Source organism: Acidimicrobiales bacterium (assembly GCA_036399815.1).
In the GTDB taxonomy this organism is placed as follows: Bacteria; Actinomycetota; Acidimicrobiia; order Acidimicrobiales; family DASWMK01; genus DASWMK01.
This window is the reverse complement of the sequence record DASWMK010000224.1, coordinates 1-44,951: the sequence shown is the minus strand read 5'-3', so window position 1 is coordinate 44,951 and position 44,951 is coordinate 1. Positions and strand designations below refer to the sequence as shown.

50 protein-coding genes and 1 tRNA gene are annotated in these 44,951 nt (G+C 76.8%); 21 read left to right on the top strand and 30 right to left on the bottom strand.

Annotated elements, in window-relative coordinates; all coding sequences use genetic code 11:
* Nucleotides 1-48 precede the first annotated feature (48 nt).
* The 9 genes from hemL to VGB14_16880 form a co-directional block, all read right to left on the bottom strand.
* Nucleotides 49-1,341 (bottom strand): glutamate-1-semialdehyde 2,1-aminomutase, encoded by a 1,293-nt coding sequence (gene hemL / locus VGB14_16920; protein HEX9994615.1) that lies wholly within the window; start codon nucleotides 1,339-1,341, stop codon nucleotides 49-51.
* The gene (gene hemB, locus VGB14_16915) at nucleotides 1,338-2,321 is read right to left on the bottom strand and encodes a porphobilinogen synthase (GenBank protein HEX9994614.1); all 984 of its coding nucleotides are present in this window, start codon (nucleotides 2,319-2,321) and stop codon (nucleotides 1,338-1,340) included. The genes hemL and hemB overlap by 4 nt, the downstream gene beginning before the upstream one ends.
* A gap of 115 nt (nucleotides 2,322-2,436) precedes the next feature.
* A complete protein-coding gene (locus VGB14_16910; protein HEX9994613.1) occupies nucleotides 2,437-3,048 on the bottom strand; it encodes a hypothetical protein in 612 nt (203 codons plus the stop codon).
* Entirely contained in the window at nucleotides 3,049-3,555 is a 507-nt protein-coding gene (locus VGB14_16905; GenBank protein HEX9994612.1) for a hypothetical protein, read from the bottom strand. It lies immediately after the preceding gene.
* Between the two features lie 88 nt (nucleotides 3,556-3,643).
* Nucleotides 3,644-5,644, bottom strand: coding sequence for a S9 family peptidase (locus VGB14_16900; protein ID HEX9994611.1), 2,001 nt, complete (start codon nucleotides 5,642-5,644; stop codon nucleotides 3,644-3,646).
* Nucleotides 5,617-6,735 (bottom strand): uroporphyrinogen-III synthase, encoded by a 1,119-nt coding sequence (locus tag VGB14_16895; GenBank protein ID HEX9994610.1) that lies wholly within the window; start codon nucleotides 6,733-6,735, stop codon nucleotides 5,617-5,619. The genes VGB14_16900 and VGB14_16895 overlap by 28 nt, the downstream gene beginning before the upstream one ends.
* A 1-nt stretch (nucleotide 6,736) precedes the next feature.
* Nucleotides 6,737-7,627: a hydroxymethylbilane synthase gene (gene hemC / locus VGB14_16890; protein HEX9994609.1), complete on the bottom strand. Its 891-nt coding sequence runs from the start codon at nucleotides 7,625-7,627 to the stop codon at nucleotides 6,737-6,739.
* A gap of 3 nt (nucleotides 7,628-7,630) precedes the next feature.
* The gene (locus VGB14_16885) at nucleotides 7,631-8,890 is read right to left on the bottom strand and encodes a glutamyl-tRNA reductase (GenBank protein HEX9994608.1); all 1,260 of its coding nucleotides are present in this window, start codon (nucleotides 8,888-8,890) and stop codon (nucleotides 7,631-7,633) included.
* Complete coding sequence (locus VGB14_16880; GenBank protein HEX9994607.1) at nucleotides 8,866-9,558, bottom strand: redox-sensing transcriptional repressor Rex; 693 nt, start codon at nucleotides 9,556-9,558, stop codon at nucleotides 8,866-8,868. Before VGB14_16880 ends, VGB14_16885 begins: the two co-directional genes overlap by 25 nt.
* Nucleotides 9,559-9,629: 71 nt before the next feature.
* Between VGB14_16880 and VGB14_16875 the strand changes: the two genes are divergently transcribed.
* Nucleotides 9,630-10,322: a hypothetical protein gene (locus VGB14_16875; protein ID HEX9994606.1), complete on the top strand. Its 693-nt coding sequence runs from the start codon at nucleotides 9,630-9,632 to the stop codon at nucleotides 10,320-10,322.
* Here the strand turns inward: VGB14_16875 and VGB14_16870 are convergent.
* Nucleotides 10,269-11,768: an AMP-binding protein gene (locus VGB14_16870; protein HEX9994605.1), complete on the bottom strand. Its 1,500-nt coding sequence runs from the start codon at nucleotides 11,766-11,768 to the stop codon at nucleotides 10,269-10,271. The two genes, VGB14_16875 and VGB14_16870, sit on opposite strands and share 54 nt — an antisense overlap.
* A gap of 64 nt (nucleotides 11,769-11,832) precedes the next feature.
* On the opposite strand from VGB14_16870, the gene VGB14_16865 reads away from it, so the two are divergent.
* Together VGB14_16865 and VGB14_16860 are read left to right on the top strand one after the other, a co-directional pair.
* The gene (locus VGB14_16865) at nucleotides 11,833-12,783 is read left to right on the top strand and encodes an ABC transporter ATP-binding protein (GenBank protein HEX9994604.1); all 951 of its coding nucleotides are present in this window, start codon (nucleotides 11,833-11,835) and stop codon (nucleotides 12,781-12,783) included.
* Nucleotides 12,780-13,592 carry an ABC transporter permease subunit gene (locus VGB14_16860; protein ID HEX9994603.1) on the top strand — a complete coding sequence of 271 codons (813 nt, stop codon included), beginning with the start codon at nucleotides 12,780-12,782 and terminating at the stop codon, nucleotides 13,590-13,592. Before VGB14_16865 ends, VGB14_16860 begins: the two co-directional genes overlap by 4 nt.
* Nucleotides 13,593-13,674: 82 nt before the next feature.
* On the opposite strand, the gene VGB14_16855 is transcribed toward VGB14_16860, so the two are convergent.
* The 3 genes from VGB14_16855 to VGB14_16845 are packed head-to-tail and all read right to left on the bottom strand — an operon-like array spanning nucleotide 13,675 to nucleotide 16,024.
* A complete protein-coding gene (locus VGB14_16855; protein HEX9994602.1) occupies nucleotides 13,675-14,553 on the bottom strand; it encodes an SAM-dependent chlorinase/fluorinase in 879 nt (292 codons plus the stop codon).
* Nucleotides 14,554-14,557: 4 nt separating this feature from the next.
* Nucleotides 14,558-15,352, bottom strand: coding sequence for a pyrroline-5-carboxylate reductase (proC, locus tag VGB14_16850; GenBank protein ID HEX9994601.1), 795 nt, complete (start codon nucleotides 15,350-15,352; stop codon nucleotides 14,558-14,560).
* A 24-nt stretch (nucleotides 15,353-15,376) separates the two neighbouring features.
* Nucleotides 15,377-16,024, bottom strand: coding sequence for a DUF305 domain-containing protein (locus tag VGB14_16845; GenBank protein HEX9994600.1), 648 nt, complete (start codon nucleotides 16,022-16,024; stop codon nucleotides 15,377-15,379).
* A gap of 44 nt (nucleotides 16,025-16,068) precedes the next feature.
* Here VGB14_16845 and VGB14_16840 point away from each other — a divergent pair, with 44 nt between their 5' ends.
* Together VGB14_16840 and VGB14_16835 are read left to right on the top strand one after the other, a co-directional pair.
* The gene (locus VGB14_16840; GenBank protein HEX9994599.1) at nucleotides 16,069-16,635 is read left to right on the top strand and encodes a disulfide oxidoreductase; all 567 of its coding nucleotides are present in this window, start codon (nucleotides 16,069-16,071) and stop codon (nucleotides 16,633-16,635) included.
* Nucleotides 16,635-17,324, top strand: a complete 690-nt coding sequence (locus VGB14_16835; GenBank protein HEX9994598.1) for a TlpA disulfide reductase family protein — start codon at nucleotides 16,635-16,637, stop codon at nucleotides 17,322-17,324. Before VGB14_16840 ends, VGB14_16835 begins: the two co-directional genes overlap by 1 nt.
* On the opposite strand, the gene VGB14_16830 is transcribed toward VGB14_16835, so the two are convergent.
* From VGB14_16830 to sodX, 6 genes are all read right to left on the bottom strand, one after another.
* Nucleotides 17,210-18,430, bottom strand: coding sequence for an MFS transporter (locus tag VGB14_16830; GenBank protein ID HEX9994597.1), 1,221 nt, complete (start codon nucleotides 18,428-18,430; stop codon nucleotides 17,210-17,212). The two genes, VGB14_16835 and VGB14_16830, sit on opposite strands and share 115 nt — an antisense overlap.
* 155 nt (nucleotides 18,431-18,585) lie before the next feature.
* Complete coding sequence (locus VGB14_16825; protein HEX9994596.1) at nucleotides 18,586-19,050, bottom strand: YbjN domain-containing protein; 465 nt, start codon at nucleotides 19,048-19,050, stop codon at nucleotides 18,586-18,588.
* 1 nt (nucleotide 19,051) lies between these two features.
* Complete coding sequence (locus tag VGB14_16820; protein HEX9994595.1) at nucleotides 19,052-20,263, bottom strand: glycosyltransferase; 1,212 nt, start codon at nucleotides 20,261-20,263, stop codon at nucleotides 19,052-19,054.
* Nucleotides 20,264-20,276: 13 nt separating this feature from the next.
* Entirely contained in the window at nucleotides 20,277-20,681 is a 405-nt protein-coding gene (locus tag VGB14_16815; GenBank protein HEX9994594.1) for a helix-turn-helix transcriptional regulator, read from the bottom strand.
* Nucleotides 20,682-20,744: 63 nt separating this feature from the next.
* Complete coding sequence (locus VGB14_16810) at nucleotides 20,745-21,284, bottom strand: hypothetical protein (GenBank protein ID HEX9994593.1); 540 nt, start codon at nucleotides 21,282-21,284, stop codon at nucleotides 20,745-20,747.
* A gap of 1 nt (nucleotide 21,285) precedes the next feature.
* Entirely contained in the window at nucleotides 21,286-21,654 is a 369-nt protein-coding gene (gene sodX, locus VGB14_16805; protein ID HEX9994592.1) for a nickel-type superoxide dismutase maturation protease, read from the bottom strand.
* Between the two features lie 24 nt (nucleotides 21,655-21,678).
* Between sodX and sodN the strand changes: the two genes are divergently transcribed.
* On the top strand, nucleotides 21,679-22,098 hold the full coding sequence (gene sodN / locus VGB14_16800) for a superoxide dismutase, Ni (protein ID HEX9994591.1): 420 nt from the start codon (nucleotides 21,679-21,681) through the stop codon (nucleotides 22,096-22,098).
* On the opposite strand, the gene VGB14_16795 is transcribed toward sodN, so the two are convergent.
* The 3 genes from VGB14_16795 to VGB14_16785 are packed head-to-tail and all read right to left on the bottom strand — an operon-like array spanning nucleotide 22,095 to nucleotide 24,038.
* The gene (locus VGB14_16795) at nucleotides 22,095-22,949 is read right to left on the bottom strand and encodes a hypothetical protein (protein HEX9994590.1); all 855 of its coding nucleotides are present in this window, start codon (nucleotides 22,947-22,949) and stop codon (nucleotides 22,095-22,097) included. The two genes, sodN and VGB14_16795, sit on opposite strands and share 4 nt — an antisense overlap.
* A complete protein-coding gene (locus VGB14_16790; GenBank protein HEX9994589.1) occupies nucleotides 22,946-23,182 on the bottom strand; it encodes a MoaD/ThiS family protein in 237 nt (78 codons plus the stop codon). Before VGB14_16790 ends, VGB14_16795 begins: the two co-directional genes overlap by 4 nt.
* Nucleotides 23,183-23,192: 10 nt before the next feature.
* Nucleotides 23,193-24,038, bottom strand: a complete 846-nt coding sequence (locus VGB14_16785; protein HEX9994588.1) for a MaoC/PaaZ C-terminal domain-containing protein — start codon at nucleotides 24,036-24,038, stop codon at nucleotides 23,193-23,195.
* A gap of 38 nt (nucleotides 24,039-24,076) precedes the next feature.
* Here VGB14_16785 and VGB14_16780 point away from each other — a divergent pair, with 38 nt between their 5' ends.
* Together VGB14_16780 and VGB14_16775 are read left to right on the top strand one after the other, a co-directional pair.
* On the top strand, nucleotides 24,077-24,688 hold the full coding sequence (locus tag VGB14_16780) for a histidine phosphatase family protein (GenBank protein ID HEX9994587.1): 612 nt from the start codon (nucleotides 24,077-24,079) through the stop codon (nucleotides 24,686-24,688).
* Nucleotides 24,685-25,197, top strand: a complete 513-nt coding sequence (locus VGB14_16775; protein ID HEX9994586.1) for a M48 family metallopeptidase — start codon at nucleotides 24,685-24,687, stop codon at nucleotides 25,195-25,197. The genes VGB14_16780 and VGB14_16775 overlap by 4 nt, the downstream gene beginning before the upstream one ends.
* An 85-nt stretch (nucleotides 25,198-25,282) precedes the next feature.
* On the opposite strand, the gene VGB14_16770 is transcribed toward VGB14_16775, so the two are convergent.
* From VGB14_16770 to VGB14_16760, 3 genes are read right to left on the bottom strand one after another with little or no spacing between them, the layout of a single operon-like run.
* Entirely contained in the window at nucleotides 25,283-25,984 is a 702-nt protein-coding gene (locus VGB14_16770) for a hypothetical protein (GenBank protein ID HEX9994585.1), read from the bottom strand.
* Nucleotides 25,985-26,039: 55 nt separating this feature from the next.
* On the bottom strand, nucleotides 26,040-27,485 hold the full coding sequence (locus VGB14_16765) for an AarF/ABC1/UbiB kinase family protein (protein HEX9994584.1): 1,446 nt from the start codon (nucleotides 27,483-27,485) through the stop codon (nucleotides 26,040-26,042).
* Nucleotides 27,486-27,674, bottom strand: a complete 189-nt coding sequence (locus VGB14_16760; GenBank protein ID HEX9994583.1) for a TraR/DksA C4-type zinc finger protein — start codon at nucleotides 27,672-27,674, stop codon at nucleotides 27,486-27,488.
* 63 nt (nucleotides 27,675-27,737) lie between these two features.
* Between VGB14_16760 and VGB14_16755 the strand changes: the two genes are divergently transcribed.
* The 7 genes from VGB14_16755 (at nucleotide 27,738) to VGB14_16725 (ending at nucleotide 33,833) form a co-directional block, all read left to right on the top strand.
* Nucleotides 27,738-28,703 (top strand): hypothetical protein, encoded by a 966-nt coding sequence (locus tag VGB14_16755; protein ID HEX9994582.1) that lies wholly within the window; start codon nucleotides 27,738-27,740, stop codon nucleotides 28,701-28,703.
* Between the two features lie 43 nt (nucleotides 28,704-28,746).
* Entirely contained in the window at nucleotides 28,747-29,787 is a 1,041-nt protein-coding gene (locus VGB14_16750; GenBank protein HEX9994581.1) for an aromatic ring-hydroxylating dioxygenase subunit alpha, read from the top strand.
* Nucleotides 29,784-30,800, top strand: coding sequence for a membrane dipeptidase (locus VGB14_16745; protein HEX9994580.1), 1,017 nt, complete (start codon nucleotides 29,784-29,786; stop codon nucleotides 30,798-30,800). The genes VGB14_16750 and VGB14_16745 overlap by 4 nt, the downstream gene beginning before the upstream one ends.
* Before the next feature lie 11 nt (nucleotides 30,801-30,811).
* Complete coding sequence (gene tyrS, locus VGB14_16740) at nucleotides 30,812-32,014, top strand: tyrosine--tRNA ligase (GenBank protein ID HEX9994579.1); 1,203 nt, start codon at nucleotides 30,812-30,814, stop codon at nucleotides 32,012-32,014.
* Nucleotides 32,011-32,709 (top strand): hypothetical protein, encoded by a 699-nt coding sequence (locus VGB14_16735; GenBank protein ID HEX9994578.1) that lies wholly within the window; start codon nucleotides 32,011-32,013, stop codon nucleotides 32,707-32,709. Before tyrS ends, VGB14_16735 begins: the two co-directional genes overlap by 4 nt.
* 88 nt (nucleotides 32,710-32,797) lie before the next feature.
* Nucleotides 32,798-33,685, top strand: coding sequence for a hypothetical protein (locus VGB14_16730; protein ID HEX9994577.1), 888 nt, complete (start codon nucleotides 32,798-32,800; stop codon nucleotides 33,683-33,685).
* A 75-nt stretch (nucleotides 33,686-33,760) separates the two neighbouring features.
* Nucleotides 33,761-33,833, top strand: a tRNA-Lys gene (locus VGB14_16725).
* Nucleotides 33,834-33,857: 24 nt separating this feature from the next.
* Here the strand turns inward: VGB14_16725 and VGB14_16720 are convergent.
* On the bottom strand, nucleotides 33,858-34,433 hold the full coding sequence (locus VGB14_16720; GenBank protein ID HEX9994576.1) for an adenylate/guanylate cyclase domain-containing protein: 576 nt from the start codon (nucleotides 34,431-34,433) through the stop codon (nucleotides 33,858-33,860).
* A gap of 72 nt (nucleotides 34,434-34,505) precedes the next feature.
* Here VGB14_16720 and VGB14_16715 point away from each other — a divergent pair, with 72 nt between their 5' ends.
* Together VGB14_16715 and VGB14_16710 are read left to right on the top strand one after the other, a co-directional pair.
* On the top strand, nucleotides 34,506-35,078 hold the full coding sequence (locus VGB14_16715) for a sigma-70 family RNA polymerase sigma factor (protein ID HEX9994575.1): 573 nt from the start codon (nucleotides 34,506-34,508) through the stop codon (nucleotides 35,076-35,078).
* A gap of 11 nt (nucleotides 35,079-35,089) precedes the next feature.
* A complete protein-coding gene (locus VGB14_16710; protein ID HEX9994574.1) occupies nucleotides 35,090-35,569 on the top strand; it encodes a hypothetical protein in 480 nt (159 codons plus the stop codon).
* Between the two features lie 325 nt (nucleotides 35,570-35,894).
* On the opposite strand, the gene VGB14_16705 is transcribed toward VGB14_16710, so the two are convergent.
* Complete coding sequence (locus tag VGB14_16705; protein HEX9994573.1) at nucleotides 35,895-38,516, bottom strand: CHAT domain-containing protein; 2,622 nt, start codon at nucleotides 38,514-38,516, stop codon at nucleotides 35,895-35,897.
* A 70-nt stretch (nucleotides 38,517-38,586) separates the two neighbouring features.
* Between VGB14_16705 and VGB14_16700 the strand changes: the two genes are divergently transcribed.
* Entirely contained in the window at nucleotides 38,587-39,984 is a 1,398-nt protein-coding gene (locus VGB14_16700; protein HEX9994572.1) for a S8/S53 family peptidase, read from the top strand.
* On the opposite strand, the gene VGB14_16695 is transcribed toward VGB14_16700, so the two are convergent.
* The gene (locus VGB14_16695) at nucleotides 39,985-40,911 is read right to left on the bottom strand and encodes a hypothetical protein (protein ID HEX9994571.1); all 927 of its coding nucleotides are present in this window, start codon (nucleotides 40,909-40,911) and stop codon (nucleotides 39,985-39,987) included. It abuts the gene before it with no gap.
* Between the two features lie 103 nt (nucleotides 40,912-41,014).
* A complete protein-coding gene (locus VGB14_16690; protein HEX9994570.1) occupies nucleotides 41,015-41,341 on the bottom strand; it encodes a helix-turn-helix transcriptional regulator in 327 nt (108 codons plus the stop codon).
* A gap of 79 nt (nucleotides 41,342-41,420) precedes the next feature.
* Here VGB14_16690 and map point away from each other — a divergent pair, with 79 nt between their 5' ends.
* Together map and VGB14_16680 are read left to right on the top strand one after the other, a co-directional pair.
* Nucleotides 41,421-42,350 (top strand): type I methionyl aminopeptidase, encoded by a 930-nt coding sequence (gene map / locus VGB14_16685; GenBank protein ID HEX9994569.1) that lies wholly within the window; start codon nucleotides 41,421-41,423, stop codon nucleotides 42,348-42,350.
* A 123-nt stretch (nucleotides 42,351-42,473) separates the two neighbouring features.
* A complete protein-coding gene (locus VGB14_16680; GenBank protein HEX9994568.1) occupies nucleotides 42,474-43,058 on the top strand; it encodes an ATP-binding protein in 585 nt (194 codons plus the stop codon).
* Between the two features lie 512 nt (nucleotides 43,059-43,570).
* On the opposite strand, the gene VGB14_16675 is transcribed toward VGB14_16680, so the two are convergent.
* Nucleotides 43,571-44,356 (bottom strand): DUF72 domain-containing protein, encoded by a 786-nt coding sequence (locus tag VGB14_16675; protein ID HEX9994567.1) that lies wholly within the window; start codon nucleotides 44,354-44,356, stop codon nucleotides 43,571-43,573.
* Nucleotides 44,357-44,396: 40 nt separating this feature from the next.
* Here VGB14_16675 and VGB14_16670 point away from each other — a divergent pair.
* Nucleotides 44,397-44,951: hypothetical protein (locus tag VGB14_16670; GenBank protein HEX9994566.1), on the top strand; the 555-nt coding region annotated here is incomplete at its 3' end.

The window sequence follows — 44,951 nt, the reverse complement described above, 5'->3', positions numbered from 1 at the left end:
GCTGGCCCGCCGGAAACCGCCCGTCCCCCAAGGAGCCGGACGGTGATCCTAGCGCCCCGCAGGGTGTGCGTCGTCGGCCGCGACGACCTCGGCCGCCGCCTCCGCGGCTGCGGCCACCGCCTGGTCGAGCACCTCGTCGGTGTGGGCGAGGCCCGGGAAGAGCACCTCGTAGGGCCCGGGCGCGACGGCGACGCCGCGCGCCAGGAGGCCGTGGAACAGGCGGGCGTAGCGGTCGGCGTCGGTCCTGCGGGCCTGCTCGTAGTCGACCGGCACCCGGTCGCCGAGGAACAGCCCGACGAGGGGCCCGACCACCGGGACCCTGACGTCGAGCCCGGCGCCGGCCATGGCGTCGGCCAGCCGGCCGCCGAAGCGCCCGGCCCGCAGGGCGAGGGTGGCGTAGGCGTCGTCGTCGAGGTGGTCGAGCACGGCCAGCCCGGCCGCGGTGGCGAGCGGGTTCCCCGACAGGGTGCCGGCCTGGTACACGGGGCCGTCGGGGGCGAGCGACGCCATCACGTCGGCCCGGCCGCCGAAGGCGCCGATGGGCAGGCCGCCGCCGATCACCTTGCCGAACGTGGACAGGTCGGGCCGCACGCCGTAGTGCTCCTGCGCGCCGCCCCGCCCCAGCCGGAACCCGGTGATGACCTCGTCGAAGACGAGCAGGGCGCCGACCCGGTCGCACTCGGAGCGCAGGCCCTCGAGGAACCCGCTGACCGGCGGGACGAGGCCCATGTTGGCGGCGACCGGCTCGACGATCACGCAGGCGACCTCGTAGCCCAGGTCGGGGACGACGTTGTAGGGCAGGACCGTGGTCTCGGCCACCGCCGTCGGCGGCACGCCGGCCGAGCCGGGGAGGCCGAGGGTGGCCACGCCGCTGCCGCTCGCCGCCAGCAGGGCGTCGCCGTGGCCGTGGTAGTTGCCGGCGAACTTCACGATGGCGTCCCGGCCGGTGAAGCCCCTGGCCAGGCGGACGGCGCTCATCGTCGCCTCGGTGCCGCTGTTCACGAGGCGGACCTGCTCGCAGGCCGGCACCCGCTCGGCGATGGCCTCGGCCAGCAGCACCTCCCGCTCGGTCGGCGCCCCGTAGGAGGTGCCGTCGGCCGCCGCCGCCGTCACCGCGTCGACGACCGCGGGGTGGGCGTGGCCGAGGATGACGGCGCCGTAGCTCTGGACGAGGTCCAGGTAGCGGCGGCCCTCCACGTCCCACACCCACGGCCCCTCGCCCCGCTCGACGAAGTACGGCGTGCCGCCCACGGCCCGGAAGGCCCTGACCGGCGAGCTCACCCCGCCGGGGATCCGCCGCCGGGCGCGCTCGTAGAGGGCCTCGTTGGTGCGCTCGCTCATGCCCCGAGCGTCTCGGCCAGCTCGCGCGCGAAGTAGGTGAGGATCAGGTCGGCGCCGGCCCGCTTGACCGCCGTCAGGTGCTCGAGCGCCACCGCCGTGCCGTCGAGCCAGCCCCGCTCGGCGGCCGCCTTGACCATCGCGTACTCGCCCGACACGTGGTAGGCGGCGAGGGGCACGTTCACCTCGGCCCTCGCCCGCGCGATCACGTCGAGGTAGGCGAGCGCGGGCTTGACCATGACCATGTCGGCGCCCTCGGCCACGTCCATCCGGATCTCCTCGAGCGCCTCGCGGGCGTTGCTCGGGTCCTGCTGGTACCCCTTGCGGTCGCCGCCGGCGGCGATCGTGACGTCGACGGCCTCCCTGAACGGCCCGTACAGCGCGGACGCGTACTTGGCCGCGTAGGCGAGGATCGCCACCGCCTCGTGGCCGGTGCCGTCGAGCGAGGCGCGGATGGCGGCCACCTGCCCGTCCATCATCCCGGACGGGGCGACCACGTCGGCCCCGGCCTCGGCCTGGGCGACGGCCGTGCGGGCGTACAGCTCGACGGTGGCGTCGTTGTCGACCTCGCCGGCCTCGTCGACCACGCCGCAGTGCCCGTGGTCGGTGTACTCGTCGAGGCAGAGGTCGGCGAGCAGCACGACCCGGGAGCCGACCTCGTCGCGCAGGTCGCGCAGCGCCAGCTGGACGATGCCGTCGGGGTCCCACGCGCCCGACCCCTCCGGGTCCTTGGTGGCTGGGACGCCGAAGAGGATCACGGCCGGGACGCCGAGGTCGGCGAGGGCGGCGACCTCCTTGCGCAGCGACTCGCGGGTGTGCTGGACGACGCCGGGCAGCGAGGCGATCGGCCGGGGCTCGTCGATGCCCTCGCGCACGAAGAGCGGGGCGACGAGGTCGTCGACCGACAGCCGGGTCTCGGCCACCAGCCGGCGCAGGGCCGGGGTGCGGCGCAGGCGGCGCATCCGGCGCGACGGGAAGCTCACCCGACCGAGCCTACGACGCGAACCGGGCCGCCCCCCGGGGGACGGCCCGGGACGCGAACCGGGCCGCTCCCCGGGGGTGAGGGAGCGGCCCGATCGCGAACGGTGGGACGGATGGCTAGCTGTTGCGGCGCTTCCTGGCCGCCTTGGCCTTGGTGGCCTCGTTGCGCAGGCGGCTGGCCTCGTCGGCGGCGGTGGCGGCGTCGGACCGCTCGTCCAGCGCCTCCTCCTCCTTCTCCAGCTGGGCGAGGCGGGATCGCCGGGCCCGGCTGGCCGTGGCCTCGCGGGCCTCCTCGGCCTGCTCGCGGACCTCGGCCTTGCGGCGCCGCTCGGCCTCCTCGGCCTGCTGCTCGCGGCGCTGCTTGTCCTCCTCGGCCTTGCGGCGCTGCTGCTCGGCCCGCTCCTCGGCCTCCTCGCGGCGCTGCTCGGCCTGCTCGCGGCGCTCGGCGAACTCGCGGTCCGCCTCCTCGCGCTTCTGCTCGGCCTCGGCCTTCAGGCGCAGCGCCCGCTCGCGCTCGTCGGCGGCCACACGGCGCTGGCGGGCGTCCTCACGCAGCTCCTCGTCGAAGAGCAGCCGGCCGGCGAGGTCGCGGACGGCGGCCTCCGTGCGGTCGATGGCGAGCTCGGCGGGGCCGTCGAGGCGCAGCATCTTGGCGGTGGCGTCGAGCGGCATGCGCCAGAGGCGCAGGTACCCGTCGACCCACGCCCTGGGCAGGGTGTGCAGGTCCATCTACTTCTTCTCCTCGGGATCGATGGCGTCGGCCGCCACCTCGGCGCGGCGGGCCTCCTCTTCCAGCCGGGCGGCCTCGCGGGCGTCGTCCAGCCGCTCCTGCGCCGCCCGGCGCTCCAGCGCCTCGGCGGCGGACTCGCCGGCCCGCTCGTGGGTCTCGGCCAGCGCCTCCTGGCGCCGGGCGTCGGCCTCGGCCTCGGCCTCGGCCCGCTGGCGGTCGCGCTCGATGGCGGCCTCGCGCTCCTCGGCGGCCACCTCGGTGCGGAGCCGCTCGCGCTCCAGCTCGTTCTCACGTCGGGCCGCCTCGACCGCGGCCTCCTCGGTGCGCTGCTCGGCCTGGGCGGCCTCGGCCGCGGCGCGGGCCTCCGCCTCGCTCTGGGCATCCTGGAGCCGGCCCTCGCGGGCCAGCTCATCGTTGCCCACGAGCGAGCCGGCAGCGGCCTTGGCCTTGCCGGCCAGCTTGCCGAGGAGCCCCCCGGTCGTCGGCTCGGTCGTCGGGTCGGTCACGTCGTTCGCTCTCCTGTGTGCCGCGGGTGTTAGCCATTTGCATACCCGACGGATAACAGAAGCAAGCACGCGAGCACCGTGCCATGGGTCACCCGACGGCGAGCCTCCTGCGCCACCAGTCGACGATCAGCTCGGCCCGGTGGACCCGGTGGCGGGGCCAGCCCGACCGGGACAGCTCGTGGCCCTCCTCCGGGAAGCGCCAGTACTCGACGTCCCGGCCGAGCAGGCGCAGGGCGACGAACAGCTGGTCGGCCTGCTCGATCGGGCAGCGCAGGTCGTTCTCCGAGTGGAGGATCAGCAGCGGCGTGCGGATGTCGCGCACGTAGCTGATCGGCGACATGCGCAGCAGCTCCTCGGGCTTGTCGAGGTGCAGGAACCCGAACTGGTGGCGGAAGGCGCCGGCGATGTCGCAGGTCGCCTCCTCGGTGAGCAGGTTGTTGACCGCCCGCTCCGAGATGCCGGCCGCGAACCGGTCGGAGTGGCCGACGATCCACGACGTCATGTAGCCGCCGTAGGAGCCGCCCATGACGCCGAGGCGCTCGGGGTCGATCCACGGGTTGCGCTCCACGGTGGCGTCGACCACGGCCATGAGGTCGTCGTAGTCGAGCCCGCCCCAGCCGGTGCCAGGGGCCTCGGACGCCTCGGGCGAGCGGATGGCCCGCACCCAGTCCTCGGTGAACCCGGTCGAGCCGTGGGGGTTGCAGTACACGACGGCCACCCCGGCCGACGCGTACAGCTGGACCTCGTCGAAGTACCGGTTGCCGTACTGGGTGGCCGGCCCGCCGTGGATGGTCATCACGAGCGGGCAGCCGGCCTCGACCGACTCGTCGAGCCCGGGCGGGCGCACCAGCCAGGCGTCGATCTCGCCGCCGCCCGGCGACGGCACCGTGAACCGCTCGGCCGGCAGGGGCGGGCAGGCGGCGAGGAAGCCGTCGGCGAACGAGGTCAGCTTGCGCTCCTCGCCGCCGACCACGGAGAACAGCTCGCCCGGCGACGTGAGGGTGGTGGCCGTGAACCCGACGGTGCCGGCGGCGAGGTCGTAGCCGGTGATCCAGCGCTCGCCGGCGACGACCCGCTCGGGGGCCGAGGAGCCGTCGGCCGCCACCCGGTACACGTGGACGTCGCCCCGGTCCTCGATCGAGAACCAGATCGTCTCGCCCTCCCAGTGGGGCGACCGGACGCCGGGGTACGGCGCGCACGTCCGGTCGAGGGACCGGGTCACCTCGGTGGTGGCGCCCGACTCGAGGTCGACGACGAGCAGGTTGGTGTGGCGGGGGTAGGCGTGGACGTCGACGGCCAGGCAGGCGATGCGGGTGCCGTCGGGCGACCACGACGGGCGGCTGTGGTCGAGCCAGGTCTTCGTCACGCGCTCCGGCTCCGGCGGCTCGTCGGCGGCCAGCGCGGCGTCCACGTCGACGACGAACAGGTCGACGGCCGGCTCGAGGTCCCAGTCCTCGTGGCGGGCGGCGGCGATGGCGAGGCGGCGGCCGTCGGGCGACCAGGTCGGGCCGGTGTGGTCGAAGGGGCCGGACGTGACCGCCACCGGGTCGGCCGAGCCGTCGGCGGGCACGACGAACACCTGGGTGGGCCGGTCGACGGTCCAGCCGACGTCGTCGAGGCGGCTCTGGAGCCGCTCGATGCGCCGGGGCCGGCGGCCCCGCTCGTCCTCGGCCTCCTCGTAGCGGGGCGAGCGCTGCCGCGCGCTGTAGGCGATGCGCCGGCCGTCGGGCGACCAGGCCAGCAGGTCGACGGTCTCGGGCAGCTCGGCCAGGGTGGCGACCTCCCCGGTGCCGTCGACGTGCACGACGTGGACGGTCGTGACGCTGGCGCCCTTGGGCCCCTTGGTGACCGTGCGGGTGAACGCCACCCGGCCGCCGTCCGGGGACCACGCCGGGTGCAGGTCGCGGTGCTCGCCGGCCGTCAGCCGGCGGGGCGCCGAGCCGCCGTCGGCGGCCACCAGCCACACCGCGCTGCGGTAGTCGTTGGCGGGCAGGTCGACGCGCACGACGACGCAGGCGATGGTGGCGCCGTCGGGCGAGACGGCCGGCTGGGCGACGTCGATCAGCCGGCCGATGTCGGAGGGTCGCATCCACCCACCGTACCGGCCGTCACCGTGCGCACCAGGGCGTCGACCAGCCCGTCGACCGTGTGCGGGTCGGCCTCCGCGGCGACGGCCAGCCCGTGCTCGCGGGCCGTCGCCGCGGTCACCGGCCCGATGCAGGCGACGACGGGCGGCACCGCGCCGGGCCCGGCGGCGGCCAGCCACGACGTGACCGTGGAGGACGACGTGAAGCAGATGGCGCCGGCCGCGGCGGCCGCCGCCCGCTGGGCGCCGGTGAGGTGGGCGGGGACGGTGCGGTAGGCGGGGACGACGTCGACCCGCCAGCCCCTGGCCGCCAGGCCGTCGGGGAGGACGTCCCTCGCCACCTCGGCCCTGGCCAGCAGCACCCGGCCGCCCCCCGGCGGGGGGTCGGGCATGGCCTCGAGCAGCGACTCGGCCACGAACCGCTCGGGCACGAGGTCGGCGACGACCGACCGGCGGGCGAGGGCGGCGGCCGTGCCCGGGCCGATGGCCGCCACCTTGGCCGGGCCGAGGCGGCGGGCGTCGCGGAGGGCGTCGAGGAAGCGGTCGGCGCCGTTGGCCGAGGTCACCGCCACCCAGTCGTAGGCGTGCGCCCCGGCCGCCGCGGCCCGCAGGGCGGCGCCGCCGTCGGGCGGGTCGACGACCTCGATGGCGGGGACCTCGACGGGCTCGGCGCCGGCGTCGCGCAGCCGGGCCGACAGCTCGCCGGCCTGGCCCCGGGGCCGGGTGACGACGACGCGGAGGCCGGCGAGCGGCAACCCGGACCGCCAGCCGGCCGGCGCGGCCGGCCGGAGGCCGGGCACGACCTCGACGGCCACGCCGGCGGCCCGCAGGGCGTTGGCCTCGGCCAGCGCCGCCGGGTCGGCGAACGGGTCGCCGGCCACCACCCGCACGACCCGCTCCCGCCGCCCCCGCTCGGCCAGCACGGCCGCCGGCGCGGCGGGGAGCCGCTCGGCCGTCGCCGGCGCCGCGCCCACCACCCCGGGCGCCACCGCGGGGTCGGCCACCACCACGTCCGCGGCGGCCAGCACCTCGGCCGCCCGCACGGTCAGCAGGGCGGGGTCGCCGGGGCCGGCGCCGACCAGGTGGACGGGCACGTCAGCCGGCCAGCAGGGCCCGCCCGCCGGCCCGGTCGAGCAGGTGGAGGGCGGCGGCCCGGCCGACGGCGGCGGGGTCGGCCGCCGGGCCGGCCGTCCGGTGCCGGAGCACGATGCGGCCGTCCAGGGTGGCGAGCACGGCCTCCACGGTGACGCCGTCCCCGTCGACCGTCGCCAGCGCGCCGGCCGGGAGGTCGCAGCTGCCGCCCAGCTCGGCGAGGAACCCCCGCTCGGCGTCGACCGCCACCCGGCTGGCCCGGTCCTCGACCGACCGGAGGGCGGCGAGCACGTCCTCGTCCCCCTCCCGGCACTCGACGGCCAGCGCCCCCTGGCCGACCTGGGGCACGAGGTCCACCGGCGACAGCACGTCGTCGGCCCGGTCGCCGAGGCCCAGGCGGTCGAGCGCGGCCTTGGCCACCACCACGGCGTCGACCCCGCCGCCGACCTTGCCGAGGCGGGTGGCGATGTTGCCCCGCAGGCCGGCGAAGGTCAGGTCGGGCCGGAGCCACGCCAGCTGGGCCCGGCGCCGCACCGACCCCGTCGCCACCCTCGCCCCGGGGGGCAGCTCGGCCAGCCGGGCGCCGACGAGCGCGTCGCGGGGGTCGGCCCGGCGGGGCACGCACGCGATCACCAGCCCGGGGGTCGGCACCGACGGCAGGTCCTTGGCCGAGTGCACGGCGAGGTCGGCCCGGCCGTCGAGCACGGCGGCCTGCACCTCCTTCACGAACACGCCCTTGCCGCCCATCTCCCAGATGGGCACGTCGAGGCGGCGGTCGCCGGTCGTCTCCACGACCACGGCCTCGACCTCGGCGGCCGGGGCCAGCAGGCCGGCGACGTGGTCGGTCTGCCAGCGGGCCAGCTCGCTGCCCCTGGTCGCGGCCAGGAGGCGCACGGGCTACAGCCCGAACAGCTCGCGGAGGGCGTCGGCCAGCCGCTCGCCCCTCGGCGAGCCGGCCGCCGCCTTGAGCTGCACGGTGGGCTCGTGGACCAGCTTGGCGACGACGCCCCTCGTCAGCGCCTCGACCGCCTCCCGCTGGCGCTCGTCCAGCCCGTCGAGCCGGGCCCGGAAGCGGGCCACCTCGGCCTCCCGCAGGGCCTCGGCCCGCTCGTGGAGCTGGGCCACGAGGGGGGCGACCGAGCGGGCCGAGCTGGCCTCGACCCAGCGCTCGACCTCGTCGGCCACGATGGCCCGCACCCGCTCGACCTCCCGGCGCCGGCCGGCCATCCCGGCCTCGGCGAAGCGGCGCAGGTCGTCCATGTCGAGCAGGGTCACCCCCGGCACCTCGGCCACCGCCGGGTCGACGTCGCGGGGGACGGCCACGTCCACGACGAGGAGCGGCCGGTCGGGCCGGCCGGCCATGGCCGGGGCCAGGTCGGCGTGCTCGACCATGATCGAGGTGGCCCCGGTCGAGGTGAGCAGCACGTCGACGTCGGCCAGGGCGGCCGGCAGGTCGCCGAGGCGGACGGCCCGGCCGCCCACCCGTCCGGCCAGGGCGACGGCCCGCTCCCAGGTCCGGTTGGCCACCATCACCTCGCCGGCGCCGGCGGCGGCGAGGGCGACGGCCATGCCCTCGCCCATCTCGCCGGCGCCGAGCACGAGGATGCGCCGGCCGGCGAGCGAGCCGAGCCGCTCCATGGCCATGGCCACGGCCGCCTGGGACACCGACGTGGTGCCCCGGCCGATGCCGGTCTCGGTGCGGACCCGCTTGCCGACCTCGATGGCGTGGCGGAAGGCCATGTTGAGGGTCGGGCCGGCGGCGCCCTCCTCGGCGGCCCGCTCCCACGCCTCCCGCACCTGGCCGAGGATCTCGCTCTCGCCGACGACCGCCGAGTCGATGCCGGCCGCCACCGAGAACAGGTGGGCGACGGCGGCGCGGCCGTGGTGGGTGTAGAGGTGGTCGCTGAACCCCTCGGGCGGCAGGAACACCAGGTCGGACAGCACGTCGCGGATGTCCTGGTAGGCGCCGTGGAAGCGCTCGGCGACGGCGTAGACCTCGGTGCGGTTGCAGGTCGACAGCAGCACGGCCTCGGCCAGGTTGGGCCGCGACGACAGGTCGGAGAGGGCCTTCGGCAGCTGGGCGCCGGTGATCGTCATGCGCTCCAGCAGGTCGAGCGGGACCGTCCGGTGGTTCAGCCCGACGACGACGAGCGCCACGGCGCACCTCCATCCTTCCGCGTCCCGGCCCCCACCCGATGCTGCTGGTAGAAGGAGAGGATCTGCAACTCGACGGCGAGGTCGACCTTCCGCAGGGAGATGCCCGGCGGGACGGTGATGACGGCCGGGGCGAAGTTCAGGATCGACGTGACGCCGGCGGCCACCAGCCGGTCGGCCACGTCCTGGGCGGCCGCCGCCGGCGTGGCGATCACGCCGATGGCGATCCCCTTGCCGGCGACGAGGTCGGGCAGGTCGTCGATCGAGCTGATCGACACGCCGGCGACCGTCTCGCCGACCTTGCCGGGGTCGGCGTCGACCAGCGCGGCGACCGGGAAGCCGCGCTCGGTGAACCCGCCGTAGTTGGCGAGCGCGTGGCCCAGGTTGCCGACGCCGCAGATGACGACCGGCCAGTCCTGGGTCAGCCCGAGCTCGCGGCTCATCTGGAACAGCAGGTACTGGACGTCGTAGCCGACGCCCCGCGTGCCGTAGGACCCGAGGTAGGAGAGGTCCTTGCGCACCTTGGCGGCGTTCACGCCGGCCAGCTCGGCCAGGCGCTCCGACGAGATCGTCCCGACCTTGGCCTCGGCCACCTCGAGGAGGCTGCGGAGGTACACCGGCAGGCGGGCCACCGTCGCCTCCGGTATCCGGCGTCGGGGTCGATCGACCATCTCGGGTCGATGGTACCGCCTCTCGTGCGCAAGTTCACAAGGCCGCAGCCGGACCGTACGCTGAGGGCGCCGTGACGACCCACCGGGCCCTCGCCGCCGCCGCCACCCTGGTGGCCCTCGCGTTCGCGCTCTCGACGCTCGAGCGGTGGCTGGCCCGGCGCCGTCGCCACGAGCTGGCCTGGACGGCCGCGCTGGTGCTGTTCGCCGCCGGGTCGGCCGCCCTGTGGGCCGGGGCCACGCTCGGCTGGGGGCCGGTGTCGTTCCGGCTCTTCTACCTGTTCGGCGCCATCGTCAACGTGCCCGTGCTCGCCCTCGGCACCGTCTACCTGCTGGGCGGCGAGCGGCGGGGCGACCGGTGGGCGCTGGTCGTCGCCCTCACGTGCGCGTTCGCCACCGGGGTCGTCGCCGTCGCCCCGCTCACCGGGGTCATCCACCCGGGCGAGCTGCCCAGGGGCTCGGACGTGTTCGGCGCCCTCCCCCGGGTGCTGGCCGCCGTGTGCTCCGGGGCCGGCGCCCTCGTCGTGCTGGCCGGCGCGGCGTGGAGCGCGGTGCGCCGCCGGCTCGTGGCCACCAACCTGCTGATCGCGGCGGGGACACTGGTGCTGTCGGCCGGCGGGCTGCTCAACTCCGTGGTCGACGAGATGGACGGCTTCGCCATCTCCCTCGTCGCCGGGATCACGCTGATCTTCGCCGGCTTCCTCGTCTCGTCGTCACGACGCCCGCAGCGCCCGCCGGAGCACCTTGCCGCCGGCGCCGACCGGTAGCTCGTCGACGAACATCACCTTCGTCGGGCACTTGTAGCGGGCGATCCGCTGCTCGCACCAGCGGATGAGGTCGTCCTCCTCGACGTTGGCCCCCTCCCGCAGGACGACCACCGCCTTCACGGTCTCGCCCTGGTAGGGGTGGGGGACGCCGACGACGGCGACCCCGGCGACGGCGGGGTGGGCGGCGATCACGTCCTCGACCTCGGCCGGGAACACGTTGAACCCCGACACGATGATGAGGTCCTTGGCCCGGTCGACCAGGTAGCACCAGCCGTCGTCGTCGACCACGGCGACGTCGCCGGTGCGCAGCCAGCCATCGGCCGTCAGCACGGCGGCCGTGGCCTCCGGGTCCTCCCAGTAGCCGGCGAACACGTTCGGCCCCCGCACCCAGATCTCCCCGGCGTCGCCCACCAGGGCGTCCTCGCCGTCCGAGTCGACGAGGCGCATCTCCATGCGGGGCACGAGCACGCCGATCGACCCGGGGCGGGGCGGCTGGCCGGCCGACGTGGTGACCACGGGCGACGCCTCCGTGAGCCCGTAGCCCTCGGTGACGCGGACGCCGAAGCGGGCCTCGACCGCCCTCGCCGTCTCGACCGGCAGCTTCGCCGCGCCCGAGGCGGCCAGGCGCACGGTGCGGAGGGCGTCGGGGTCGGCGTCGGGCAGGGCCGCCCAGGCCATCCACATGGTCGGGGCGCCGGGCACGACCGTGATCCGGTGGCGGACGATGGTCTCCAGGGCCGACGCCGGGTCGAACCGCTCGACCAGCACCACCTGGGAGCCGGCGTAGAGGGTGAGCCCGAGCACCACGTTCAGCCCGAAGATGTGGAACAGGGGCAGCACCCCGAAGGTGACGTCGTCGGGGTGCTGGGACCGGCCGGGGTGGCCCTGGACCTGCTCCAGGTTGGCCAGCAGGTTCCCGTGGGTGAGCATCGCCGCCCGGGGCGCGCCGGCCGTCCCGCTCGTGAACATGAGCACGGCGAGGTCGTCCCCGGCCCGGTCGACGAGCGGCGCCGGGTCGGCGGCCAGCAGGTCGTCGGCGGCGACGGCGCCGGGCAGGTCGACGCCGGGCAGCGCCACCAGGTGGGCGAGGTCGGGCAGGGCCGAGCGGTCGAGGTCGCCCACGGCGGCGGCCGCCGTCGGCCCGACGACGAGCGCCGAGGCCCGCACGGCGCCGAGCTCGCGCCGCAGCTCGGCCGCCGGGCTGGCCGGGTTCAGCGGCACGGCCACGAGCCCGGCCCCCAGCACGCCCAGGTAGGCGCGGGCGAACCAGGCGTTGTTGGGCACGGCCAGCGCCACCCGGTCGCCGGGGCGGAGGCCGAGGCCGGCGAGGCCGCCCCGCAGCCGGGCCACCTCGTCCCGCAGCTCGCCGTAGGTCGTCGTCCGGCCCCGGCTCACGAGGGCGACCCGGTCGGCAGGGTGGGGGTCGACGATGCTGGCCAGGTTCACGCCGGAACCCTACGCGGCGGCGTGGCGGGCCGGCGGGGTGGCGGCCGCGGGCCAGACTGGCGGGGTGGCGGCCGCCATCGAGACCGTCGACCTCAGCCGCTCCTTCGCCGGCCAGCCGGCGCTCGACGGGCTGACCCTGGAGCTGCCGGCCGGCGAGGTGCTCGCCCTGCTCGGCCCGAACGGCGCGGGGAAGACCACGACGGTCCGGCTCCTGAACGGCGTGCTCGCCCCCGACCGGGGGTCGAGCCGGGTGCTCGGGCTCGACTCCCAGGCGCACGCCGACGAGGTCAGGCGGCGCACCGGGGTGCTGACCGAGAACGCCGGCCTCGACGACCGGCTGACCGCGCTCGAGAACCTCGAGCTGACGGCCAGGATGCGGGGCATGGACCGGGCCGCGGCCAGGCGGCGGGCGGCCGAGCTGCTCGAGCGGTTCGCCATGGCCGAGCGGGGCCGGGACCTCGTCCAGGGCTTCTCCACCGGCCAGCGCAAGCGGGTGGCCCTGGCCAGGGCCCTGCTCCACGACCCCGAGGTGCTGTTCCTCGACGAGCCGACCTCGGGGCTCGACCCGTCGGCCACCCGCCAGGTCGTCGACCTCATCGCCGCCCTCGCCGCCGAGGAGGGCCGCACGGTCGTGCTCTGCACCCACTTCCTCGGCGAGGCCGGGCGGCTGGCCCACCGGATGGCCGTGCTCCACCGGGGCCGGCTGCGGGCCAGCGGGCGCCCGGACGAGCTGGCCGCCGCCATCTGGCACGGCCTCGACGCCGCCGTCGACCTCGGCGGCCCGCCGGCCGACGGGGCGCTGGCCGCCGTGCGGGCCGTCCGCGGGGTGCTGGCCGCCGAGCCGTCGCCGGAGGGAGCGCTGGTCAAGGTCGAGGCGAGGGACGTGCTGCCGGCGGTCGTCGCCGCCCTCGTCGGCGCGGGCGTGCCCGTCTACGCCGCCGTGCCCCGGCCCCGCACGCTGGAGGACGTGTACTTCGCCGTCGAGGCCGAGATCGCGGCCGAGGAGCGCCGGTGACGGGCATCGACTGGCGGGTGGTGCGGGCCGTCGTCGTGAAGGACCTGACGGCCGTGCGCCGGTCGAAGGCCGTCGTGATCCCGATGGTGCTCGTGCCGCTGCTCCTGCTCGTCGTCCTCCCGCTCGGCATCGGCCTGGCGGCGAGGGGCCAGGAGGCGCCGGGCGTGTCGGACTTCCTCGACTCGATCCCCGGCGACCTGGCCGCCCCGATCCTGCGCCTGCCGGCCCGGGAGCAGCTGCTCGTGCTCGTGAACGGCTACCTGCTGGCCCCGCTGTTCCTGATCGTGCCGATGATGGTCTCGGCCGTGCTGGCCGCCGACACGTTCGCCGGCGAGAAGGAGCGCAGGACGCTGGAGTCGCTCCTCCACCTGCCCGTCGCCGACCGCGACTTGTTCCTGGCCAAGCTGCTCGGCGCGTTCGTCCCCGCCGTCGTCGTCTCCTGGGCCGGGTTCGTGTGCTTCGCCGTCGTCGCCAACGGGGTGGCCTGGCCGGTGATGCACCGCGTGTTCGTGCCCACCCGGCTGTGGCTGGTGATGATCTTCTGGGTGGCCCCGGCCGTCGCCGCGCTCGGCCTCGGCGTGATGGTGCGGGTGTCGGCCAGGGCGAGGACCGCGCAGGAGGCCAACCAGCTGGGCGGGGCCGTGATCCTGCCGCTGATCTTCCTCGCCGTCGGCCAGGCCACCGGCCTGCTGCTCGTCGACCTGCCCGTCGCCGTCGCCATCGGCGCCCTCGTGTGGCTGGTGGCCGCCGTGCTCACCCTGCGGGGCGCCCGCCGCTTCCGCCGTGACGTGATCGCCGCGAAGCTCTAGCGGGCCAGGACGACGAACTGCACGAACGCCGCGCCGAAGATCATGAGCAGCAGGACGGCGACGGCGATCGTCGTGCCGGTCCTCACTGCGGGCGCTCGCGGGGGCGGAGGGTGACCGGGGTCGTCACCCCGCCGACGTTACCGGCGCCGCCGCCGCCGTCCTCCAGCCGCTCGAGGACGACGGTGTCGCCCGGCGCGAGGCGCAGCTCCTCGGCCGCCGAGCGCCGGTCGAGGGCGATCGACACGAGGCCGTAGGAGTCGACCACCAGCCCGATCTGCCCGGTGCCGATCGCCGCGTAGGCGTCGGCCCGCACCCCGGTCCGCCGGGTCTCGCCCATCCGCAGCCCGATGCGGTCGCCGTAGTCCTCGACCTCCTCGGGGCTGACGTTCAGCTGGGCGTTGCCGTAGCGGTCGACCCACAGCACCTCGGCGTGCAGGTCGCCGTCCTCGATCCTCGTGAGGGGGACGACGCCGGGGAGCAGCCCGGCCGGGTCGATCGGGTCGCCGAGGGCCTCGAGGGGGACGCCGGCGCACAGGTGGGCGGCGGCGGGGGCGAACACGTCCCGGCCGGCGAAGGTCGGGCCGGGCGCCGGCAGCTGGTGCTCGGTGCTGGTCAGCGACACGGCCCGCTCGGCCCCGCCGGCGAGCGACACGGCCGGGGCGAGCAGCCCGTTGTCCGGCCCGACGAGCACGCCGGCCCCGCCCGCCACCTCGACGGCCACCGCCCGCCTGGCCGTGCCGACCCCGGGGTCGACCACGGCCAGCACCACGCCGGCCGGCACGTACTGGATGGCCCTGGCCAGGGCGAGCGAGCCGGCCCGCACGTCGTGGGGCGGGATCCCGTGGGTGAGGTCGATGATCGTGGCGTCCGGCGCCAGGTCGTGGATGACGGCCTTCACGACGCCGACGAACTCGTCGTCGAGCCCGTAGTCGGACAGGAACGAGACGGTGGAGTAGGTCATCGCGTCACCTCGCACCCAGCTGGCGGGACCGGTCGGTGGCGGCCACGACGGCGTCGAGGAAGGCGGCCCGCACGCCGGCCGCCTCGAGGGCCCGCAGCCCGGCCGCCGTCGTGCCGCCGGGCGACGTCACCGCCGCCCGCAGCGCCTCGGGGCCGGCGTCGCCCTCGGCCAGCAGCCGGGCCGAGCCGAGCAGGGTCTGCACGGCCAGGGTGGCGCTGACGTCGCGGGGCAGGCCGACGAGCACGCCGGCCTCGACGAGGGCCTCGGCCACCAGGAACACGTAGGCCGGCCCGGAGCCGGACAGGCCGGTCACGGCGTCGAGCAGCGCCTCCTTCACCCGGACGACGACGCCGACGGCCCCGAGCACCTCCTCGGCCCAGGCCAGGTCGTCGTCGCCGGCCGCCGTGCCGGGGGCGACGGCCGCCGCGCCCGCCCCGACCAGCGCCGGCGTGTTCGGCATGGCCCGCACCACCCGGGTGCCGGCCGGCAGCCACGACTCCAGGGCGTCCAGGCGGACCCCGGCCATGATCGAGAGCACCCGGTCGACCGGGGCGAGGGACCGGCAGGCGGGCTCGGCGTCGTCGGGCTTCACGGCCACGACGGCGCCGTCGGCGGGCTCGGCCTCCCCGGCCACGCCGACGCCGGGGAACCGCTCGGCCAGCTCGTCGCGCCGGCCGGCCAGCTTCTCGACGACGAGGAGGTCGGCGGCCTCGGCCCACCCGGCGGCCAGCAGGCCGCCGACGAGCGCCTCGCCCATGCGGCCACCGCCCACCACCACGAGCCGTCGACCGTTCGCCACGGGGCCGGACCCTACCGAGCCGGGCTAGTGGGAGTGCTCCTCCATCCCCTCGCCCATGGCCGCGCCGGCCACGTCGGACAGGTCGAGGCCGAGCCGCTCGCCGAGCATGACCATCTCGGTGATCTCGCTGCGCTGGGCCGTCGCCATCGCCCTGGCCAGGTCGACGACGTCGCCGTCCGACGCCTCGTCCACGGCCGCCTCGGCCATCGCCACCCCGCCGGCGTGGTGCTCGATCATCAGCCGCAGGAACTGCTCGTCGGCCGCCGGGCCGGTCGCGTCGCGGAGGGCGTCGATCTCGTCCTCGGTCGCCAGCCCGGGCATCTCGTCGACCGGCACGGGGTCGCCCATCCAGCCCATGGCGGTGCCGTCGCCCGCGTCGGGCCGGTCCCAGGCCCGCAGCCGGCCGAGCATCAGCCCGATCTCGGCCTCCTGGCCGAAGGCGATGCTCTGGGCCTGGAGCACGACGGAGGGGTCGGCGCCGACGTCGGGCCGCAGCAGGTACGACGACATCTCGACGGCCTGGGAGTGGTGCTCGATCATGTCGTGGAGGAAGCCGACGTCGGCCGAGCCGTTCCCCGGCGGCCGGGGCTGGGCGATCGCCCAGCCGGCGGCGCCGGCGAGGAAGGCGACGGCGGCGACCAGCACGGCGACCCGCCACGGGCTCCAGCTCACGGCCGACCACCGTACCGATGGCCGCGCCGTTACCGTGGGCGGCCATGCCCGCCGCGTACGCGGCCGTGGTCGACCCGGACACGATGGGCCTGTTCTTCGCCCTGCTGGCCGTGCTGGCCGCGGCCGGCACCCTCGCCGTGGTCGCCGCCGCCGTGGCCGCGCGCCTGTCCCCGGCCGCCGCCCGCTGGTGGGCCGGCACCCGGCCGGAGGTGGCCCGCTCGGCGCTGCCGCTGGCCTTCGCCGTCGCCCTCGTCGCCACCCTCGGCAGCCTCTACTTCTCCGAGGTCGCCCACTTCCCGCCCTGCCGGCTGTGCTGGTTCCAGCGGGTCGCCATGTACCCCCTCGCCCTGCTGCTCGGGGTGGCGCTCGTGCGCAGGGACGCCGGCGTGCGCCCCTACGGGATCGCCCTGGCCATCGCCGGCCTGCCCGTGTCCGTGTGGCACGTGCTCGTCGAGCGCTTCCCGTCGCTCGACACCGGCAGCTGCGACCCGACCGTCCCGTGCACGGTCCGCTGGGTGGACGTGTGGGGGTTCGTCACCCTGCCGCTCATGGCCATGGTCGGCTTCGCCGCCGTGGCCACCCTGCTCGCCGTCCGCCCCGAGGAGCGCTGATGCCCGCCGACCGTCCCCGCCTGCCCCTGCTCGCCGTCGTCGCCGGCCTCGTCGTGGTCGCCGCCGTCGTCGCCGTCGTCGCCACCCGCGGGGACGGCGACGGCGACGAGGGCGTGGCCGCCGGCGACCGGTCCCCCGCGGCGGAGGCCGACGCGCCGGCCGCCGGTGGCGAGGAGGCCGTCGACGGCGCGACCGCGCCGGTGACCGTCGACGGCGAGGCCCTGCCGCCGCTGCCCGAGGGCGGCGACGACCCGGCCGTCGGCCGGCCGATGCCGCTGCTGTCGGGCACGTCGGCGGACGGCACGCCGCTCGTCGTCGGCGACGGCGGGCCGGGCGTCGTCGTCTTCCTCGCCCACTGGTGCCCGCACTGCCAGCGGGAGGTGCCCCTCGTCCAGGAGTGGCTGGCCGGCGGCGGCCTGCCCGAGGGCGCGTCGATCATGGCCGTGGCCACCGGCACCGACGAGGCCGCCCCGAACTACCCGCCGGCGGACTGGCTGGCCGGGGAGGGCTGGGAGGTGCCGACCCTGCTCGACTCGGCCGAGTACACGGCGGCCCAGGCCGCCGGGCTGACCGCCTACCCGTTCTTCGTGTTCGTGGACGGCGACGGCCGGGTGGCGTCCCGGGCGACCGGCGAGCTCGACGTGGACGTCCTGGCCGACACCCTGCGGTCCCTCACGAGCGAGGCGTAGCCGAGGAGGGCCACGCTCAGGCCCGACCCGAGCGCGAACGTCGTCCCCGTGCCGACGGTGGCGAGCGTCCCGGCCGCGACCATCGGCCCGACCGTCTGCCCGGCCCTCGCCGCCCCGACCCAGGCGGCCACCACCGCGCCCCGGCTGGCCGCCGGCGCCTCCTCGGCCACGGCGTCCTGGAGGCGGGGGACGAGCACGCCCTCGCCGAAGCCGTAGACGAGGGCCCCGACCACCAGCACGGGCAGGGTGGGCGCCCCGGCCATCACGGCGAACGCCACCACGAACAGCGAGAGGGCGACGAGCACGACCCGGTCGCCGCCCAGGCGCAGGTGGAGGCGGCCGACGAGGAGGGCGCCGAGCGTGGACGTCAGCGCGGGCACGGACAGGACGAGGCCGCGCTGGCCGGCGGTGAGCCCGAAGCGGTCCTCGAGGTGCAGCGGCAGGGTCGTGAGCAGCAGGCCGAAGATCAGCATGAACACGACGAAGCCGACCACGAGCACGCTGCCCACCCGCCGGGTGCCGACGGCCGACACGGAGGCGCCCAGCTGGGCCCGGACGGACGTGCCGGCGTCGGGGCGGACCTCGGCGAGCACCCGCCACACGACCGCCGCGGTGAGGAGCCCGACGCCGTAGGGGGCGAAGGCCAGCCGCCACCCGCCGAGGTCGGTGAGGAACCCGCCCACCGGCGGCAGCACGGCCAGGCCGACGGTCAGCACGGCGGCGTTGCGGCCGATCCGCCGGGACCGCTCGATGCCCTCCCAGTGGTCGCCGATGATGACGACGGCCAGGTTGACCAGGCCGGCCGCCCCGACCCCCTGGAGCAGGCGGAGCACGAGCAGCACGGTGAACGACGGGGCGAGGGCCGACGCCAGCCCGAACACGCCGAACGCGACGAGGCAGGGGACGAGCACGACCCGGCGGCCGAAGCGGTCGGCCAGCAGCCCGATCACCGGCGCCATCACGATCCCGGGCAGGGCGCCGGCGGCCACCAGCGGGCCGGCGGCGCCGTCGCCGACGCCGAGGTCGTCGAGCACGTCGGGCAGGGCCGGGTTGAGCAGGGTGTTGCCGAGCAGCCCGGTGATCGTGATCACGTAGAGCAGCGCCATCGGCGGCCGCCCGCCGGGCGCGGGAGGGCCCGAGGAACCTCCGGATGCCACCCGCACTTCCCCGATCAGGTGGCGCCCTTCCGCACCTCGGGCCCGGTCGTCACTCTACGGCATCTCGGGGTGGAAGACAAGGAGAACCGTCGAAAGGAGGCGGGTCAGCCGCGGAAGCGGGAGGCGAAGCCGATGCGGAGGGCGGGGCGGAAGCACTGCTCGAGCGTGGCGTACACGGTGCCGACCACCCGGTCGAGGCTCTCGTCGTCGACGTCGTCGATGGCGAGCGCGCCGACGAGGAACACGGCGTCCTCGGCCCCGATGGCGAAGTGGACGCCGAAGAGGCGGAGGTTGCGGCGCAGGAGGTGCTCGTAGAAGCGGGCGTGGTCCTCCTCGGGGGCCGGCAGCACGTAGCACTCGTGGTGGAGGGTCCGCTGGCGGAGGGTGAACCAGATCGTGCTGGCGTCCTTCTCCTCGCCCCGGATGCGGACGTACCAGCGCCGCTCGCCGGGCTCGCCCCGCTCGACGGCGTCGACGACCGGGCTCTCGGCCAGCATCCGCCGGAGGACGGCGTCGATGCGGGCCTCGGCGGCGTCCAGCTCGGCCGGGGAGGCGACCTCGAGGCCCACGTCAGGGGCAGTCGACGAGGGCGCGGGCGCTGAGGTCGGCATAGAGGCGGCGGAGGCGGGCGGCGGCCGTCGACCACGTGTAGCGGCCGGCCCGCTCGGCGGCGGCCGCGCCGAGGCCGGCGGCGAGGGCGGGGTCGGCGAGGACGTCGGCGGCGTGGGCGGCGAAGGCCTCCGGGTCGCGGCCCTCCACCAGGAACCCGGTGCGGCCGTGCTCGACCAGGGTCCGCAGCCCGCCGACGGCCGCGGCCACCACCGGCGTCCCGCACGCCGCCGCCTCGAGGGCGACGAGGCCGAACGACTCGGATCGGCTCGGCACCAGGCACACGTCGGCCGCCCGGTAGTAGGTGGAGAGCAGGTGGTGGGGCTGGGGCTCGACGAAGCGGACCCGGCCGGCCACGCCCAGCTCGTCCACGAGGCGCTGGAGGCGGTCGATCTCGGCCGGCCCCGACGGGCCGCTGGCCCCGCCCACCACGACGAGCACGGCGTCGTCCCGGTCGAGGGCGGCGAGCGCCCGCACGGCGACGTCCACGCCCTTCAGGGGCTGGATGCGGCCGACGAACAGCAGCACGGGGTGGTCGCCGAGGCCGAGGGCGGCCCTGGCCCCGCCGCGGTCGCCGGGCGAGAAGAAGGCGTGGTCGACGCCGGGCGGCACGATCTCGATCCTCGAGGGGTCGGCCCCGTACAGGCGGACGAGCTCGTCGGCCTCCGTCGTGCAGGAGGCGACGATGGCGTCCGAGCAGGCCACCACCTCGGCCTCGGCCAGCACCCGGCGCTCGGGCTCGGGGTCGCCGGTCTCGGCCTTGACCCTGGCCAGGGTGTGGAACGTGGACACGAGCGGGAGGTCGAGCTCGTGCTTGACCCGGTGGCCGGCCACCCCGGACAGCCAGTAGTTGGCGTGCACGGCGTCGACCCGGCCGGCGGCGGCGAGGTCGGCCAGCACCCCGTCGGTGAAGCGGCCGACCACCTCGGGCAGCGCGCCCTTCGGCAGGTCGGGCCGGCCGGCGTCGACGTGGACGACCCGGAAGCCCGGCTCGACCAGCACCTCGTCGGCCAGGTCGTCGCTCCAGCGCCGCACGTACACGTCGCAGTGGACCCCGGCCTGGGCGAGGGACGACACCAGCTCGCGGACGTACACGTTCATCCCGCCGCTGTCGCCAGCGCCGGGCTGGACGAGCGGGGACGTGTGCAGCGAGAGGACGGCGATCCGGCCCACGACGGGGGACAAGCTACGGGGCGGGCGCCCCGTTTCCGCCATCCCTGCCGCCCGGCCCCCGTCCGGACGAGGCGTTCTCGTGCCGGAACGACTCGTAGATGGTCACGAGGGTCTTCTTCTGGTCCTCGGTGAGGTTGGGGTCGCGGCGGATCTCGGCCACCAGGTCGACGGTGCCGTCCCGCTCCTCGAGGATGCCGGCCCGCACGTAGAGGGTCTCGGAGGAGATCTCGAGCGCCCTCGCGATGTTCTGGAGGATCTCGGCCGACGGGCGGCGGAGGCCGCGCTCGATCTGGCTCAGGTACGGGTTCGAGATCCCGGCCATCTCGGAGAGCTTCCGGAGGGACAGGTGGTAGATGCGCCGTTGCTCCCGGATGAACTCCCCGAGCTCCCCCCAGCGGTGCTCGAGCTCGTCCTTCATGCCCTCACGCTACGCGACCGCCGCGAGCGCGGTGCTAGATCCGGGGAGCGAGCGGCCGCCGGCTCAGCCGCCCTCCTCGAGGAGGGCCTCCACCGACGCCTCGCCGGTCCGGTCGCGGCGGGTGATCTCGGCGGTGATGGCGTCGATGCGGGAGAACAGCTCCCGGCGCCGGGCCGAGGTCCGCTGCTCGAGCGCCCGCAGGTCGCCCACCAGGGCGTCGAGGGCCTGGTCGTCGAGCTCGGGCAGGCGGGCGAGGGCGGCGCCGTCCGCGATCGAGTCGAGCTCGGCGGCCAGCTCGTCGCCGACCTCGCCCGGTGCCAGCAGCTGGGGCAGGCGGCCCACGCCGGGCGCCCTGGTCCGGTCGGCGAGGATCTGCGGCAGCCGGTCGAGCAGCTCGGCCACGGCCACCCGCTGGCCGACGGCCCTCCCGCTGCGCTCGGCCTCGGCGATGTCGAGCCGGCCCTGGACGAGGCGGCGGGCGTAGGAGACGCCGGTCTCGACCTGCTGGCACTCGGCCCGCATGGCGCGCAGCTCCTCCAGCGGGCGGGCCGTCAGGTCGCCCAGGTAGTCCGCGGCGAGGAGGCGCTGGAGCTCGGTGTGCACGTCAACCACCGACGCTACCCCGCGGGATGCGGCCGGCCCGGTGACCCGGCGCGTAGCGGTACACGACGACGCCCCTGATCGACCGAGGGGGCACCGGCCCGTACTGGCGGCTGTCCACGCTGAGGACGCTGCGATCTCCGATCACCACCACCCCGTCATCGGTCACCGCGCCGACCCGCTTGACCACCAGCGCGCCCGGCCGCTCCGGGTCGTCGAGGGCGACGACGTCGCCGGGCCGCAGGCGGGCGGCCGGCAGGACCAGCAGGCGGTCGCCGGGCTCGAGCGCCGGGCGCATGCTCTCGCCCCGCACCGCCACCCGGGTGGGTCGGAGGCGGCGCGCCAGGGCGCGGATAGGGTGCGTCGCCGTCATCGCCCTCGTTCGCAAGGAGCACGCATGACCCTCGTCTCCCGCCTGCTCGGCGTCGCCGACCTGCTGAGCGACCCCGTCGAGGCCGACGCGCACTGCGACCTCATGTGCGGGGTCTACAACCCGGCCCAGGCCCGCATCGAGGCCGAGTCGGTGCTCGAGATCATGAAGAAGTACCAGGCCTCCGACGACGACGTGTTCCGGACCCGCTGCCTCATCATCAAAGAGCACCGGGCCCAGCTGGCCAAGGAGCACCTCTGGGTGCTGTGGACGGACTACTTCAAGCCGCCTCACGTCGAGCGCTTCCCCCAGCTCCACGACCTGTTCTGGCGGGCCACGAAGGCCGCAGGCGACGCCAAGAAGTCCGTCGACCCGGCCGACGGCGAGAAGCTGCTCGCGCTGATCGACGAGATCGCCGACATCTTCCAGCAGACCAAGCAGGCCTAGCCGGACACGTACCAGCTCACCGCCACCGCCCACGCCGGCGCCAGCAGCAGCAGGCTGTCGACCCGGCGCAGGGCGGGGGCGGGCGCGCCGGCCGCCGGCAGCACCAGCGACCCGGCCAGCTGCCCGGCGGGGGCGAGCACGGCGGCGGCGACGCCGAACGCCCAGGCGGCGTCGACGTCGAAGGGCGGCACCTGCACCACCGACACGACGAACGTGGCCACCAGCACGCCGGCCACCCCGGCGGCCGGGCCCTCGGCGGCGTTGCCCGCGCCCGTGCCGACCAGGTAGTCGCCCACCTCGTAGGCGGCGACGACGGCGACGAGGGCGACGGCCGACCACGGCTCGGCCCTGGTGGCGAGCACCACCCCGGCCCCGGCCAGCCCGGCGAACAGCCACGACCGGACCGTCACACCGGCGGCCACGACGGCGGCCCCGGCCCGCCCCGACTCGACCGCCCCGGCCACGAGCGAGGCCAGCGCGGCGACGACCAGCACGGCGCCGAGCAGGCCCACGTGGAGGGCGGCGGCCACCGGCATGGCCCCGGCCGCCGCGGCCGCCACCGGCCGGCTGGCCCGGCGCCGCACGCTGCGCCAGGTCGACGCCGTCTGGAGGCCGGCCACCCCGCACACGCCGGCGAACAGGGCGCCCACGCCGAGGCGCCCACCGGCCAGCGCCGCCACCTCGGCGAGGAACCAGAGCACGCCGAGGCGCACACGGGGGCCGTCGATGTCGTAGACGACGGCCAGCCGGCGCCGCGGCCGCCACCACGACCGGCGCCGGCGCCGCCGCCGGTCCCGCAGCTCGGCGTCCCACCACGGTGGCCGCCGGCTGATGACCCTGGCGGTCGTCAACCGCCGGACACGGGAGGGAGCACCGCGACCTCGTCGGCCTCGCCGACGGGGTCGGCGTCGCCCGCCGGCTCCCCGTTGCGCCACACCTTCGACCCCGCCAGCACGGCCGTGAACGTCGGGCCGTAGCGGCGCCTGGCCTCGTCCAGCACCTCGCCGACGGTCGCGCCCGGCACGTCGTCGGTGCCCGTGCCCGCCGCCTCGCGGGCGGAGGCGAACAGCCGCAGCCGGGCCACGGCGGGCCGCTCAGGCCCCGGAGAGCTCGGCCCGGCCGTGCTTGACCACGACCGCGCCCGCCGAGGTGGCCTCGAAGGCGTAGGCCCGGCGGTCGCCGGCCGTCCCCGCGTCGAAGACCTCGGTGACGACGTCGTTGCCGGGGAACACGTTGGCGGCGAAGCGCACGGCCAGGCGGCGCAGGCGGCCGGGGTCGCCGTCGCCGACGGTGCGGAGCACCGCCTGGCTGCACATCGCCATCGTGCAGAGGCCGTGGGCGATGATGCCCGGGAGGCCGACGCTGCGGGCCACGTCGGCGTCGAGGTGGATCGGCATGTGGTCGCCCGAGGCGTCGCGGTAGCGGTAGGTCTGGTCGTCGTCCGCGTGGACCGACCACTCGCCGACCTTGGCGTCCCTCGCCGCCTCCGGGAAGTCGTGGGCGGGCTTGTCGGGGCCGGCCGACTCGCCGTCGGTCATGCCCCGCACGAAGATCGTGACGTACTGCTCGAGCACGGACTCGCCGTCGCTCTCGCTCGCCAGCCGGACGACGAGGCGGGTGCCCGACGGCCCGACCCGCACGGCGTAGGGCTCGCCCGTGGTGGCGAGCGTCATCCCGGGGCGGAGGGGCCGGTGGAAGTGCAGGTCCTGCTCGCCGTGGACGACGAACATCAGCGCCTCGGGCGGCACCACGCCGGCGACCACCTCGGCGAGGACGTCCCAGGTCGGGACCACCGCGAACACCGGGGGCGCGTACTCGCCCGACGCGTAGGCCGGGTTGTCGTCGTTGGTGGCCGCCGCGTACTGCCTGGCCCGGTCGGGGTCGACGGTCGCGGTCCTGGGCGCGGTCGCCGTCCCCAGGGCGGCGAGGGACAGGGCCATGGCGGGCGAGCGTAGTGGTGGGCGGTACCGTCCGGCGGATGGGCGCCGGCCGCGTGCTCCTCGTCCGCCACGGGCAGTCGGTGTGGAACGCCGAGGGCCGGTGGCAGGGCCAGCTCGACCCGCCGCTCTCCGACGTGGGGGCCGAGCAGGCGCGCGCCGCGGCCGCCCACCTCGACGGCGTCGTCGCCGTCGCCACCTCGGACCTGGACCGGGCCCGGCGGACGGCCGAGATCCTGGCGGAGGCGCTCGGCGTCGGGCCGGCCATCGTCGAGCCCGGCCTGCGGGAGCGCCACGCCGGCGAGTGGCAGGGCCTGACCAGGGCGGAGATCGAGGAGCGCTACCCGGGCAGCCTGGCCGCCCGCCACTGGCCGGTGGGGTGGGAGGACGACCGCACCGTGCTGGCCAGGGCCGTCCCCGCGCTGGTGGGCCTGGCCCGGCTGGCCGCCGAGCGGGGCGGGCCCGTCGTCGCCGTGTCCCACGCCGGGCTGATCCGGGCCGTCGAGCGCCGCCTCGGCGTGCCCCTCGCCCCGCTGCCGAACCTCGGCGGCCTGTGGATCGAGGTCGGCGAGGACGGGACGCTCGTGGCCGGGGACCGGGCCGTGCTGATCGACCCGGGCGAGGCGCCCGTGACCGTCCCCCGCTCGCTGTGAGCGACCGCCGCCCGAGCGGGTACCGGGTCGAGGTCGTCCGCAGCGCCCGGCGGGTGCGCACGGTCCAGGCCCGCCTGGACGGCGACGTCGTGCGGGTCCGGGTGCCGGCGGCGATGGCCGCCGCCGACGAGGCCCGCTGGGTCGAGGAGCTGGTCGGCCGGATCGAGCGCCGGGCCCGCCCGGGCGCCGTCGACCTCGCCGACCGGGCCGCCGCCCTCGCCGGCCGGCACGGGCTGCCGCTGCCGTCGTCGATCCGCTGGGTCGACAACCAGGGCGCGCGGTGGGGCTCGTGCACGCCCGCCACCGGCGAGGTGCGCATCTCGAGCCGCCTCGCCGGCCTGCCCGGCTGGGTGCTCGACTACGTGATCGTCCACGAGCTGGCCCACCTCGTCGTGCCCGACCACTCGGCCGCCTTCCGCCGCCTCGTGGCCCGTTACCCGAGGGCCGAGCGGGCCATGGGCTACCTCCAGGCCGTCGCCGACGGCGCCGCCGGACGCGGGAGCGGTTGACCGGGGTCGCCGGCGGGCAGGGTGGGCGCCCGCCATCCCGCACTTCTCGCCGCACCCGGCGGCCGGCAGGGCACGGGTCGGGCCGTCACGAGCCGCTGCCCGCGTCGTCGACGTCGTCCGGTGTCGTCGGTCCGGTCTCGTCCGTCCCGGTCCCCGTCGCGCCGGCCGGCCCGACGAGGTCGCCGCTCGCCGTCCACCGCTGCTGCGCCGGGATCCCCTGCTGCACGGCGTCGAGGACCGCCGACCGTGCCGTCGGCAGCAGGTCGGCCGGCGCGAGCTCGCGCATCTCGGCCCCGAGGGGCGTCATCGAGGACGAGACGACCTCGCCGTCGACCTCGAGGAGCCGCCCGTCCGAGGAGAACAGGGCGTAGTGCCCGGCCGGACGGCTCGGGTCCTCGTCGAGGAAGTACACGCCGACGTCGCCGACCCTGCTCCACGGGTGGCCGGCCACCTCGAACCCGGCGCCGGTGCTGTCGTAGCCGCTCTCCTCGAGCACGATCGTCGTGCCCGGCTCGACGGCGCCCTTCATCGTCTCGTCGACGTCGATGACCGCTTCGCGGAGGCGCAACCCGGAGAGCTGGCGGCCCGGGCGGACCTCGACGACCGTGCCGGCGACGACGACGTCGGCGGTGGCCGCGACCTCGGCGAGCGACGAGAACCGGTACGCCTCGCCGGACGGCTCGGCGATGGGCTCGGGGGCCTCGCCGGCCGGTGGGCCGTCACCCCCGCAGGCCGGCAGCACCGCGACCAGGGCGGCCACACCGATGCCGACGACCCGCCGTCCCATCCCACCCTCCCCGCCGAGCGATTGCCGGAGAAGGTATGGAAAAGGGACTGATCCGTCAAGAGGGACGGACGAGGGCGGCCTGCAGGCCGGTGCGGCGGCGCCACTCGGCCTCCGCCTCGCCGAGGGCGGTCGCCGGGGGGCCGCCGTGGCGGTACTCGTCGAGCATCCCCCGCCAGCGGTTGGTCGCCTCCAGCCGGCCGAGCAGGGCCGACACCCCCCACACGACCCGGTCGAGGATCACGAACGACGGCGGCATGTTGAGCGCCCGGATCACGTCCGCGTACGGCCCGTTGATGTCGAGGATCTTGCCGAGCACCTCGCCGACGAAGCCCCTGGTGAACGCGAACTCGTCGTCCAGGTAGGGGATGTACGGGCTGCTCACGTACTCCCACACGGCGCGCGGGTCGCGGCCGTGGTCGGGGGCGAGGAAGCCGGCGGTGACCATGGCGTCGACGGTGGCCTGCGGGTCCCTCGCCAGGATGGCGTCGAGGCAGGGGGCCAGGGCCTCGAGCTCCCCCTTCGTCCACCGCTTGACCAGGCCGAAGTCGAGGAACGTCATCGACCCGTCGGGGTGGAAGCGGTAGTTGCCGGGGTGGGGGTCGCCGTTGAACACGCCGTGGAGGTGGACCGAGCCCTGGGTGAACCGGAACAGCACCTCGGCGGCCCGCTGGCGGGCGTCCCAGTCGGCGGTCACCTGGAACTCGGCCCACGGCTGGCCGTCCACCCACTCGCTCGTCAGCACCCGGCGGGACGACCGCTCGGGCACCACCCTCGGCACGTGGATGAAGGGGTGGCCGGCGTAGCGGGCGGCGAACTCGGCCTGGCAGCGGGCCTCGTGGACGTAGTCCAGCTCGTCGCCCATCCTGGCCCGCAGCTCGTCGACCAGCGCCTTGACGTCGAGGTTGGGCAGGGCCACCGACGAGAACAGGTTGTAGAGCAGCTCGGCGTTGCCGAGGTCGCTCCTGATGGCCCGGTCCACCCCCGGGTACTGCACCTTCACGGCCACGAGGCGGCCGTCGGGCAGGACCGCCCGGTGGACCTGGCCGATCGACGCCGCCGCCACCGGCTCGGGGTCCCAGTCGAGGAACAGGCGCTCGGGGCCGGCGCCGAGCTCCTCCCGCAGCACCTTCTCGGCCAGGCTCGGGGCCATGGGCGGCACGTCGGCCTGGAGGGTGGCGAGGGCGGCCTGGGCCTCCGGCGGCAGGCCCTCGGCGATGAACGACACCATCTGCCCGACCTTCATGATGGCGCCCTTCATGTTGCCGAGCTCGCGCGCCACGTCCTCGGCCGACCTGATGGCGAAGCGCTCCTCCAGCCGGGCCCGCGCCTCCTCGTCGGCGGCCGCGCCCCGCACCTTGACGACGGCGAGGTGGGCGGCCCGCCTGGCCGTCAGCCGCCACACCCGGGAGGACCGGCGCAGGTGGTCGCGCCGCTCGTCGTCGGCCAGGTAGGCGGCGGCGGCCGCGCCGGCGGCCAGGGCGGCCAGCGCCCGGGCGGCCACTCAGCCCTCGCCGTGGTCGGCGCAGGTGCGGGTGGCCGGGAGGGCCGACAGGCGGGTGTCGTCGATCGGCCCGCCGCACACCTCGCAACGCCCGTAGCTGCCGTCGTCGAGCCGCCGGAGGGCGGCGTCCACGTCGGCCAGGTCGGCCTCGGCCTGGGCCAGCTCCTCGGCCACCCGGTCGCGGTCCACGGCGTCACGCTAACGCGGGCCCCCGCCGTAGCCGTCGGGGCGGCGACGAGCGATCATGGCGGGGTGCGCCGCCGGTTGGCCGCCCTGGCCCTCGTCGCCCTCGTGGCCGCCGGCTGCGGCGTGCAGGACGACGCGCCGTCCGCCCACCGCTCGACGCCCACCGTGCCGCCGCCGGTGGCGCTGCCCAACCGGGGCCGGCCCGGGCCGACCGGGCTGATCGTGTTCACCTCGCCGAGGGAGGAGCGCGACCAGCTCCACGCCGTGCTGGCCAACGGCTTCGGCAAGCACCCGCTGGCCCGGGTGGAGGACGTGGACGTCGCCGACCCGGCCTTCTCGCCCGACGGCCGCCTCCTCACCTGGCTGGGGCGCCGGGGCGACGTGGCCAGCGTGTGGGTGAGCGCCGCCGACGGGACCCTCGCCGAGGAGCTGCCCGGCACCGAGGGCGGGACGTGCCCCTCGTGGTCGCCCGACAGCGCGGCCGTGCTCTACCTGGCCGGCGCGGGGACGGCCGCGCCGTCGCTCCGCCTCGCCGGGCTCGACGGGCGCATCGAGGTGGTCGCCGTGCCGTTCCCGGCCGCCCAGCTCGGGTGCGCGGCGTTCCTCCCCGGCGGCCGCATCGTGGCCGAGCGGGTGATCGCGCCCGACCGGGTCGAGCTGTGGACGTTCCCGCTCGGCTCCGACGACCCCGACCGGCTGGCCGCGGTGGACGGCTGCCGGGCCGTCGACCCCGTGCCGTCGCCGGACGGCTCCCTCGTCGGGTTCACGACCGCCTGCGGGGCCGAGGAGGACGAGGCCCTCTGGATGGTGCCGGGCACCGGCGGGGTGCCGGCCCCGGTGGCGATGGGCGCCGTCGGCCCGTACAGCTGGTCGCCCGACGGCGGCTGGGTGGTCTACACGTGGACGGTGGACGGCGGCACCGAGCTGCGGGTGGCCGACGTGGACGGGTCCGACGTCCACACCCTGGTCGAGGCCCCGAGCGGGTGGCCGACGTGGTCGCCGCCCCCGAGCGGCGGCGTGCTCGCCCCCTGACCGCCGCCCGTCCCCGGCCCACACGCCCGGCCATCATGGGGCGGTGGACGACGGCCGGTGGTCGGTGGCCTTCCCGAGGGACTGGTGGTACCCGGCGTGCCGGTCGTCGGACCTCGGGCGCCGGCCCGTCGCCGTGCCGCTCATGGAGCGGCCGCTCGTGCTGTTCCGGGGCGCGGGCGGCCGGCCGGTCGCCCTCCTCGACCGCTGCCCCCACCGCAACTACCCGCTCTCGCTCGGGCGGGTGGTCGGCGGCGGCGAGCTCGAGTGCGGGTACCACGGCTGGCGCTTCGACGGCGCCGGCGACTGCGCCTGCGTGCCCGGCCTCCTCGACGGCGCCGCCCGGTCGCCGGCCCGGCGCGTCCCCCGCCATGCCGCCGTCGAGCGGGACGGGATGGTGTGGGTGTGGGGCGAGCCGGACCGGGCCCCGACCAGGGAGCCGTTCGCCCTGCCGGCGGTCGACGGGCCCGGCGCGGGCGAGGCCGTCCTCCGCTGCGACCTCGACGCCACCCTCCACGCCGCCGTCGAGAACGCGCTCGACGTGCCCCACACCGCCTTCGCCCACCGGGGCGTGTTCCGGGGCGGGGCCCGGCGGCGCCTGACGGCCGTGCGCCGGGAGGTCGACGGCGGCGTCGAGGTCCGCTACCTCGGCGAGCCCGTGGGGTTCGGGCGGTTCCGGCCGGCCGGCGCCACGAGGACCTTCGACCACTGGGACCGCTTCCTGCTGCCGTCGGTGGCCCAGGTCGAGTACGCCGTCGACGGGTGGTTCCGCCTGGTGAACACCGTGCTCCACCTTCCGATGGCGCCCGTGCGCACGAGGGCGTGGTTCGTGGTGCGGTGGTGGAGCCGGCTGCCGGCCGCCGCCGTGCGCCCGGTCGTCCTGGCCAGGGGCCGGCGCATCCTCGGCCAGGACGCCGCCGTGCTGGCCGCCCAGTCGGCGCGGATCGCGGCGACCGGCGGTGAGCGCTTCGCGTCGACCGACCTCGACCTCGTCGGCAACGCCGTGTGGCTCCTGCTGCGCCGGGCCGAGCGGGGCGACGTCGACGGCGGCGAGCCGATCGGGCGCACGGTGACGTTCGAGGCGTGAGCGCCGGCGGCGACCTCGTCGTCGACCTCCACGTGCACGGGCCGGCCTTCGTGCCCCAGCCCTTCCGGGCCGTATGGCACGCGGTCACCCCCCGCCGCCCGCCCGAGACCGGCTTCGAGGTCCTCCGGCCGGCCGGGGTCGACGCCGCCGTCGCCACCGCCGTCGGCGACCCCGTCGTCACCCGCTGGTACCTCGGCCGGTCGCCGTGGGAGGCGGTCGAGGCCCAGCTGGCGCTGGTGGAGCGGCAGGCGGCCGCCGCGGGGGCGCGCCTCGCCCGGTCGGTGGACGACGTGCTGGCCGCCCGGGCCGCCGGGGCGCCGGCCGTGCTGCTCGGCGTGGAGGGGGCGGACGCGGTCGGCGACGACGTCGACCGGGTCGACGCCTGGTGGGCGCGCGGGGTCCGCCTCGTCGTGCCCGTCCACCTCCGCGACAACCAGCTGGGCACGACCTGCCTCCCCTGGCAGCAGTACGCCGGGCCGCTGCCCGTGCGCCGGCGGGCGGCGCCCGGCCTCACCCGCCTGGGCGCGGCCGTCGTCGCCCGGCTCCAGGCCACCGGCATCGTCGTGGACCTCGCCCACGCCGACCGGGCCACCCTGCTCGGCGCGGTGGACCTGGCCTCGGCCCCCGTCGTCTCGTCCCACACCGGCGCCCGCGCGGTCGAGGACTTCGCCCGCTACCTGGCCGACGACGAGATCAGGGCCGTCGCCGGCACCGGCGGCGTCGTCGGCCTGTGGCCCTACCGCGCGCTCGGCCACGGCCCCCGCACGCTCGCCGACCTGGTCGCCCACGCCCGCCACGTCGCCGACCTCGTCGGGCCGGCCCACCTCGCCGTCGGCACCGACATGAACGGCGTGCCCGGGCTCACGGCCGGCTACCGGGGCGAGGCCGACCTGCCGGTCGTGGCCGACGCGCTGGCCGCCGCCGGCTTCGGCGGCGACGAGTTGCGGGGCGTGCTCGGCGGCAACGCCGTGCGGGTGCTGCGGGCCGTCGAGGCCGCGGCCGGCCGTCGCTAGGCTCCGCCGGGGTGACCGCCACCACGCCCCTCGACCTCGGCAGCCTCGGGCGGACGATGGACGACGTCGTCACGATGGCCGAGCTCCGCGAGAAGCTCGGGTCGGGCCGGCCGATGCGGATCAAGTACGGCGTCGACGTGACCGCGCCGTTCCTGCACATCGGCCACGCCGTCAACCTGTGGGCCATGCGCGACCTCCAGGAGCGGGGCCACGTGGTGGTGTTCCTCGTCGGCGACTTCACCACGAGGATCGGCGACCCGACCGGGCGCTCGGAGACGAGGAAGGTCATCGACCGGGACGACATCGAGCGCAACGCCGAGCGGTTCATCGAGCAGGTGGGCCGGGTCCTGCTCACCGACCCGGCGGTGTTCGAGGTGCGCCGCAACTCGGAGTGGTGGGACGCCATGTCGATCGACGAGCTGCTCGGCCTGCTCGCCATGGTCACCCACTCCCGCCTGATCCAGCGGGACATGTTCCAGCAGCGCATCGCCGCCGGCCACGAGATCCACGTGCACGAGCTGCTGTACCCGATCCTCCAGGGCTACGACTCGTACGCGCTGGCGTCGGACCTGACGATCGTCGGCACCGACCAGCTGTTCAACGAGCTGATGGGCCGGTTCTTCCAGGAGCGGCTGGGCCAGGCGCCCCAGGTGGTGGCGACCACGAGGATCACGCCGGGCACCGACGGCCGGGAGAAGCAGAGCAAGAGCCTCGGCAACTACGTCGCCATCGCCGACCCGCCCAGGGAGATGTTCGGGAAGCTCATGAGCATCCCGGACGGGCTGATCCGCCAGTACCTCGAGGTGTACACGGTCGTGCCCCTCGACGAGGTGGCGGCCATGGCCGGCGAGATGGCGGCCGGCCGGCTCAACCCCAGGGACGCCAAGCGGGCGCTGGCCCGGGCCGTGGTCGAGCGCTACCACGGGGCCGAGGCGGCCGGGGCCGAGGACGAGTGGTTCATGTCGACGTTCTCGCAGCGCCGGACCCCCGACGACGTGGAGGTGGTGACGGTGCCGGCCGGCACGACCGTGCTCGACGCCCTGGCCCGGTGCCTGCCCGGCGAGACCCGGTCGGCCCTGCGCCGTCTGGTCGGCGAGGGCGCCGTCCGCCTCGGCGGCCGCAAGCTGGTCGACCCCCACGAGGTCCTCGTGGTCGACGGCGACGACGTCCTCCAGGTCGGCAAGCGCCGCTGGTTCAGGATCAGGGCGTCGTGAGGCGCCCGGGGGCCGCCAGGGCCGTCGGCGCCGTCCTCGTCCTCGCCGTCGGCCTGCTCGGCGGGTGCGGCGGGGACGACGTCGACCCGGCGGAGGACCGGGAGCGGGCCGAGGCCGCCGTCCTCACCCTGGAGGACCTGCCCGACGGCTTCGTCGAGGCGGAGCCCGACGAGGACGCCGAGAACGACCGGGCCGAGGCCTGCCTGGAGGCGAGCGGCCAGGACGTGACGGCCGACGAGGTGGACGAGGCGAGGACGGCCGAGGTGACCCGCGAGTTCGACGCCGAGCAGGGCGCCAACGTGCAGGCCGAGATCTCGGTGTTCGACGACGAGGACGTGCCGGCCGCGCTGATCGAGGTGCTCGGCGACGACGAGGCCCTCCAGTGCCTGGTCGACGCGCTCCGGGACGAGGGGCTGGGCGAGGACGAGGCCCTGACGGTCGAGGGGGTCGCCGTCGGCGAGGCGCCCGCGATCGCCGGCGACGTCGGCGACCAGCGGGGCGCGGCCCGCCTCGAGGTCGCCATCGCCCACTCGTCGGGGCAGCGCTTCGAGTTCGTCTCGGACCTCTACGCCGTGCGGGTCGACCGCGCCGTCGCCACCCTGACCGTCACCCAGCTGTCGGGCCAGGAGCTCGCCGGGGACGACGTCCAGGCCGCCCTCGGCGCCATGGCCACCCGGCTGGCCGAGGAGGGCTGACCCCACCCGCCCCTGTAACCGCGGCCCCGCCCTCCCGTCCGGCCAACAACCGCCCGCGTCGGGTGGTGAGCGGCAGAGGGAGGCCGAGATGAGGATCCACGGAGGGCGCAGGACGGTGGGGGTGGTGGCCACGGCCGCCGCGCTGGTGCTGGCGACGGTCTGGTGGACGGCGCCGGCCCAGGGCGGGGCGGCGTCGGCGACGCGGACGGCGCAGTCGGTCGACCGGCCCATGCCCCGCAGCGTCAACCTGCGGCTGTGCGGCAACTCGCACGCCGACGGCGGCACGACCGTGTGCGTGTCCGACGCCGGCAACATCGTGCGCTTCGAGTCGCCGAGGGGCTACGAGCACATCGGCGTCGGCGCGTTCTCGGAGGGCTACGTCCTGTGCGCGTCCGGGCTCGAGGCCTTCGACGTCGGCGAGTCCCAGTCCAACTGGGGCCCGCCCTTCGTGACCCCGGGCCCGGGGTCGGGGCTGCCGGGGCCGATCCACGGAGGGTCGATCGTGCGGGTGGCCGGGGGTCGGCTGGAGCTCACCCAGTCGTTCGCCTTCGACGGTCCCGGCAAGCGGCTGGCGATCACGATGTCCGTCCGCAACGTCGGGCCCGACCCGGCGACGAACGTCGTGCTCCGCCGCCAGGTGGACTTCGACGTCGACACGGGCGGCACGCACGGTTGGGCGGGGTTCGACAACCAGCACGCCAGGACGTCGCAGGACAGCGTGTTCGCGTGGAACTCGCCCGACGCGTCGAGGGGCAACGAGGCCCACTCGATGACCCTGCGCACGATCGACCGGGCGGCCCAGCCGCCGGCCCACCGGGCCGCGGTCACGGCCAACATCCTGGAGACCTCGTGCGACGGCGAGCCGAGCATCGCCACGCCGACGTCCGGCGACTTCGGCGAGACCCTCGTCTACGAGCTCGGCACGCTCGAGCCCGGGCAGCCGGCGACGGCCATCGTCGAGTACCTGCGCTCCTAGCAGCGGCGGCGGGAGCCGCGAGCGGCGCCCGGTCCCCCCACGGGCCGGGCGCCGCTCCGCGTACGCTGCCCGTCCGGGCCGCTAGCTCATCCGGTAGAGCAGGGGACTTTTAATCCCAAGGTGCTGGGTTCGAGACCCAGGCGGCCCACCGGCCCACCGGGACGGCCGCCGGTCAGGGGACGGGCGCGAGGCGCCAGGTCCGCCAGGCGGACGGGAGCGTGACGGGCTCGGCGTCGTCGTCGCCGGCGTCGGCCGCGGCCCAGTCGAGCGGGGCGACCGACAGGAACCGGCTCGACCCCCGGACGCGCACCGTGCGGGCGGGCCCGAACGGGAGGGCAGCGTCCCGGCGGACGAGGGCCCTGACGGCCTCGGAGGCGAGGACCTCGCCGCCGTGGGCCAGGCGGGTGACCCGGGACGCGAGGTGGACGGTGAGGCCGAGCACGTCGCCGTCCCGCTCCAGCACCGGCCCGGCGTGGACGCCGATGCGCACGGCCACCCCGACGCAGGGGTGGGACCAGGGCCGCAGCGCGGCCTGCACGCCGACGGCGGCGGACAGCGCGGCCCTCGACGACGGGAACGTCAGCAGCAGGCCGTCGCCCTGGGACTTCACGACCCGGCCGCCCCACGCCTCGACCCTGGCGGTCACGACCGAGTCGTGCTCGGCCAGCAGCGACGACCACCGCTCGTCGCCGAGGCGCTCGAGGAGCGAGGTCGACCCGACGATGTCGGTGAAGGCGACGGCGCGCACGCCCATGCGGTCCACGCCGTTCCGAGTCCGTGGTGAACGGCCTGATACGCGCCACCCCTACGATTCCTCCCCATGGAGGAGCCCGTGGCCGACCTGCTCGCCGCGGCCGCCGAGGGGGACTCGACGGCGTGGGACCGCATCGTCGAGCGCTTCGCCGGGCTCGTGTGGAGCGTGGCGAGGGGCCACGGCCTCGCGCCGGCGGACGCCGCCGACGTCAGCCAGACCGTCTGGCTGCGCCTCGTCGAGCACCTCGGCCGGATCCGGGACGCCGAGCGCCTGCCCGGCTGGCTGAGCACGACGACGAGGAACGAGTCGCTCCGGGTGTTGCGCAACCAGCAGCGCCAGGTGCCGGCCGACGACCCGCTGGAGGACGCCGGCGACGACGGGCCGCCGGTCGACGCCAACCTGCTCGGCCAGGAGCGGGACGCGCTGGTGTGGGCGGGGTTCGGACGGCTGCCCGGCCCGTGCCAGGTGCTCCTCCGGCTCCTGATGGCCGACCCGCCGCCGAGCTACCAGTCGATCGCCGAGACGCTCGGCATCCCGATCGGCAGCATCGGCCCCACGCGGGCCCGCTGCCTGGAGCGGCTGCGGTCGACACCCGAGATCTCGCGCATCACGGCGGCGGCCCGGGGGTCTTTGGGTTGAAGGAGGAGACCGTGCCCGACCCCACTCCCAACCCCTCCGACGACGAGCTCGCCGCCTGGCTGGCCGCCGCCGCCGACCGGTACGACCGCGTGCCGGCCGACGTGGTCGCCGCGGGCAAGGGCAGCTTCACCTGGCGGACGGTGGACAGCGACCTGGCCGCGCTGGCCTACGACTCCCTGCTCGACGAGGCGCCGATGGCCGGCGCCCGGGGCACGGCCGGGGCCGAGCCGCGCACCCTCACGTTCGAGGCGCCCGACCTCACCGTCGAGGTCGAGGTCGAGGCCGGCGGCACCCGCACGATCGTCGGCCAGCTCGTCCCGGGCCAGCCCGGCGACGTCGAGGTCCGCCACCCGCACGGCTCCCTCCGGGTCGAGGCCGACGAGGTCGGCGTGTTCCGGGCCACCGGCATCCCGCCCGGCCCGGTGAGCCTGCTCTGCCGCACGAGGCGCCGCCCCGAGACCGTCGTCGAGACCGACTGGGTCGTGCTGTAGCTCACCGGCGGGCCCGGCCTGCCGCCGGTCCGCAACGGGCGGGCGCGGCGGACGACGAGGCCGACCCGGGAGCTGCGGCCGAGCCCGGGTGGCCGAGCGCCGGCGACGCCGGTCGGTCGGCGAAGCCGTCGGCGCGCGGCGGGGGGCAGCCGGCGGCCGGGGGCGCGCGGCGGGGGGCAGCCGTCGGCCGGGGGCACCCGGCGGCTGGGGGGGGGGGAGCCGGGGGCCGAGGTCAGCCCTCCGCCGGGGTCAGCCCTCGCCCGGGGTGTCACCCGGCGGCGAGAGCGTCACCCGGCGGCGAGGGCGTCAGCCGGCGGCGAGGGCGTCAGCCGGCGCCGAAGCAGGCGAAGCCGGCGCTGGCCGCCAGGGCGGGGCCGTCGGCGTCGGCCAGGGCGGCCTGCTGGGCGAGGGCGAGGGCCTCGGCCGGGCGGGTGCCGGCACGGAGGCGGGTGTGCAGGTCCACCATCAGCGGGCGGGTGGCGGCGTCGGGCACGGGGACCACGCTCGCCACCAGGGTCGCCGTCCCGAGGGCGAGGACGGCGGCGGCGAGGCCCATCAGCTCGTCGCCGGGCCGCACCGCCGAGCGCCCCGACTCGCACGCCGACAGCACCAGCACGGCCGGCGCGCGCCGCAGGCGCTCCAGGTCGTAGACCGTGAGCGGCCCGTCGGCCAGGTCCAGGCAGGAGAACAGCGGGTTGTCGGCCCGGAAGCGGGCGTGGGAGGCGACGTGGGCCATGGCCGCGCCGTCGAGGGCCGCCGCCACCGCCGAGGCGGTCGCCGCCGGCCCCTGGAGGACGACGGCACCCCGGTAGACGGCGGCCAGGTCGGCCACCTCGCCGTCGGCGTGGTCCAGGCGGGGGCCGGCGACGAGCACCTCCCGCCCAGCGCCGCGCCCGCCGGCGAGGCAGGCGGCCCGCCACCAGGCCGCCGCCGACGGCGCGACCGTGACCGGCCGCCCGGCGCACGACGGCAGCAGCGCCCACGGCAGGGCGTGGAGGTCGCCGGTGGGCACGACGACGAGCGGGCGGTCCCCCAACCGGCCGGCGAGGGGCCGGAGGAGGAGCCCGTCCAGGGCCGTGCCGGCGTGGCGGGCGGCGGTCGCGGCGGCGGCCAGCGACGCCGCCGTCCCCCGCCCGGTCGCCAGCCGTCGCAGCGCCGCCGGGAGCCGGCTGGCGACGTCCCGCACGGCGTCGGCCGGGCCGAGGTCGTGGAGCGACGCCCGCCGGCCGGCCACGACGACCGCCATCAGCGCGCCGTCCACCTCGACCAGCTCGACGAGGGCGGCCTCGCCCAGCCCGGCGATGACGTCCCCGACGGCGACGGTGCCGCCGGCCGGCACCGCCCCTCGGGCCTGGAGGGCCCGGCGCCGGACCGCGCCCTCGAGCGACGCCTGGCGGCGCAGCAGGGGGCCGGGGTCGTCGCCGGCCAGCACGGCGTCCTCCACGGCGGCCGTGGCCGCCCGCAGGGTGGCCAGGTCGGCCGCCATGGCCTCGTCGCTCGGCGGCAGCGCGGGCGGCTGGCGGAGGGCGGCGGCCCGGCACCGCTCGGCCCACCCGAGCACCTGCCGCGGCCGCCCCGTCGACAGCGCCAGGCGCAGGCCGAGCGCGGCGAGCTCGGCGCCGTGGCCGGCCACGGCGGCCCGCAGCGCGGTGGCCCCGAGGGTGGCCCGCTGGCGGTCGAGGGCGGCCAGCCCGGCCCGCACGGCGGACAGGGCGCCGGCCCGGTCGCCCGACGCCAGCCGGACGAGCGCGGTCGCGTGCCAGGCCCTGGCCCGGAGGTCGGCCCGCCCGGACCGGCCGGCGGCCCGGACGGCGGCGAGGTGGGCGATCGCCGAGTCGACCCGGCCGCACTCGAGCGCGATGCGGGCCGCCATCAGCCGGGCGTCCAGTGCCGCGACCGCCCACCCGACCGCGGCCAGCTCGTCGGCCACGGCCGCCGCCCGCCGCTGCGCCTCCGCGGACCGGTCGCCGGCGGCCCAGGCGGCGGCGACCGCCGCGTGCCCGGCCAGGGCCGCCCACCCGGGGCGCGCCTGGGCCACGAACGCCCGGCGGGCCGCTTCGGCGGACGCCTCGGCCCCGGGCGGGTCGCCGTCCAGCAGCGCGGCGTGGGCGACGAGCAGCCGGGCCTGGGCCGCCTCGGTCGCCAGCCCGGCCGCCTCGAGCATCGTGACGGCCCGTTCAGCGGCCGCCCGGGCGTCGCTCACCAGCCGCACGGCGAGCAGGGTCTCGGCCCTGGCCAGCAGCCCGATGCCCCCGGGCAGGCCGAGCTCCCGCAGCCTCGCCTCGGCGGCGTCGTAGCGGGCGAGCGCCTCGGGGACGTCGCCCCGCCGGGCGGCGAGCAGCCCGAGGTTGTGGTCGAGCTCGGCGACGACGACGTCGCACCCCTCGGCGGCGAACAGCCGGCGGGCGGCCTCGAGGTCGGCCGCGGCCGGCGCCCACTCGCAGCGGTGGAGGTGGATCAGGCCCCGGTTGTTGCGGGCCCGCGCCTCCCACATGCGGTCGCCCCACCGTCGCAGCACGGGGAGCGCGCCGCCGTACTCGGCCAGCGCCTCGTCGAAGCGGCCGGCCATCTGGAGGATGCCAGCCCGCTGCACCCGCGCCCGGCTGCGCCCCGGCTCCTCCAGGGAGGCGGCGGCCCGGTCGAGCTCGGCCAGGGCGGCGTCGGTGTCGCCGGCGAAGGCGACCGCCGGGGCGAGGCTCAGGCGGGCGACGGCGGCCCGGTCGGGCAGGCCGGCCCGCTCGGCCAGCTCGACGGCCTGGCGGAGGTGGACCACGGCGGCGGGCACGTCGTCCGCCTCCCGCTCGGCCAGGCCGAGGGCGTGGGCCGCCACGGCGGCGACGGCGTCGTCGCCGTCGGCCAGCGCGCGCGCCAGCAGGACGGCGGCCTCGGCCCGGACCGCCACCGGGTCGGCCGTCGCCCGCTCGAGGAGCGCCTCGGCGGCGGTCACGACCCCGATGGTAGAAGGAGGCGGTATCTGCCGGGAGGGGTGCCGACTCGTCCTTGCGAGAGGAGGGACGATGGGCCCGCACAGTGGCGAAGGCATCTACTACGGGGCGGACGAGCACGAGGCGGAGACCAGGCGGCGCTGGCGCGCGCTCCTGGACCGCGGCACGGCGTCGATGGATCCCGAGACGGGGGTCGCCGTGCAGCTCGGCCCACCGGGTCGGGGCTACCTGTACCGGCCCGGCCAGGTGCTGACCCACGTCGACGACGCCGAGCGGGTCGGCAACCTGCTGACCGACTGCGGCATCGACCCCGTGCCGCTCCCCCGCCACCGGCCGCCCCGGCCCGACGGCGCCCCGGCGCCGCGCCTGGTGGGCCGCAACGCGCTCGTCGACGACCCGCGCGGGCGGGTGACCGAGCAGGTCGTCCGGCTGAAGGTGCCCGTCGAGGTGGGCGTGCCCGCCGCGCTGGAGTCCGTGCGCACGGCCGCCGCCAGCTTCCACGACCCCCAGGTGCGGGTGGCCCCGAACCACGTGTTCTTCGGGACCCAGGGGTGGATCAAGTTCGGCCCCGGCGGGGCGCCCATCCCCGTGGACCGACCGACCTTCGGCGAGGGCGACTACCTGCTCGACCCGACGGCGGGGGCCGGCGTGCAGATCGCCGTCATGGACACCGGGATCATGCAGGACGGGCCCGCGCTCCACCCGATCTTCGCCGGTCGCTACACCGAGTCCGACCCCGCCGAGCAGACGATCGGCGACTTCGACCCGCTGCTCGACGAGGACGGCGAGGTGCTCGCCCTCGAAGGCGGGCACGGCACGTTCATCGCCGGGATCATCGCCACCTGCGCGCCCGGCGCCCGGATCAACAACGAGGCGTCGCTGCACCCGAACGGCTCCACCGACGAGGTGATGCTGGCCGAGGACCTGCCGGACGCGCTCGCCGGGTCGGACGTGGTCAACCTGTCGCTCGGCGGCTACACGGAGAACGACGAGCCGCCGCTGACCCTCCGCGAGCTGCTGGCCACGGTGCCGGCCGGCGTCGCCATCGTCGCCGCCGCGGGCAACGACGCCTCGTCCCGGCCGTTCTGGCCGGCCGCCTTCAACCACGTGATCGGCGTGGGCGCCGTGCAGGTCGACCCGTCGTCCGGCGGCGTCCAGCCGGCCCCGTTCACCAACCGCGGGCACTGGGTGAACTGCTGTGCGCAGGGCGTCGACGTGGTGAGCACGTTCCCCCGCGGCGTGTACCGGACGGCCGACGGCCAGGAGCGGCGGTTCGAGGGCATGGCGAGGTGGAGCGGCACGTCGTTCGCCGCGCCGCTCGTCGCCGGGCTCATCGCCGCGGCGAGGACGACCTGGGGCACGAGCACCGCCAGGGAGGCGGCCGACCGCCTGCTGGCGACGGCCACCCAGCAGCTCGCCGGGCTCGGCCCGTTCCTCGGCCCGCAGCTCCTCCAGGCTCCGCCCGGCTGATCACCCGCCGCCCTCCACGGCCGGCGCCCGGGCCCGGGCCCGCGGCCGCAGCCCGAGCACCGGCCCGAGCAGGGCGAACCCGACGAGCACGGCGACCGCCTCGACGGTGCCGTCGAGCACGCGGTCGGCCGCCCTCGCCTCGTTGAGCCCCACCCGGGCGACGAACCCGGCCGCCGCGGCGCCGACCGCCCACAGCCACGGTCGCCGGTGGAGGGCGGCCTCGATGGTCGCCAGGACGCCGGCCGGCGCGCCGCTCCCGCCGTCGGCCCCGACCGCGGCGGCCGCCGCCGATGCGGCCCGGCGCAGCGCAGCCGCAGCGAGCACGAGCGCGGCCGCGGCCACCCCCGCGGCGACGAGCACGGCCACGACGGCACCGCCCGACCCGGGCACCAGCCGGGCCCGTTCCACCTGGTGGACGACGGTGGCGAGGACGGCGGCGGCCGTCGCCCCGCACGCCACGACGGCGCCCCGGACGACGACCCGGACGCGCCCGTCGCCGGCGACGAGGCGGGCGAGCGTGACGACGGCGGCCACGGCGGCGACCTGGCCGGCCACGCCGGCCGCGGTCATCGACCAGCGGAGCGCCTCGGGCCCGGCGTCGTCGGCCCACAGGCCCCGGGGCTGGACGAGCCCGGCGACGAGGAACCCCAGGACGATCACGACCTGGGCGGCGGCGGTGACCGCCGCGCCGGCCCTGGCGCCGGCGACGGCCCAGCACCCTGCGAAGCGGGCGGCGACCAGCGGCGCCGGCCCGAACCGCTCCACCGCCGATGCGGCGGCGTCCTCGGCGTCGGCCCCCGCCGCTACGCCGGCGGCCTCGGCCTCGAGCAGGTGGTCGGCCGCCTCGGCCAGCGCGCGGTGCCGCCGGCGGCCGGGGGGCAGGAGGCGACCCAGCTCGTCCAGGTAGGCGTCGACCGCCCGGCTCACGGCCGTGACCCTTCCGCTCGCCTGGGCATCGGACGGCGACGGCGCGGCGGTCCGCCGCGCCGTCCCCACGCCGCAGGACCAGCCCCGACCCCCGCCCGGCCGCTCATGCCGGTGCCACCTTGAGGACGGCCCCGACGGCGGAGGAGAAGCGGCGCCAGTCCTCTCGGGACTCGGCCAGGGCCCGGGTGCCGGACCGGGTGACGCGGTAGACCCGGCGGGCGCGACCGTTGACGGTGGTGCTGCGGCTGGCGACCAGGCCGGCCGCCTCGAGACGGTGGAGGGCCGGGTAGACGGTGCCCTCCGGGAGGTCGAAGGTGCCGCCGCTGCGCCGCCGCATCTCCTCGATGAGCGCGTAGCCGTGGGCCGGGCCGTCCTCCAGCACGGCGAGGAGGAGCCCGTCCAGATGGCCCTTCAGGTGGTCCGGCCGCATGCCTCGCACCGTAATGCCTAGGATCGCTAGGTGTCAACCGAGGTAGCAGGACGGGCGTCGCCGGCGCCAGAATTCGGGGGTGCCCGACACCAGGCTGAAGGCCAACGACCCCTGCTGGTGCGGGAGTGGCCGAAAGTTCAAGCGCTGCCATCGCACCGCGTCCGAGCGGGTCCGCCCCGGCCGGGTCGGCCCCCGCCGTCCGGTCCCGCCCGACATCCCCCGCCCGGACTACGCCGAGCACGGGGAGCCCCGCCGGTGGGCCGAGCCGCTGGTGAAGGACGAGGACACCATCCGGCGCATGCGGGTCGCCGGGCGGGTGGCGGCCGAGGTGCTCGCGGCGACGGCGTCCGCCGTGCGGCCGGGGGTCACGACCGACGAGCTCGACGCCATCGCCCACGAGGAGTGCATCCGGCGGGGCGCCTACCCGAGCCCGCTGAACTACCGGGGCTTCCCCAAGTCGCTCTGCACGAGCGTCAACGAGGTCATCTGCCACGGGATCCCCGACGACCGCGCCCTCGCCGACGGGGACATCGTCAACCTCGACGTCACCGTGTTCCTCGACGGCGTCCACGGCGACACGAACGCCACCTATCCCGTCGGCCGGGTGGACGACGACTCGCTCCGGCTCATCCGGGTCACCAGGGAGTGCCTGGAACGGGGCATCGGCGCCGTGCGCCCCGGCCGGCCCGTCTCCGACATCGGCGCGGCCATCGAGGACCACGCCCGCCGGCACGGCTTCAGCGTCGTGCGGGCGTTCGTCGGCCACGCCATCGGCCAGCAGTTCCACGGCGACCTGCACGTGCCGCACTACGCGGGGTCGGGGGTCGACGTCGTCGTCGAGCCGGGGATGACGTTCACGATCGAGCCGATGATCGCGATGGGCGATTGGCGCCACGTCATGTGGGACGACGGGTGGACGGCGGTGACGGCGGACGGCCGTCGGACGGCGCAGTTCGAGCACACCCTGCTCGTCACCGACGACGGGGCGGAGGTCCTGACCGCCTGCTGACCGTCCGACCCGGCGTGTCGGCGCCGGGGGGTGCGGGTAACAGGAACGCGCATCCCGTTCCCTGCCAGAGGTCGAAGCGTGAGGATCACCTTCACCCTCGCACTGCCGCGAGACGAGTTGACGGTGCCCATCACCCGGCACATCGTCCGACAGTCGCTCGAGGAGATCGGCATCGAGGACGGGTGCGTCCATGCCGTCGAGCTGGCCCTCGCCGAGGCGTGCACGAACGTGCTGAAGCACTCGGCGGCCGACGACGAGTACGAGGTCAGCGTCGAGGTCGACGAGATCCGCTGCATCATCCGGGTGATCGACACGGGCCGGGGCTTCGACGCCGAGTCGCTCGTCGGCCGGCCCGACCCGTCCGCCGAGGCGGGCCGGGGCTTCGAGATGATGCAGGCGCTGGTGGACATCGTCGAGCTGACGTCCCGTCCCGAGCGGGGCACGATCGTCCACCTCGAAAAGGAGCTGGTGCTGAGCGAGCAGTCGGTGCTCCACCGGCTGAGCGAGGAGCGGGGCGGCATGCCGGGTGAGGGCGGGGGGTACGACGCGGACGTGCAGGATCCCGAGGAGCGCACCCAGGAGGAGCTCCGCCGGCAGGCCCAGGAGGAGCCCCCCGACCCGCAGACGAGCCGCGAAGGGGTCGAGCAGGCGCTGGCCGAGGCCGGTCGGTCCGAGGAAGGGACGACGCTCGGTGAGCACATCGAGTAGCCCGGTGGCGGGCATCCCCGAGCCGCCGGTGCCGCCGACTCCCGGCGGGCCGGACCCGCAGCCGATGCCGGGCCCCACGCCGGTGGACCCGGGCCCCGGGCCGGTCCCCGACCCCGACCCGCTCTGACCCGGCCGGCGCGCCGAGCCAGCGAGCCGGGCTCGCTCGGACGCGGCCGGGACGCCGGGACGACGGGTCAGTAAGCCGGGCGCTGGGACGCCCGGTCAGTAAGCCGGGCGCTCGGACGCGGCCGGGACGCCGGGTCAGTAAGCCGGGCGCTGGGACGCCGGGTCAGTAAGCCGGGCGCTCGGACCCGGCCGGGACGCCGGGTCAGTGAGCCGGGCGCTCGGGACGCGGCCGGGACGCCGGGTCAGTGAGCCGGGCGCTCGGACGCGGCCGGGACGCCGGGTCGCCGACGGCGGTCCGACCCCGGTCTGGCTGAGCCGCTCCGACCCCGCTCAGGCACGGTCGGGACGCCGGGTCGACGGCGCCGACCGCGCTCACCGACCCGACCTCAGCCGACGCGGACGTGGGCGGCGACCGGGACCCTGGTCGTCGGGAAGCCCCGGCGGGCGAGGGCCAGCGCCAGCAGCGCGGCGTCGCGGGGGGCGCAGGCGCCGGGGTCGTTGTTCGTGTAGGCGTACACGTCCTCGCCGGTCGACCACGTCCCGGCCAGCCGGTCGGCCCACGCCTCGATGGCGGCCCGGCCGTAGCACGGGCGGGGCGAGGCCCGCCCCTCGTGGAGGCGCAGGTAGGCCCACGGCGCCGTCCGCACCACCGGGGTGGGCCGATTGCGCCGGTCGGCCACCACGAGGGCCGCGCCCCGGCGGGCGAGGAGGTCGTAGGTGGCGTCGGTGAACCACGTCTCGTGCCGCGGCTCGACCGCCACCCGCAGCCGGCCGCCGCCCGCCCCCGCGAACGCGGCGAGCGTGGCGTCGAGTCGCCCGAGGTCGGCGGGCAGGTTCGGCGGCAGCTGGACGAGGACGGGGCCGAGCTTGGCCCCGAGCGGTGCGGCGGCGTCGAGGAACCGGCGCACGGCGTCGTCCGGGTCCCGGAGCCGGCGCACGTGGGTGAGGTACCGGTTGGCCTTCACGGTGACGACGAAGTCGGCCGGGGTCCGCTCGGCCCAGCGGGCGAACGTGCTGGCCGGGGGGAGCATGTAGAAGGTGTTGTTGACCTCGACGGTGGCGAAGCGCTCGACGTAGTGCTCGAGCCAGCGGGCCGTCGCCAGCCGCTCCGGGTAGAAGCGGCCCCGCCAGTCCCGGTACTGCCACCCCGACGTGCCCACCCAGGCGGTCACGGCCGGGACGTACCCCGGCGACCGGGCTAGACAAGCACCGATGGCCCCGCCGCCGCTCCCCGGCCACCTGCCCCCGATGCGGGCGGTGAACGGCGGCACCACCGTGCCCCCCGGCGACGACTGGGCCTTCGAGATCAAATGGGACGGCATGCGGGCCATCGCGTTCGCCACCGGCGGCGGCCTCGCGCTCCAGAGCGCCAACCTGATCGACGTCACCGCCCGCTTCCCGGAGGTCGCTCCCCTCGCCGAGGCGCTGGCCGGCCACACCGTCGTGCTCGACGGCGAGCTCGTCGCCTTCGACGACCGCCGCCGCCCGAGCTTCGGCCGGCTCCAGGGCCGCATGCACGTCGGATCGGCGGCCGAGGCCAGGCGGCGGGTGGCGACGACGCCGGTGACCTACCTGGTGTTCGACCTGCTCCACGTCGACGGCGAGGACCTGATGGAGCGGCCGTACCTGGAGCGCCGGGCCCGGCTGGCCGACCTCGTCCCCGACGGCTCGTGCTGGCACGTGCCCGCCCACCACCTGGCCGACGGCGAGGCGCTGCTCGAGGCGGCCGCCGCGCAGGGGCTCGAGGGGCTGGTGGCCAAGCGGGTC

Coding starts and splice junctions, on each gene's coding strand:
- VGB14_16840 (HEX9994599.1), top strand. CDS start 16,069: ATGCCCGCCGCGTACGCGGCCGTGGTCGACCCGGACACGATGGGCCTG.
- VGB14_16835 (HEX9994598.1), top strand. CDS start 16,635: ATGCCCGCCGACCGTCCCCGCCTGCCCCTGCTCGCCGTCGTCGCCGGC.
- sodX (HEX9994592.1), bottom strand. CDS start 21,654: ATGACGGCGACGCACCCTATCCGCGCCCTGGCGCGCCGCCTCCGACCC.
- VGB14_16770 (HEX9994585.1), bottom strand. CDS start 25,984: ATGGGACGGCGGGTCGTCGGCATCGGTGTGGCCGCCCTGGTCGCGGTG.
- VGB14_16815 (HEX9994594.1), bottom strand. CDS start 20,681: ATGAAGGACGAGCTCGAGCACCGCTGGGGGGAGCTCGGGGAGTTCATC.
- sodN (HEX9994591.1), top strand. CDS start 21,679: ATGACCCTCGTCTCCCGCCTGCTCGGCGTCGCCGACCTGCTGAGCGAC.
- VGB14_16830 (HEX9994597.1), bottom strand. CDS start 18,430: ATGGCGCTGCTCTACGTGATCACGATCACCGGGCTGCTCGGCAACACC.
- VGB14_16785 (HEX9994588.1), bottom strand. CDS start 24,038: ATGGCCCTGTCCCTCGCCGCCCTGGGGACGGCGACCGCGCCCAGGACC.
- hemL (HEX9994615.1), bottom strand. CDS start 1,341: ATGAGCGAGCGCACCAACGAGGCCCTCTACGAGCGCGCCCGGCGGCGG.
- VGB14_16910 (HEX9994613.1), bottom strand. CDS start 3,048: ATGGACCTGCACACCCTGCCCAGGGCGTGGGTCGACGGGTACCTGCGC.
- VGB14_16880 (HEX9994607.1), bottom strand. CDS start 9,558: ATGGTCGATCGACCCCGACGCCGGATACCGGAGGCGACGGTGGCCCGC.
- VGB14_16690 (HEX9994570.1), bottom strand. CDS start 41,341: ATGCGGCCGGACCACCTGAAGGGCCATCTGGACGGGCTCCTCCTCGCC.
- VGB14_16900 (HEX9994611.1), bottom strand. CDS start 5,644: ATGCGACCCTCCGACATCGGCCGGCTGATCGACGTCGCCCAGCCGGCC.
- VGB14_16715 (HEX9994575.1), top strand. CDS start 34,506: ATGGAGGAGCCCGTGGCCGACCTGCTCGCCGCGGCCGCCGAGGGGGAC.
- VGB14_16730 (HEX9994577.1), top strand. CDS start 32,798: ATGAGGATCCACGGAGGGCGCAGGACGGTGGGGGTGGTGGCCACGGCC.
- VGB14_16780 (HEX9994587.1), top strand. CDS start 24,077: ATGGGCGCCGGCCGCGTGCTCCTCGTCCGCCACGGGCAGTCGGTGTGG.
- VGB14_16855 (HEX9994602.1), bottom strand. CDS start 14,553: ATGACCTACTCCACCGTCTCGTTCCTGTCCGACTACGGGCTCGACGAC.
- VGB14_16700 (HEX9994572.1), top strand. CDS start 38,587: ATGGGCCCGCACAGTGGCGAAGGCATCTACTACGGGGCGGACGAGCAC.